A 57,671-nucleotide genomic window follows, 5' to 3' on the forward strand; every position below is an offset into this window, starting at 1 on the left:
ATTTGGAATCATTATCTCAAGGTATTCGATTCTATATTGCCCAAAACAGTTGCAACTTATTCAGATACAGATTATTGGGAAACATCTCCAAAATTTGGACGTGGTAATCCGCAATTCGAGTTTCAAGGCGATGCACATGACTGGTGGGTTTGGCATGATGGCTATCCGTTTGAACATTTTGAAGATCAAGTACCACGATTTATGAGTGAATTTGGATTTCAATCCTTTCCGAGTTATGACCTCATTAATTATATCAATAAGAATGATTCAGATTCTTTACGTATTACTTCAGAAGGCATTAAAAATCATCAAAAACATAGTAGAGGATTTCAATTAATTGATGAGTATATGGCCCGCGATTACTTGGTGCCAAATAACCCTGAAGATTACGTGTATATAAGTCAGCTGCTTCAAGCTTATGGTATAACTAAAGGTATTGAAGCACAGCGTAGAGCAAAACCCTACAATATGGGCACGTTGTATTGGCAGTTAAATGATTGTTGGCCCGCAATTTCTTGGTCGAGTATTGATTTCTTTGGGAATTGGAAAGCCTTGCATTATAAGGCGAAGCGAAGTTTTGAGAATGTCCTAATTTCTTCGGAAGTAAAACAGGATTCACTTAAAATATATCTGATTAATGATACATTTAACACTTTTTCAGGAACGCTATCTACAAACATATTGAATTTTTCAGGTGAAGTAATTTGGGAAAATTCTCAAGAAATAATGGTAAAGCCAAATTCAAGTGCCATAAAACAACGGATAGGTTTATCTGGGTTTTCATTCAATAAGAACAAAGTGGTAATTGTTTCGAAGTTTCAAAAATCCGAATCGCTCTTTTATTTGGTAAAACCTAAAGATTTGGAATTACCTGCAAAAGCTATTCAAAAGGAAGTTATTAAAACTAGTGATGGGTTTACAATAAGGCTATCATCTAAAACACTTCAAAAAGATGTCTTTTTATTTTGTAATGAATCCGGACATTTTTCCGACAATTACTTTGATTTGTTGCCTAATGAAGAAAAACAAATCGTATTTAAAACAGATGCTAAAGTTTTAAATGATTTGAAAATCAAAAGTTTAAATGATCGCTAAACTTTAACACCACCTTAAAAATTGCTTGGTGTTTTTAGCTTTATCTTTGCAATCGCTTGAAAAAATAAAATGTATGTCGCGTTGGATTATTGCTTTAATTATATTTTCAGTTGTCATTTTTGCTGTGGAATTTTACGCCTTTCAGGCACTAAAGGCCATAACTAAAAATAAGCTGATTAAGGGAATTTGGATTATTTCGGCAATTGCCATTTATGCCTACTTCCTGTATGTTTTATATATAACACCCCGAAGTGCTGGTCAAACCAACACGTTTCAATTGGCAGCTGGATTTATGCTCACATTTTTAATTCCGAAATTATTTTTAGTAGTCATTATGTTTGGCGAAGATGTATTTCGTGTATTTAGAAAAGGTTATTCATGGGTGTCGCCAGGCGTTACGGCAGATTTTGAAAGTCGTCGGATTTTTATTGCCAAAATAGCTTTAGGCTTAGCCGCTATTCCATTTGCTTCTTTTATTTATGGTATTGTTCAAGGACGATATAACTATAAAGTATTGAAATATCAACTCACTTTTAACGATTTACCAGAAGCTTTTGATGGTTTTAAAATCACACAGATTTCTGATATTCATTCCGGAAGTTTTACTAGTAAAGAAAAAATTCAATATGGTGTAGATTTAATCAATCAACAGGAAACAGACCTCATGTTATTTACAGGCGATTTGGTAAATAATATGGCAACAGAGATGGACGATTGGATAGATATGTTTAAAACCTTGGATGCGCCTTATGGTAAATTTTCCGTGTTGGGAAATCATGATTATGGTGATTATGTAGAATGGGACTCCGCTGAAGATAAAGTTAAAAACTTCCAAGCAGTAAAAGATATTCATCCTAAAATTGGATTCGATTTATTATTAGATGAACATCGCTACATAGAAAAAGATGGTCAGCGATTAGCTCTGATAGGTGTTGAAAACTGGGGAAAAGGCTTTAATCAAGCTGGCGATTTACAAAAGGCGTCGGCAAATGTATCCAAAGAGGACTTTAAAATTTTGATGACTCATGATCCATCGCACTGGGAGTATCAAGTAAAAGCAGACGATTTCAATTATCACTTAACCTTAAGTGGCCATACACATGGTCTGCAAATGGGTATTGAAATACCAGGTTGGTTTAAATGGAGTCCCTCGCAATATATTTACAAACAATGGGCTGGATTATACCAGGAGTTTGGGCGTTATATTAATGTGAATCGTGGGTTTGGTTATCACGCGTTTCCGGGACGCGTTGGTATTTGGCCAGAAGTAACCGTAATTGAGCTTAAAAAGGGCGTAAAAAACTCTTAAACTGATGTATTTGGGCATCTAGCTTTATTGATTGTTAGTCAAAATAAAAAAAATTACGTAGGTTTGTTATAGCACATTTGGCTTAAACTGATATTGTATGTCAAAATTTGGGGAACTTATAGATGTTAATATTCCTGTTTTATTAGATTTTTTTACGGAATGGAACGACCAATCAACAGCTATGCATGCAGTATTGCGAGATGTTGCTGCTGCACTTGGTGATAAAGCCAAAGTTATTAAAATTGATGTTGATAAAAATAAGGAATTAGCCGAAGCGCTTCGCGTTAAAGGCTTGCCAACATTAATTATCTACAAAAATGGTGAAATGAAATGGCGCCATAGTGGAGAACAAGATGCCAACACGCTTATAGGCATTATTCAAGAATATATTTAAATAGGTAGCCTTTTAAAGCTATATCCTTTTTCTGAAAAGTAGGCAAGTACTTTAGGTAGTGCATGCATAAGGTTTTTAGAAGCTTTCACACTATCATGGAATACAATAATACTTCCTGGCTTTGCTTCATTAACAACATTATTATAACAGGTTTCTGGAGCTGTTTCTTTTTCCCAGTCAAAAGACAAAATACTCCATGTAACAACCGTATACCCTAATGCTTTCAAGGCTTTCCCTTGACTTGGTTTTATTTGTCCATAAGGCGGTCTAAATAAGCATGATGGATGAGCGTCTTGCATAGCAACTTCAGATTTTTCCAATTCAAAATTGATAATTGTTTGTGCTTCACGGATATCCGAAATATAATTTTCTACCGTAGTGCGCCAACCTTTTAAATGCGTATTCGAATGGTTCCCAACGCGATGACCTTCATTCAGAATATTATGAAAAATTTCGGGATGTTTCTGAATGTTATTGCCAATACAGAAAAATGTTGCTTCTGCTTGATATTGCTTTAAAGTATCTAGTGTACATTGGGTAATTTCTGGTGTTGGGCCATCATCAAACGTCAGGTATAACACCTTTTCAGAAGTAGAAAACTCCCAAACATAGTCTGGGAGTATTTTTTTTATAATCTTTGGTGTTTTAACAGGAACAATTCCCATATAGTTTATTCTTCTGGTGCAATACTTATAGTATCTGATTGCAGCATGTCAACATCTATTGGTTCTGGTCGTTCTTCTATTTCGGGTTCAACATCAGGAACGTCATCACCACCATAAAAGTGACTAAATAGATTTAAGAAATTTGAAAACGTCTTGGTTTCGGTTTTAGCAAATTCTTTATCATAGGTAATCACAACATCCACAATACTCTTATAGCGTTCAATATCGGTATAAATTTTCTCGAACACATAGCGTTGCTGCTCTTCATCAAGCTTGCTATAATAGGTCAAGTTTTCTTGATATTTTTCAGCGACATCCATAAAGAGCTTACGTGCCTTCTCTTGAGAATCAATCTCATAATAAGCACTAATATAGGGTTCTAACAAGGTATAATAACCAAAGTAATCTACTGGCATATTATCCATAGCAATGTCAGCAATCTCTTCGGCTTTTTCTGGTTGATCTTCATTAATTAATTGTTCAATTAAACGGGCAAGATTTCCGCGATAGGTAATGGAGTTTTTACGTGTTTCCACATCGTGATAAATATCGGGACTTCCGCTATTTCCCCAATCCCAGTTTTTAACCTTGTTATACATAAAATCACTGTCAACGCGACCCATATCAAAAGGATTGGCTCTGTTAACTGGTGTTTTTATTGGAACTAATTTATAAACCATGCCATCTAATTGTAAGTAATCTTTCATCCAGATGTAATCGTCGTTTCCAAAAGCACCACCTGTAAAATAAATAGGACGTTTCCAGTCGTTGGTAGCAATGATATCCAACATTAACAAACGATTTTTATAAATGGCACCATCGGTAATTCTGATATTCACATAGTCTTCAATTTTATCGGCATCCTTCTCTTTAACGATGCCGTATTTCAAGACATTTTCTTTGTTTACTGGCACGCGAATATTTTCAACTGGAAAATAATTCGACTTCTGATATTGAATCGGATAATAACTTGGATCCTCGCCTCGCATTTGTAAAATGTAACTCATTTTTGTTTTCGGATTATCACTGCTAACAAAATCCATAAAGTCCTTAATAAGCAAGGTATTCTTGTTCATAACGGGTTGCAGTCTTCCTTGTGCATCTCTATATTCAATTTGTTTAGGAACATAGTCGCGCGTACCCGAACGGTATTGTTCATGTGTTAATGTTGAAGGAATAGGGTCGCTATCATACGCTTTACGTTTCATTTGGTCTATATACCAATCCGTTTGGAATAAACTGGTGTTTACAACACGAACATCGGTTCTGTAGCCTTCAATTTCTTGGGCATACCAGAGGGCAAAGGTGTCATTGTCTCCAATGGAGAATAAAATACCGTTCTCTTCACAAGAATCCAGATACATTTTTGCCATGGCACGCGCTGTATATTTATCAGAACGGTCATGATCATCCCAGTTATTAGCCGCTAAAATTCCTGGAACAAGAATTAGACATAAAATGGTAACAGCTGGCGCTAAGGCTTTCGATTTGATTTTGGTTTTAAGCATATCTACTATAGCATAAACACCAAAACCTATCCACAGCGCAAACACGTAAAAGGAGCCAACTAAAGAATAATCTCGTTCTCGTGGTTCAAACGGTCTCACATTGGTATACACTTGAATGGCTAATCCTGTAAATAGGAAGAAAACCAACATCACCCAGAATAGTTTTTTGTCTTTATTGTAAAGAAAGAATAAACCTATGAGGCCAAGTATAAAAGGTAAGAAGAAATAGGTGTTTCGCGCTTTGTTGTTTTTTACATCGCTAGGTAAATCGGTTTGTGGTAGTCCTAAATGCCATTCGTCAATAAAACCAATGCCACTTAACCAGTTGCCATTAAAATCATCAAGTTTACCTTGAACATCATTTTGGCGACCTACAAAATTCCACATAAAATAACGCCAATACATATAGCCTAATTGGTATTCTAGCATATAGGCAACATTGCTTCCTAATGACGGTTTTTCTACATCAATAATCTGACTATTTTGACTCAAAAATTTGTGGTAATCCTCATAATCTACCATGCCGTTGGCAATTTCATTTTTGAAGTTGTTAACGGCAGCGCGAAGCTCGTTATCCATTTGGTATTCAGGTTTCAGTTTGAAATCCAAATACCCAGTAAAAATCATATAATTTTCAGCATTTTCGCCACTCCACATACGTGGTAGAATGGAGGCGTGTTCCGAATTATAATTCTGGCGAGCTTTTTCCCAGTCGTTTATAATAACGTACTTTCCAGTTTTTAAGTCTTTTTCGTAGTTTGGCTTGTCATCAATATACGGTTCGTTTTCGTCTAAACCAGAATACTGATCGGTAAATTGTGGTCCATAAAACAAATGGGTTTCGGGATATTGTTCTAAATTATAATAAGCCAGAAGTTCGCGTGCATCACTAGGGTCGTTTTCATTAATTACCACATCGGCATTGGCACGAATAGGTAGCATAAGCCATGACGAAAAACCTATTATAACAAAGGTAATACAAAGTAAACCGGTATTAAGATGTTTGTAATTTTTGTTATGTGTATATTTTAATCCGAAATAAACTAATGCAATCAATGCAATACTAGCAAAGATAGTTCCCGAGTGAAATGGTAATCCGAAGGAATTGACGAAGAAAATTTCAGTTGCACTAAAAATACGTAGAATATTAGGTGCTAATAATTTAAAGATAAAAAGTAGAATAGCTATAGATACTACATTGGCAATAATGAAGTTTTTTATAGTAACCGTTTTATAATTTTTGAAATAATAAATTAATCCAATAGCAGGAATGGTTAATAATCCCATAAAGTGAACACCAAAGGACAGTCCAATAATAAAAGCTATTAGAATGAGCCAACGGTTTCCTCTAGGGTTGTCCATATCACGTTCCCAACGAAGGCCAAGCCAGAATAAAACAGACATAATTAAAGTGGCCATGGCGTAAACTTCCGTTTCAACGGCATTAAACCAAAACGAATCGGTAAATGTAAACGCTAAACTTCCTACTAAGGCACTCCCTAAAATTGCAATTTTTTGAGTTTTGTTAAGTGTCTCTGCTTCGCCAACTAACTTTCTTAATAAAAGTGTGATGGTAAAAAACATGAATAAAATAGTAAATGCACTTGCTACCGCACTCATCATATTTAGCATAAAACCAACTTGCGAAGGCTCCAAAGCAAACATAGAAAAGAAGGCACCAAACATTTGAAACAGTGGTGCTCCAGGTGGATGGCCAACTTGTAATTTGGCTGATGTTAGGATGTATTCACCTGCATCCCAAAAGCTTACAGTTGGCTCAACTGTTAGTCCGAATGTGATGAATGCGACTAAAAAAGCGAACCATCCTAAAATAGTATTCCACTTTTTAAAGCTAATATGTGTCATGTAATTGCAATTTTTAGATGAGGCGAATTTAACAATAAATATCAAATTTGACATGCTTTTAAGGAAACGTTAAGTATTTAGATAATTTTTTATTCAAAAAATGCTTGCGCAAATAAATAATTGTTTTAAATTTGCATCCTCAATACGAGATTGGCCTATGGTGTAACTGGTAACACGTTGGTTTTTGGTACCAAAGAGTCTAGGTTCGAGACCTAGTGGGCCAACTAGTTAAAGAGAATCCTAATCATTTTTATGGTTAGGATTTTTTGATTTTAGTCGGTAATGATTAATGCGCTTCTTTTTTTTTAATAGAAACTAATCATACGCTTTGCTGACTGTACAATCATAATTTAAACAAAAAGCCTCCGATTAATTCGGAGGCTTTTATGTTTATATAACATTTTGGTCATTATATTTTAAAAGTAACCACTGGTCGTTTGGCGTGGTTTACTAAGTCTTCGCTAATACTGCCATTGAAGAAATGAGCAATACCTTGTCTGCCGTGTGTACTAATACCTATTAAATCGGCTCCCACAACGTGCGAGAAGTTTAAGATTCCTTTTTCAACGCTGTCATCATTATATATGGAAATGGTGTAATTTTCAAAGTCATTACCCGATATAAAATCTAATATTCTGCCTTTAGCGACATCTGTCGTTACAAAGTTGTTAGCGGTATTTACAAATAGTAAATGAATTTTTGCGTCTAAAGCTTCCGCTAATTTAATAGCTTGTTTGTATGTTCCTTTATTATCATTTTTAAAATCTGAAGCAAAAACAAAATCGTTTATTTCAAAATTGTCATGCTCGTTTTTAATCACGAGAACAGGTGATTCGGCAGTTCTCACCACTTTCTCAGTGTTGGAACCAATAAACATTTCTTTAAAACCATTGGCACCATGAGAACCCATAACAATTAAGTCAATTCCATGTTCCTTACAGGTGTTTGTAATGCCTGTAAATGTTTGATTAAAATCTACTGTTTCGTGAATAACTATATCATTTAAGTAATCTTGAGACATCGTTTTTTCAAATTTTTGATGCGCTAATTTCATAAAAAACATGGCTTCGGGTAACTCACTATATTGGCTTAAAGCATCCACCTGATCTAATGGAAGCTCCAACATGTGGAGTAAATAAATTTCACTATCATGTTTTTTTGCTAATTGAGCGGCGACTTTTAAAGCCTGTTCTGCTTCTTTTGAAAAATCGGTAGGAACAAGAATTTTTTTCATAGGATGGTTTTTTTATCTGTTGGTTTCAATCACTAATTTAAGAATAAAAATTGATATTTCATTAATTATGGAATTCAATAAAATTATTGTATATTTGCAGCGTTGTAAGAAAAAGAATAAATGAGGGGACCTGAAGTCCCCTCTTTTTATACCAATTTTTTGTATCAAATATGTTAAGAAAAACTGTAGAAACCTTATTGAATGATGCCCTTGAGGAGCGAGAAGATTTATTTCTAATCGATTTTACCATGGGCGAAGACAATTCCATTTCAATTATTATAGATGGCGATCATGGTGTAACCGTTGATGATTGCGTGTTTATTAGTCGTGCTATTGAGCATAATATTGATCGAGAAGAACATGATTTTTCATTAGAAGTAGCTTCAGGAGGTGCAACAGCGCCTTTAGTTCATACCAGACAATACAAGAAAAACATTGGTAGAGATTTAGAAATTAGAACAAAAGAAGAAGAAGTAACCGGCCAGCTTACAAAAGCAACCGATACACACATTACTTTAGCGTGGAAGGCAAGAGAGCCGAAACCTGTAGGTAAAGGAAAAGTAACAGTACAAAAAGAGGCAGAAATAGCCTATCAAGATATTGTAGAAGCAAAAGTTATGATAAAATTTTAATTCAAAGAGAGATATGGAGAATCTTGCGTTAATTGACTCATTTTCGGAGTTTAAAGACGATAAATTAATCGATCGTGTAACGTTAATGGCGATTTTAGAAGACGTTTTTAGAAACGCCCTTAAGAAGAAGTTTGGTGATGATGATAATTTTGATATTATTATTAATCCAGATAAAGGCGATTTAGAAATATGGAGAAATCGTATAGTTGTTGCAGATGGTGAAGTAGAAGAGCCAAATCAAGAAATTTCATTATCGGAAGCTCGAAAAATTGAGCCAGATTTTGAAGTAGGTGAAGACGTATCAGAAGAAGTAAAACTAATTGATTTAGGACGTCGTTCAATATTAGCATTAAGACAAAACTTAATTTCTAAAATACACGAACACGATAACACGAATATCTATAAGCAATTTAAAGATTTAGTTGGTGAAATTTATACAGCAGAAGTGCATCATATTCGTCACAGAGCTGTAATTTTGTTAGATGATGATGGGAATGAAATTATTCTTCCAAAAGAAAAACAAATTCCTTCAGATTTCTTTAGAAAAGGAGATAACGTTCGTGGTATTATAGAAAGTGTTGAGCTTAAAGGTAATAAGCCAGCTATTATTATGTCTAGAACAGCGCCTGTATTTTTAGAGAAGTTGTTTGAGCAGGAAATACCAGAAGTTTTTGATGGTTTAATTACAATTAAAAATGTGGTGCGTATTCCAGGAGAGAAAGCCAAAGTAGCGGTGGACTCTTATGATGATAGAATAGATCCAGTTGGAGCTTGTGTAGGTATGAAAGGTTCTAGAATTCACGGAATTGTTCGCGAATTAGGAAACGAAAATATTGACGTTATTAATTACACAAGCAACTTGCAATTATATATTACAAGAGCATTAAGTCCAGCACGTGTAACATCCATCAAAATTGATGAAGAAAATAAACGTGCCGAAGCTATATTAAAACCAGAAGAGGTTAGTAAAGCCATTGGACGTGGTGGTCATAACATCCGTTTAGCAGGCCAATTAACGGGCTACGAGATTGATGTATTTAGAGAGGGAGCTGAGGAAGATGTGGAATTATCAGAATTCCGCGATGAAATTGAACCTTGGATTATTAAAGAATTTAGTAAAGTTGGTTTAGATACAGCTAAGAGTATACTAGAACAAGATGTTCAGGACTTGGTTAAGAGAACCGATTTAGAAGAAGAAACAATTATTGAAATAATTAGAATTCTTAAAGAAGAATTCGAAGATTAACATATATTAGGTTATATTAAAGGCGATTTATGGCTGAAACAATTAGATTAAATAAAGTATTACGTGAGCTAAACATTTCTTTAGATCGTGCTGTAGAATTTTTAGATTCTAAAGGCATTGAAATAGAGAAACGTCCGACAACAAAAATTTCTCAAGAAACTTTTGATGTGCTTTCCAATGAATTTCAAACCGATGCTAATAAAAAAATGGCATCTCAAGAAGTTAGTGAAGCCAAGCAGAAGGAAAAAGAGGCATTAAGGATTCAGCGTGAACAAGAAATTGAGGTTAAGGAAAAGGAGAAAGCAGAACGTGAAGCACTAGCTAAAGCTAAAGAAGCGGAAGTAGTAAAAGCGAAATCTACACTTTCAGGCCCAAAACAAGTTGGTAAAATCGATTTAGATGCTGATAAGAAAAAAGCGACTAAACCAAAAGAAGACGGACCTGTTGCCACTCCAGAGGTTAAAGCTAAAGAGGCTCCAAAATCTGAAGAAAAACCTAAAACTGAAGACGCGAAGAAACCAGAGGTTAAAGCAAAGAAAGAAGACACGCCATCTTCTAAACCTGCTGATAAACCAAAAGCAGAGTCGCCAAAAGCAGAGTCGCCAAAAGCTGAAACACCTAAAAAGGATGATTCTAAAGCGGACACGCCAAAAGTAGACACTCCAAAAACGGAAGTGACTACTGATTCTGATGCACCTATAGATGAGCGCTTAAAAACACAGTATCAAAAACTATCTGGGCCGAAAATTGCTGGTGAAAAAATAGATTTATCACAATTTAAAAAGCCCAAGAAAAAGACGGATAATAAAACGTCAGATCCTAAAAAGAAACGTCGCCGAATTAGTAAAGCTGGAGGACCAAGTTCTACAGGTTCTGGTACACCAAGAACAGGTGGTAACGACCGATTTAAAGGTAAATCAGCTGCTGGAAAAGGACGTCGCAATATAGTTAAAGAAGAACCTAGTGAGGAAGAAGTACAAAAACAAGTACGTGAAACACTAGAGAAGCTTCAAGGTAAATCAAGCAAAGGTAAAGGTGCTAAATACCGTCGTGATAAGCGAGATCAGCATCGTGAACAAACCGAAAAAGATTTACAAGCAGAACAAGCAGATAGTAAAATTCTGAAAGTAACAGAGTTCGTTACAGCTAGTGAAGTAGCTACCATGATGGATGTTCAAGTAACACAAATTATCTCGGCATGTATGTCTTTAGGTATGATGGTTACCATGAACCAACGTTTAGATGCTGAAACTTTAGCTATTGTAGCTGATGAATTTGGTTATGAGGTAGAATTTATTACTGCTGGTATTGAGGAGTCTATTGAAGTTGTAGAAGATAAGCCAGAAGATTTAATAGAACGTGCACCAATAGTTACGGTTATGGGTCACGTAGATCACGGTAAAACATCCCTATTAGATAATATTCGTCAAGAAAATGTTATAGCGGGTGAGTCTGGAGGTATTACGCAACATATTGGAGCCTATGGTGTTCAGTTAGAAAGTGGTCAGAAAATTGCATTTTTAGATACGCCAGGTCACGAGGCCTTTACAGCCATGCGTGCTCGTGGAGCTCAAGTAACGGATATTGCTATTATTGTTATTGCTGCGGATGATGCTATTATGCCACAGACAAAGGAAGCAATTTCTCATGCGCAGGCAGCAGGTGTCCCAATTGTATTTGCAATTAATAAAGTAGACAAACCAAGTGCAAACCCAGAAAAAGTAAAAGAAGGATTAGCACAAATGAACTTGTTAGTAGAAGATTGGGGAGGGAAAATTCAATCTCAAGATATTTCGGCTAAAACAGGGCTTGGTGTTAAAGAATTACTAGAAAAAGTGTTGTTGGAAGCTGAACTATTAGAGTTGAAAGCAAATCCTAATAAACGTGCAGTTGGAACCGTTGTCGAGGCATTCCTTGATAAAGGTCGTGGTTATGTATCCACTATTTTAGTTCAAGCAGGAACCTTAAAAATTGGTGACTATGTATTGGCTGGTAAAAATAGTGGTAAGATAAAAGCCATGCAAGATGAACGCGGTCATGAAGTAAAAGAAGCTGGTCCATCAACGCCAGTATCTATTTTAGGATTAGATGGCGCACCTCAAGCAGGTGATAAATTTAATGTTTTTGAAGACGAACGTGAAGCGAAACAAATTGCTACCAAACGTACACAATTACAACGTGAACAATCGGTTCGTACACAACGTCATATTACATTAGATGAAATTGGACGTCGAATTGCTTTAGGAGATTTCCAAGAACTAAATATTATCCTTAAAGGTGATGTGGATGGTTCTGTGGAAGCCTTAACAGATTCGTTCCAGAAACTATCAACTGAAGAAATCCAAGTCAATATTATACATAAAGGTGTTGGACCTATCACGGAAAGTGATGTGTTACTAGCCTCGGCCTCAGATGCAGTGATTATAGGGTTTAATGTGCGTCCAATGGGTAATGCAAGAAGCATTGCTGATAAGGAAGAGATTGATATCCGCATGTACTCCATTATTTATGATGCCATTAATGATCTTAAAGATGCTATGGAAGGTATGTTATCTCCAGAGCTTAAAGAAGAAATTACGGGTACAGCTGAAATTAGAGAAATCTTTAAAGTATCTAAAATTGGAAGTATTGCAGGTTGTATGGTATTAACAGGTAAGATTTTTAGAAACTCTGGAATTCGTTTAATTCGCGATGGAGTGGTAGTTTACACAGGTGAATTGGCTTCATTAAAACGATTTAAAGATGATGTAAGAGAGGTTGCTAAAGGATACGATTGTGGTATGCAAATTAAAAACTACAACGATCTTAAGGAAGGCGATATCATTGAAGCTTACCATGAAGTAGAGGTTAAAAAGAAATTGAAATAAATTTTATTATATATCATAAAAAAGAGTGCCAATTGGCACTCTTTTTTTTGTTTAACACTTAACGCTCTGTTAGCCTTTGTTTCTATCCTTTTTCTTGGGTTTAAAACGGAAAGCATCACTAAACTCTTTTTTAATTTTTTCAAGTGCGCGATCGGCTTCCAAACGACTTCTAAAATTTCCAACCCAGACCTTATAGTTTGGGGTTTCATATTCTAAAATAGAAGTAATTTTATCAAATTTTGCATCAAATTTACTCATGGCAGAATTTGCCCCAGAGCGGTCACCGGAGTATATTTGAATCTTATAACGATCAGAATCGGTTTCAGAAACATTCATTTCTTTCTTTAAAGCCAATAAAGTATCTAATTCAGGTGCCTGATTGATAGTAATTGTGCCTTGTTGGGCATAAAATAAATTAACGGTAAGCATCATGCTTACTGTTATTAAGGGTTTGGAATATCGGTTCAATAAATTCATTTTCAATAGTATTTGATACAAATGTATAAGATTATAACTTAAAAGTACTTCAAATTATTATTTAGAATTTCTCTAAATTAGCAATTAACAGTTCTGTAACATTTCTAAAATCGACTTTAAATGTTACTTTTGCGAGAGATTTTATTATTGTATTTTTTTTCTTTTGTTAATTGAAAAAATCATACCAAAGTTTAGAAGTTAATTCAACCAATAATATGAAACAGGTGAATCACCGAAAATTAGGCAAGAACATTTTACGTTTAAGTTTAATTATTTTATTAGCATTTTCAACATCACTTTCGGCCCAAGAAGGTGATCCCGTAAACGGTAAATCTTTATTTAATGCCAACTGTGCTGCTTGTCATCAATTAGACAAGAAGATGACGGGTCCAGCCCTACGAAATGTAGAGCAACGACTAGCTGAAGCCGAAGGTCTTGACAGAGAGTGGTTAAGCAGTTGGATTCGTAATAGTTCAGCAATGGTTAAAGCTGGAGATCCGTACGCTAATAAAATATTCAATGAATATGGAGGTGCAGCCATGACGGCGTACCCACAATTATCTGATCAAGATATTAGTGATATTTTGGCCTATACTGCAGAGGAAGCGCCTGCTGCACCTGCGGGTGTTCAGATTGCAGACGCTGGTCAGAGCAGTGGATCAGATGGTGCAAGTATGTCCAATAAAGTTATCTTAGGTGCTTTGGCCGTGTTATTTGCTTTATTAGCAATGGCGCTTATTTTAGTAAGACAAACACTAAATCGTTTTGCAGAAGCAAAAGGTGTTGATATTTCAGAAACTAAAGGCACGCCAATCTGGAAAGCTTTTATTCAAAATCAATTTCTAGTATTGGTTTCTGTAGTTGTTTTGTTACTAGCAAGTGGTTACTTTGTGTTTGGTTACTTTATGCAAGTAGGTGTTGATCAAGGTTACCAACCAGTTCAGCCAATCCATTTTTCTCATAAAATTCATGCAGGTGATAATGGAATTGACTGTAAGTATTGTCACTCTTCAGCACGTGTTAGTAAAACATCTGGAATTCCGTCATTAAATGTTTGTATGAACTGTCATAAATCCGTTTATGAAGTGGCGCCAGAAACTGCAACTGCAGAATACAGTAAAGAATTTTATGATGGTGAAATTAAAAAGCTTTATGCTGCCGTAGGTTGGGATGATGCTGACCAAAAGTATACAGGAGACACACAACCGGTTAAATGGGTGCGTATTCATAACTTACCAGACTTTGCTTACTTTAACCACTCGCAACACGTTTCAGTTGCCGGTATTGAGTGTCAAACATGTCATGGACCTGTGGAAGAAATGGAAATCATGTATCAACATTCGTCGCTAACTATGGGCTGGTGTATTAACTGTCACAGAGATACAAATGTTAAAGTAGAAGATAATGCATACTATACCAAAATTCACGAAGAATTATCTAAAAAGTATGGTGTTGATAAACTAACAGCTGCACAAATGGGTGGTCTGGAATGTGGTAAGTGTCACTACTAATTATTTAGTAGCTTCCACAAGCGTGGAAATCTCAAAATAGGGATTTAAAACTTTAAATAAATTAATAAGAAGTAATTCAATTATATAATATGTCATCAAACAAGAAATACTGGAAAAGTGTTGAAGAGCTAAACGAGAATAGCTCAATTGTTGAGACGCTAAAACAAAACGAATTTGTTGAAGAGATTCCAACGGATGATTTTTTAGGAAATAAAGAATCGTTAGAAAGTTCTAAAACAACACGTCGTGATTTCTTAAAATATGTTGGTTTTAGCACAGCTGCTGCATCTTTAGCGGCTTGTGAAGGACCAGTTATTAAGTCTATACCCTATGTGGTGCAACCAGAAGTAATTACTCCTGGAGTAGCAAACTACTACGCTACTACAATTGCGGATGGTTATGACTATGCGTCTGTTTTAGTAAAAACTCGTGAAGGTCGTCCAATTAAAATTGAAAATAATACACTAGCTACTGCTAATGGTCATGCAAATGCTAGAGTAAATGCTTCGGTTTTAGGATTGTACGACAGTATGCGAATTCAAGGTCCAATGAGAGCAGGCGAGCCTATTTCATGGAGTGAATTTGATGCGGAAGTTGGTCAGAAACTAACTAGTATAAGTGGTTCTGGAAAAGCTATCGTGTTATTAACGCAAACCTATGCGAGTCCGTCAACTTCTAAATTAGTAAATGAATTTAAAGCAAAATTTGGAAATGTACGTCATGTGCAATATGATGCCATATCCGAATCAGCAGCTTTAGATGCTTATGAAGCTAATTATGGAGAACGTGGTTTAGCAAATTATGATTTTACAAAAGCCATGACAATTGTTTCCTTTGGAGCAGATTTTCTAGGTGATTGGCAAGGTGGCGGATTTGATTCTGGTTATGCAAAGAACAAGGTTCCTACTAATGGAAAAATGTCACGTCATATTCAGTTTGAATCAAATATGTCTTTAACTGGAGCTAATGCTGATAAGCGTGTGTCTTTAACACCAAGCCAGCAAAAAGTAGCTTTAGCTAAATTATATAGTGCTGTAGTGGGAGGTTCTGTTTCAGGCGAATTACCACAGCATATTGAAGACGCTGTTCAAAAGGCAGCTTCTCAATTGAAAAAAGCAGGAAGTAAAGGTGTTGTTGTAACGGGTATTCAGGATGTGAATGCGCAAACCGTTGTTTTGGCAATCAATGAGTATTTAAATAGTCAAGCATTTGATCCAAACACACCTATTAAAATAAGACAAGGAAATGATAAGGCAGTCATGACTTTAGTTGCGGATATGAATGCAGGTAAAGTTGGTGCTATCATTATGAGTGGCGTTAATCCACTATATACATTACCAAATGCAGGAGATTTTTCTGAAGGGTTAAAGCAAACAGAATTATCTGTTTCTTTTACTATGAAAGCAGACGAAACTGCATTAGAGACAGAATATCAAGCAGCAGCACCACATTATTTAGAGTCTTGGGGTGATGTTGAGTTGAAAAAAGGTCATTATGCATTAATGCAACCCACCATTCGTCCGTTATTTGATACACGTCAGTTTCAAGAAGCTTTACTAAAGCTAATTGGTAGCGATTTATCGTATCATGATTATGTGAAGCAAACGTGGAATGAAAGTATTTTAGGTAATACTTCATTTAGTCAAGCATTGCATGATGGCGTGTATGTTGCAGGGTCGGCTTTAAAAAATGCTGACGGCCTTACGACAACAGAAACAACAACTTCTACCAACGAAAAGGATTCTAAAACTTGGGTTGGTGGTATTATAGAAGATGTTGCCGAAGGTATTGGTCTAAAAGATAAAGAGGATGATGCAACTATGGTATCATCTACAACAACTACCACTACAAATGGAATTGCTGCGCCTGTAGCGGTTTCTGGTGGTGATGCAGCAAGACAATTGGGCGCAACGTCTACATCTAATGGATTAGAATTAGCCTTATACTCTAAAACATCAATGGGTGATGGGCAACAAGCCAATAACCCTTGGTTACAAGAAATGCCAGACCCAATAACAAGAACAACTTGGGACAACTATGTGACCGTTTCTCAAGCGGATGCTAAAGATTTAGGTATTAAGAACTGGCATGAAGCTGATGGTGGATTAAATGGTAGCGTTGTTGAAATATCAGTAAATGGTGTAACAGTAACCGCTCCGGTAATTATTCAACCCGGACAAGCAAAAGGTTCTATAGGATTATCTTTTGGATATGGTCGTAGAGCTGGTTTAAAAGAAGAAATGCAAACAGGCGTAAATGCCTATCCATTATATATGGACTTTAATCCAACGCAAGTAAATGTATCTATGACTGTTTTAGGTGGCGAACATGAGTTTGCTTCTGTACAGCTTCATAATACATTAATGGGTCGTGGTGATATTATAAAAGAAACAACTTTAGAGGTATTTAATACCAAGGATAAGAAGTATTGGAATGTTATGCCGGTGGTTTCATTAAATCATCAAGAAACTCCAGTAACTTCTCCAGAAGTAGATTTATGGGATGAGTTTGACCGTTCAATTGGGCATCACTTTAACTTATCAATCGACTTAAACTCTTGTACAGGTTGTGGCGCATGTGTTATTGCTTGTCATGCTGAAAACAATGTACCAGTTGTAGGTAAAGAAGAAATTCGTAAGAGTCGTGATATGCACTGGTTGCGTATTGATAGATATTATTCTTCAGAAGATACATTTGAAGGCGATAACACGAAAAAGAATGACACCAAAGGATTGGCAATTATAAATGCACTGGACGAAATGGAAACGGCTGCAGCTAATCCACAAGTAGCATTTCAACCAGTTATGTGTCAACATTGTAATCATGCACCTTGTGAAACGGTTTGCCCCGTTGCGGCAACATCACATGGTCGTCAAGGACAAAACCACATGGCTTATAACCGTTGTGTTGGAACACGTTATTGCGCAAATAACTGTCCTTATAAGGTGCGTCGTTTTAACTGGTTCTTATATAGCCAAAACGATGAGTTTGATTACCACATGAATGATGATTTAGGGCGTATGGTTTTAAATCCAGATGTTACTGTTCGTTCACGTGGTGTTATGGAAAAATGTTCAATGTGTATTCAAAAAACACAGAAAACTATTCTAGATGCCAAACGTGATGGTCGTGAAATTAAAGATGGTGAATTCCAAACAGCTTGTTCCGCGGCTTGTGGAACTGGCGCTATGGTTTTTGGCGACATAAACGATAAAGATAGTCAAGTTGCAAAACTTAAAGAAGATAATCGTATGTATCATTTGTTAGAGCACATAGGCACAAAACCAAATGTGATTTACCATACTAAAGTGAGAAATACAACCGAAGCATAATAAAACGAATTAAGAAAATAATTATAAAAGGATTATGGCGTCTCATTACGAAGCACCTATTAGAAGACCTTTAGTTACAGGGGAAAAATCATATCATGATGTAACAGTCGATGTGGCAAGACCTGTTGAAGGTAAAGCAAATAAATCTTGGTGGATTGTATTTTCAATTGCACTTATCGCTTTCCTTTGGGGAGTTGGGTGTATAATATATACAGTATCAACAGGTATTGGAACTTGGGGTTTAAATAAAACCGTAGGTTGGGCTTGGGATATTACTAACTTCGTTTGGTGGGTTGGTATTGGTCACGCAGGAACATTAATTTCTGCAGTACTTTTACTTTTCCGTCAGAAATGGAGAATGGCAATTAACCGTTCCGCAGAAGCAATGACAATTTTTGCCGTTGTTCAAGCAGGTTTATTCCCAATTATCCACATGGGTCGACCATGGTTAGCATATTGGGTATTACCAATTCCAAACCAATTCGGTTCCTTATGGGTTAACTTTAACTCTCCATTACTATGGGATGTATTCGCAATTTCAACGTATCTATCTGTTTCATTAGTATTCTGGTGGACAGGTTTACTACCAGATTTTGCTATGTTACGTGATAGAGCTGTCAAGCCTTTTCAAAAGAAAATTTATTCCTTATTAAGCTTTGGATGGACTGGTCGTGCAAAAGACTGGCAACGTTTTGAAGAAGTATCTTTGGTACTTGCAGGTTTAGCAACACCATTAGTACTTTCTGTACATACCATTGTATCCTTTGACTTCGCAACGTCGGTTATCCCAGGTTGGCACACAACCATTTTCCCTCCGTACTTTGTTGCAGGTGCAATTTTCTCTGGTTTTGCCATGGTAAATACCTTATTAATTATCATGCGTAAAGTAGCTAATTTAGAAGATTATATTACCGTTCAACATATTGAGTTAATGAACATCGTTATCATGCTTACAGGTTCTATTGTGGGTGTGGCTTACATAACGGAGTTATTTGTAGCTTGGTATTCTGGTGTGGAATATGAACAATACGCTTTCTTAAACAGAGCAACAGGACCTTACTGGTGGGCTTACCTATTCATGATGAGTTTTAATGTGTTCTCTCCACAGTTTATGTGGTTCAAGAAATTACGTACCAGTATCATGTTTTCATTCTTTATCTCTATTATCGTTAACATAGGTATGTGGTTTGAGCGTTTTGTAATTATTGTAACATCATTACACCGTGATTACTTACCATCTTCTTGGACAATGTTCTCACCAACATTTGTTGATATTGGAATATTTATTGGAACTATTGGGTTCTTCTTTGTGTTGTTCTTATTATATGCTAGAACATTCCCTGTAATTGCGCAAGCTGAAGTAAAAACAATCTTGAAATCATCAGGTGAGCGTTATAAGAATATTAGAGAGCGTGGAGATAGTCTTGTTGGAACCGGATCAGATGCTAGAACATCTGGTATTGTTAAAGCAAAACCAGTTTCACCTGTAGTGCCTCCAGTGGATCACACAGAAAAAACAAAAAATCTGCTAGAAAACATTGGTAAGTTTGATCCAACAATTCAAACGGCTGATGACCTTCAAAAAATTAATGGTATTGGACCAAAGATGGAAGAAGTACTTAATAGTATCGGGATTTTCACATACTTGCAAGTAAGTAGAATGACGAAAATAGAATACGATTTGTTGGACGAAATTACAGGTTCATTCCCAGGAAGAGCAGAACGTGATGATTGGTCTGGACAAGCTAACCAAATAATAAACGAAGCGTAGATAATGGAAACATCAAAAGTAATTCACGCTATTTATACAGATGACGACGTATTAATGTTGGCTGTTAAAAGAGTTAAAGCTGAAAAGCATCATATTGAAGAAGTATTTACACCTTTTCCAGTTCACGGACTAGATAAAGCTATGGGATTAGCTCCAACGCGTTTGGCTATAACATCATTTATTTACGGCTGTATTGGTTTAGCAGTTTCTATAGTAATGATGAACTTTATAATGATTGAAGATTGGCCTCAAGATATTGGAGGAAAACCAAGTTTTAGTTATATTGAAAATATGCCAGCGTTTGTACCTATTATGTTTGAGTTAACGATATTTTTCGCTGCGCACCTAATGGTAATTACATTTTACTTACGTAGTAGGTTGTGGCCATTTAAAAACGCAGAAAATCCTGACCCAAGAACAACCGATGATCATTTCTTAATGGAAATTGCAATTCATAACAATCAACTTGAATTAGAAAATTTACTGAAAGAAACTGGTGCAGTTGAAATTAACATTGTTGAAAAAGTAGAAGCACATTAATATGAAGGCCTTAATAAAAATAACAATTATAGCATTAGTATTAGTAACGATTGTGTCGTGTAAAAATGATTCCTCTCGTAATTACGAATACATGCCAAATATGTATCAATCGGTTGGCTATGAAACGTATTCTGAAACTAGCGCATTTAGAAATGGTGTAGAAGCGCAATTGCCAGCAGAAGGATCAGTACCAAGAGGTCATATACCTTTTGATATTGATAATACATTAGATGGTTTTAATGAAGCTAAAGCTACTTTAAAGAATCCTATAGACTCCCTCCAATTTGATAAGATAAGAGGAAAGGAACTTTATGATATTTACTGTGGAATTTGTCACGGAACTAAAGGTGATGGACAAGGCAATTTAGTGAAACGTGAAAAAATTCTTGGTATTCCAAGCTTTGACGATGTGGGAAGAGCTATAACCGAAGGTAGTATTTACCATACTATTTATTATGGTAAAAATGCCATGGGTTCATATGCTAACCAATTGAATGAGGAAGAGCGTTGGCAAGTAACCGCTTATGTATTAGAGTTGAAAGCCAATTTAGAAAAATAAGATAGATAAAGATTATATATAGATATGTACACATTCTCAAATAGATTAAAGACATTTTCTATTGCACTAATTATAATTGGAGCAATAGGTGTTGTTTATGGTTTTATGACATCTCATAAATCTTTTGAAGACGTTGAAACGATGTTGGCTGCAGAAGCTGCACATGGTGGAGGACACGGAGAAGAGGCTGGACACGAAGTCGCTACAACACATGATATGACTACCGAAACGGCTGCCCACGGTGACGCTTCAGAAAGTCATGTGGACGAACACAAAAAACATGTAGAACATGTACAACATCAAATGGCAAACAGACCTTGGTCTGCATTGTATGTTGCGGCATTTTTCTTCTTTATGATTGCGTTAGGTGTTTTGGCTTTTTATGCAATTCAGTTTGCATCTCAAGCGGGTTGGTCACCAGTTCTCTATAGAGTCATGGAAGGACTTACAGCTTATGTGTTACCAGGTGGTTTAATTGTATTAGCCATTGCAGTAGCATCCGGTACAATTGGTCATTACAACTTATTTATATGGATGGATCCAGAGGTGGTAGCTCAAGATAAATTAATTCAAGGAAAAGAAAGTTATTTAAACTTACCTTGGTTTATTATTAGAGGCTTAATATTTATTGCGGGATGGAGTTTATACAGACATTTTGCGCGTAAATTTTCAATCGCTCAGGATCAGGCAGAACCAGGTGATAATCGTAATTTTAAAAAATCATTTCGAATTGCCGCTGCATTCCTAGTATTTTATATTTATACAGAATCAATAATGTCTTGGGACTGGATAATGAGTGTGGACCCACACTGGTTTAGTACCTTGTTTGGATGGTATGTTTTTGCTAGTATGTTTGTAAGTGGTATTACCGTTATTGCTTTAATGTCTATTTACTTAAAATCTAGAGGGTACTTACCGTTTGTAAACGATAGTCATCTACACGATTTAGCCAAGTTTATGTTTGGTATTAGTATTTTCTGGACATACTTATGGTTCTCACAGTTTATGCTAATCTGGTATTCAAATATTCCAGAAGAGGTAACATACTTTGTAACAAGATTCCAAGATTACCAATTGCCATTTTTAGGAATGGTAGCTATGAATTTTATTTTCCCATTATTACTTTTAATGAATAGTGATTACAAACGTATTCCATGGTTTGTTGTTATGGGTGGTATTGTTATCTTAGCAGGTCATTATTTAGATATATTTGTAATGATTATGCCAGCAACAGTTGGTGACAGATGGTTTATTGGAATTCCTGAAATAAGTGCTATTTTGTTATTTGCTGGTTTGTTTATGTTAGTCGTATTTACGTCATTAACAAAAGCACCACTATTAGCAAAAGGAAATCCATTTATGAAAGAAAGTGAACATTTCCATTATTAAAAATTAATTAAAGTAGAGAAAAGACAATGACAGCTTTTTTAACAATTATAATAGTTCTTTTTATTGCTATTGCTATTTGGCAAATGGTAAAAATATTTGATCTGGCACAAGTAGGTGTAACAGATAATCAAGTAGCAAATGAGACAGATAATAAAATGAATGCGTATTTAATGATAGGTTTTCTAATCTTCATTTATGCTATCACAATCGTTTGTTTCGTTCTATGGGGTGATTTACCATTAATGTCTAATTCAGCATCTGAACACGGATCTGAAATTGATAACTTAATGATTATCTCTATGATCGTTATCTTTATCGTTCAAACTATCACACAATTCTTATTACACTTTTTTGCTTATAAGTACCGTGGAGAAAAAGGTAAAAAAGCATTATACTATGCGGATAATAATACATTAGAAGCTATTTGGACTATTATTCCTGTTATTGTTTTAGCGGGATTAATTATTTATGGTTTATTTACTTGGACCAGTATTATGAATGTTAATGAAGATGACGACCCTTTAATTGTCGAACTATATGCACAACAGTTTAACTGGAAAGCGCGATATGGAGGAAACGATAATACACTTGGAAAAGCCAATGTACGTTTAATTGATATTGATAAAGCAAACATTTTAGGAGTAGATGAATCAGATCCAAATGCTCAAGATGATGTTATTACTTCAGAATTGCATTTACCTGTAGGTAGACCGGTATTAATTAAAATGCGTTCACAGGATGTTCTGCATTCAGCTTATATGCCACACTTTAGAGCGCAAATGAACTGTGTTCCAGGTATGATTACGCAATTTGGTTTTACACCAACAGTTACAACAGCTGATATGAGGTTAACACCAGAAATGATTAAAAAGGTGGACAACATTAATGAAATTCGTGAAGAAAAAAATAAAGAATTAGCAGCTAAAGGTGAAGCACCTTTGGATCCTTACGAATTTGATTATCTAGTATTATGTAACAAAATTTGCGGTAAGTCACATTACAACATGCAAATGAAAATAGTAGTAGAAACCCAAGAAGAATACGACGCTTGGATGGCAGAACAAAAAGAATTTAAAGATTCTTTAATTAAGTAAATAAAAACGGTTTTAAAAAAAAAGCATATAGAAGATTATGTCAACACACGCAGATACTCACGCTCACGACGACGATCACGGACATCATCATAAGGAAACGTTCATGACTAAATACATTTTTAGTCAGGACCATAAAATGATTGCGAAGCAGTACCTTATTACAGGTACACTTATGGGAATTATAGGTGTTTTAATGTCTATCATGTTCCGTATTCAAATTGCTTGGCCAGAAGAACCTAATGTGTTATTTGAAGCTTTACTAGGTAAGTGGGCTCCAGGTGGTGTTATGGATGCTGATATTTATTTAGCATTAGTAACTATTCATGGTACTATTATGGTATTCTTTGTACTGACAGCGGGTTTAAGTGGAACTTTTAGTAACCTGTTAATTCCATTACAAATTGGTGCACGAGATATGGCGTCAGGTTTCCTAAACATGGTTTCCTACTGGTTATTTTTCTTATCAAGTATCTTAATGGTTTGCTCTTTGTTTGTAGAAGCAGGACCTGCAGCTGCGGGTTGGACAATATATCCGCCACTATCCGCATTGCCAATGGCACAAGGTGGTTCCGGAATGGGTATGACAATCTGGTTAATATCTATGGCTATCTTTATTGCTTCCTCGTTATTAGGATCATTAAATTACGTAGTTACAGTTATTAATTTACGTACTAAAGGCATGTCCATGACGCGCTTACCATTAACAATTTGGGCGTTCTTTGTAACGGCTATCATCGGTATCGTATCATTCCCTGTATTATTTGCAGCGGCTTTATTATTAATAATGGATAGAAGTTTTGGAACATCATTCTTCTTATCAGATATATTTATCCAAGGTGAAGTATTACATTATCAAGGTGGATCACCAGTGTTATTTGAACACTTATTTTGGTTCCTAGGACACCCAGAAGTGTATATTGTAATTCTTCCTGCTATGGGATTAGTTTCTGAAATTATGGCAACCAACTCACGTAAACCTATCTTTGGTTATCGTGCCATGATTGCTTCCATTTTAGCAATTGCATTCCTATCAACTATTGTTTGGGGACACCATATGTTTGTATCTGGTATGAACCCGTTCTTAGGATCAGTATTTACATTTACAACACTATTAATTGCTATCCCTTCGGCCGTTAAAGCCTTTAACTGGATAACCACAATTTGGAAAGGAAATATTCAAATGAATACAGCCATGCTGTTTTCTATAGGATTTGTTTCTACATTTATATCTGGTGGTTTAACAGGTATTATTTTAGGTGATAGTGCTTTAGATATTAACGTTCATGATACATACTTCGTAATTGCGCATTTCCACTTGGTAATGGGTATATCAGCATTGTATGGTATGTTTGCAGGTATTTATCATTGGTATCCAAAAATGTTTGGACGCATGATGAACAAAAAAATGGGATATATCCACTTTTGGATAACAGCTATTTGTGCTTACGGTGTTTTCTTCCCAATGCACTTTATTGGAATGGCAGGTTTACCAAGACGTTATTATACGAACTCGGCGTTTCCATTATTTGATGATTTAGCAAATGTGAATGTGGTCATTACAATCTTCGCTATTATTGGTGGAATTGTACAGATTGTTTATTTATATAATTTCTTTGCTAGTATGTTTTATGGTAAGAAAGCAGAACAAAATCCATGGAAATCTACTACTTTAGAGTGGACTGCTCCAGTAAAACATATTCATGGAAACTGGCCAGGTGCTATTCCACATGTTTACCGTTGGCCTTATGATTACAGTAAGCCAGGTCACGATGTCGATTTTGTGCCTCAAAACGTTCCGTTATTGGAAGGTGAAGAAGAGTTACATCACTAAACAATTCCCTTTTAAAAAGGGAGCTCATAATAACATTTATCATATCAAAGCCTTTCCATTAATTTAGAAAGGCTTTTTAGTTTTTTGATATAAATGTATTGTACACTTCGTATATTTGTTTATGAAGTTTTAATTTTGATTAATAAATACGATTCCCCTTTTCATGGGAACTGAACATGAACGAAAACCTAGATCCTACAAACGAAAATTTTTCACCGGAAGAAAATGACGTCGAGAAAAAGTTAAGACCGTTATCATTTGATGACTTTACAGGTCAAGATCAAGTATTGGAAAATCTTCAAATATTTGTTCAAGCCGCTAACGGTCGGGAAGAAGCTTTGGACCATACCTTATTTCACGGACCTCCAGGATTAGGAAAAACTACTTTAGCCCATATTTTGGCTAGCGAATTAGGCGTGAGTATTAAAGTTACATCAGGACCTGTTTTAGATAAACCAGGCGATTTAGCTGGACTACTTACCAACCTAGATGAACGCGATGTGCTATTTATTGATGAAATCCATCGGTTAAGTCCTATTGTGGAGGAATACTTGTATTCGGCTATGGAAGACTATAAAATCGATATTATGATTGAGTCTGGACCAAATGCTAGAACTGTTCAGATAAATCTAAACCCCTTTACCTTAATTGGTGCTACAACACGTTCCGGATTATTAACAGCGCCAATGCGTGCGCGTTTTGGAATCCAAAGTCGTTTACAGTATTATAACACGGAATTATTAACGACCATCGTGCAAAGAAGTGCTTCTATTTTAAACGTTCCCATTTCTATGGAAGCTGCTGTTGAAATAGCCGGAAGAAGCCGTGGAACACCGCGTATTGCTAATGCATTACTGCGTCGTGTTCGTGACTTTGCGCAAATTAAAGGAAATGGTAATATTGATATTAATATTGCGCGTTTCGCTTTGGAAGCTTTACATGTAGATGCGCATGGTTTAGACGAAATGGACAATAAAATCTTAACAACCATAATTGATAAGTTTAAAGGTGGTCCTGTTGGAATTACAACATTAGCAACAGCCGTTAGTGAAAGTGCTGAAACAATTGAGGAAGTGTATGAACCCTTTTTAATTCAACAAGGCTTCATCATGCGGACACCGCGTGGTCGTGAAGTTACGGAACAAGCCTATAAACATTTAGGACGGGTAAAAGGGCCTACTCAAGGCGGACTATTCTAATAATTCTTAATTTTGAAATCTAAAAAGCAAATACCGACGGTTCCATTTAGTAAATTCATTGGTAATTCTCTGGAGATTCTCAAAAACCCCCTACCTTTTCATCATAAGAATTTTACCGAACAAGGCGATGTTTTCCGTTTAAAAATTGGCTTTTCAAATAGCGTTGTTTTTGTTCGCAATGCTGCCTTTGCCGAATATGTGTTGCAAACCAATCAAAAGAATTATAAAAAATCTAAAATCCAAACAGAAGATTTAGTCAAATATGTTGGCAAAGGTTTGTTGACAGCTGAAGGTGAACATTGGAAAAAACAACGAAAACTTATTCAGCCTGCTTTTCATAAGAAGCAATTACAATCGCTTTTAGATAGTATAAAAAACGCCATTCTTTCGGAATATAAAAAAATTGAACCGAATCAGGTTATGGATGTGTTCCCCATTTTAAATGATTTGGCATTTCAAACCGTTGTAAAATCACTATTCAGTAGTGCCGCCAATCAAGGTGATATTAATCGCTTGCAATATATCACGGAAGCTGCTCAAAAAATGCTGGTTAAAGAATTACGTCAACCGTATTTAGGTTGGTGGTTTACATGGAGTGGCGAAATTGAAAAGCACCTAAAATTAACGGACGAAGCACGCCAAATATTAAAGCGAATTGTTGCCGAACGTCGGGAATCACAAGTAAAAGAAAACGATTTGTTGGATATGCTTTTGGATGCCAAATATGATGATGGCAATTCCATGGAAGAAGAACAGTTGATTGATGAAATTTTAATTTTATTTACAGCCGGACATGAAACCACCTCCAATGCGCTCACATTTACAACACAATTGCTCGCATTACATCCAGAATGGCAAGAACAAATTTATAACGAACGGGTAGAAATACAAGAACAAAGCAGCGACTTAATGACTTTGGTTACACAATCTAAAATCTGTCAGCAAGTTGTTGAAGAAGCCATGCGTTTGTATCCACCGGTTTATTTTATAGATCGCGTAAATATAGAAGCAGATAGTTTTAATGGATTAGATTTTGAAGCAGGATCTAATTTGTTGTTTTCGGTTTATGAAATGCATCGTCATCCCGATTTATGGGAACAACCAAACCATTTTAATCCCGAACGTTTTACTGAAGGAAGTCGGAAATTCTCATCGCAATATTTCCCTTTTGGAGCAGGACCACGAAAATGCATTGGAAACAATTTTGCTATGTTTGAAATGATTATAGCCATTTCAGAATTAACAGCTATGTATAAAATTCATCCGAAATTTGATACGATTGATATTACACCATTAATCACGCTAAAACCTAAAAACGCTTTGCTTACATTTGAAAGACGTTCATAATTAAAATCAAAATTTTTAAGCATAAAGCTAACTAATCATAAAGCTAAAACCGGTAAGTGACCAATACATCCAAATACAGTCAGATTATAAAAACGGAAGCCAAACGTCTTGGGTTTTTGTCTTGTGGCATCAGTCAAGCTGGTTTTTTGGAATCAGAAGCTCCACGTTTGGAAACTTGGCTGAACAAAAACATGAATGGCGAAATGTCCTACATGGAGAATCATTTTGATAAGCGTCTAGATCCAACCAAACTTGTGGAAGGCTCTAAATCTGTTATTTCACTATTGCTGAATTATTATCCTTCTGAAACCCAGTCAGAAGAGACTTACAAAATCTCTAAATACGCATATGGTAATGATTACCATCACGTTATTAAATCGAAATTAAAAGAATTAACGCATTTCATTCAAGATGAAATAGGTGACATAAACGGAAGAGCTTTTGTAGATTCGGCGCCAGTTTTAGATAAAGCTTGGGCCGCAAAATCCGGTTTGGGATGGATTGGGAAACATTCCAATTTATTAACACAGCAAGTGGGTTCTTTTTATTTTATAGCTGAACTTATTATCGATTTAGAATTGGAATATGATACCGTTACCACGGATCATTGCGGTACCTGCACCAAATGCATAGATGCCTGTCCAACCCAAGCTATTACAGAACCCTATGTGGTAGATGGCAGTAAATGTATTTCCTATTTTACCATTGAGTTAAAAGAAAATATTCCAACAGAATTTAAAGGTCAGTTTAACGACTGGATGTTTGGTTGCGATATTTGCCAAGATGTCTGTCCATGGAATCGGTTTTCAAAAGCACATAGCGAGCCGCTTTTCAATCCACACCCAGAATTATTGGATATGACCAAAAAAGATTGGGAAGAAATTACCGAAGACACGTTCCGTAAAGTATTTCAAAAATCGGCTGTAAAGCGAACCAAATTTTCAGGACTTACCCGAAATATTGATTTTTTAAAGGATTAGAACGCCATTAAAGTCTCCATCTTTTTTATACTTCTTTTATTCCTAAACTTGTACCTTTGTAAGTCCGATAAAATATTTATATATGAGTAAGCAAAGCAGAAGAAGAGAAGCCTTAGTATATCATGCCAAACCAACACCTGGTAAAATAAAAGTCGTACCAACAAAAAAATACGCCAGTCAGCGGGATTTATCATTAGCCTATTCACCGGGAGTTGCAGAGCCTTGTTTGGAAATTGCAAAAGATATAGATAACGTTTATAAATATACCACCAAAGGAAATTTGGTAGCGGTAATTTCCAATGGAACAGCCGTTTTAGGACTTGGAAATATTGGTCCGGAAGCGTCCAAGCCCGTAATGGAAGGTAAAGGTCTCCTCTTTAAGATATTTGCCGATATTGATGTGTTTGATATTGAAGTGGATACCGAAGATGTTGAAACATTCATTCAAACCGTGAAAATGATTGCACCCACTTTTGGTGGTATCAATTTAGAAGATATTAAAGCGCCTGAAGCCTTTGAAATAGAACGCAGACTAAAAGCCGAATTGGACATTCCAGTCATGCATGACGATCAACATGGAACGGCAATTATTTCAGCTGCCGCTTTATTGAATGCTCTAGAACTTGCTGAAAAAAACATAAAAGATGTTCAGATAGTTATTAGTGGCGCTGGTGCAGCTGCTATTTCTTGCTCACGATTATACCAAGCATTTGGAGCATCACGTGAAAACATGGTTATGCTAGATAGTAAAGGTGTTATTCGCAAAGATCGTGAAACCTTAACACCTGAAAAAGCAGAGTTTGCAACCCATAGAAAAATAGACACGATTGAAGAAGCTATGAACAATGCCGATGTATTTATCGGACTTTCTACTTCAGATATTGTTTCACCAGATATGCTGTTATCCATGGCAGACAATCCAATTGTTTTTGCCATGGCAAATCCAGATCCAGAAATACAATACGATATAGCCATTGCTACGCGTAAAGATATTATCATGGCAACTGGTAGAAGTGATCATCCTAATCAGGTGAACAATGTGCTTGGATTTCCATTTATTTTTAGAGGCGCGTTAGATGTTCGGGCTACTAAAATCAACGAAGAAATGAAAATGGCGGCTGTTATAGCATTGGCCAATTTAGCTAAAGAACCTGTTCCAGAGCAGGTGAATATTGCTTATGGTGAAACACGACTAACATTTGGCCGCGATTATATTATTCCAAAACCTTTTGATCCGCGATTAATTTCTCAAGTACCACCAGCAGTAGCCAAAGCAGCTATAGAAAGTGGTGTGGCTAAAAACCCAATTACCGATTGGGATAAATACGAAAATGACCTTTTAGAACGTTCTGGTTCGGATAATAAAATTGTACGATTACTTTTAAATCGCGCTAAATTAAACCCGAAACGTGTGGTGTATGCGGAAGCCGATCATTTAGATGTTTTGAAAGCGGCTCAAATAGCACATGACGAAGGAATTGCCATGCCTATTTTATTAGGTAGACGTTCCGTAATTGAAAAACTAAAAGAAGAAATTGAATTCGATGCCGATGTGCCTATTATCGATCCGAAATCTGATGAAGAAGAGGAGCGCTTAAAAGCCTATGCAAAAGTATATTGGCAACAACGCAAACGTAAGGGTGTTACGTTGTATTCAGCCGAGAAAATGATGCGTGAGCGTAACTATTTTGCTGCTATGATGGTCAATGAAGGTGATGCTGATGCGTTAATTTCTGGATTTTCAAGAAGTTATCCGTCCGTTGTAAAACCTATGTTAGAATTAATTGGTTTGGCACCAGGTTCTACACGAGTGGCAACAACAAATGTAATGATGACACAACGAGGACCGCTATTCTTAAGTGATACGGCTATTAACATCAATCCATCGGCTAGCGATTTAACTAAAATAGCCCAAATGACAGCAGGTGTCGTTAAAATGTTTGGTATGGAACCTGTAATGGCCATGATTTCATATTCAAATTTTGGTTCATCAAAAAATCAAACGGCAACCAAAGTTGGTGAAGCCGTAGCATATTTACACAAAAGACATCCTAATTTATTGGTAGATGGTGAATTGCAAGCCGATTTCGCATTAAATAGTGAAATGCTTCAAGATACCTTCCCATTTTCAAAACTAGCCAGGAAAAAAGTAAATACCCTTATTTTTCCAAATTTAGAATCTGGAAATATTACCTATAAGCTATTGAAAGAATTGAACCAAGCAGACTCCATTGGGCCAATAATGATGGGTATGCGTAAACCCGTTCATATTCTACAATTAGATGCTAGTGTAGACGAAATTGTGAACATGACAGCCATTGCCGTTATTGATGCACAGCAAAAAGAAAAATTAGCAGAAGCACAAAATGGGTGATTCGGTTAGTAAACACCTTTGTTTTGAAAATAATTTTATTACATTTGAGAGTTAATAGAATGTTAATTAATGATTACACATATTCAAGGAAGACTTGTTGAAAAAAGGCCAACAGACGTTGTAATAGACTGCAATGGTGTTGGCTATCATTTAAATATATCACTGCATACTTTTTCGCAAATACCAGAGGGTGAAAATCTTAAGCTGTATACGCATCTTCAAGTTAAGGAGGATTCGCATACCTTGTTTGGCTTTTCATCACTTGCTGAACGTGAAATATTCCGCATGCTTTTATCAGTTAGTGGTATTGGTGCTAGTACCGCGCGTACTATGTTGTCTTCTTTAACACCTGTGCAAGTTCGCGAAGGAATTGCAGTTGGTGATGTAGCATTAATACAATCTATAAAAGGTATTGGAGCCAAGACGGCTCAACGTGTTATTTTAGATTTGAAAGATAAAATTTTGAAAGTCTATGATATTGATGAAAATTCAACAGCACAAAGCAATACAAATAAAGATGAAGCGTTATCTGCTTTAGAAGTTTTGGGTTTTACCAAGAAACAGTCCGAACGCGTTATAGACAAGTTTTTAAGTCAAGAGCCACAAGCAAATGTCGAAACCATTATTAAGCAAGCGCTAAAAAATTTATAATAGATTTTGAATACAACCAACCCTAATTTATATAAATCCTTAAAAAATTACGTACTTGTTGCCAGTGCGCTTTTGTGTTCCGTATTAGCCTGGTCGCAAACAGAACCTGTAGAACAAGATTCAACACAAACCGGGTTTAATTTTGGCAATATGCAAATGCCAAATCCGTCGAGTATTGAGTCTAAATATAAATATGATCCCATAACGGATCGTTATATTTATACAGAAACAGTAGGCGAATTCAATATTAACTATCCCATAATCTTAACACCAGAAGAGTATCAGGATTTAATAGTAAGGCAAAGTTTACAATCGTATTACAAACAAAAAATTGATGCTTTTGATGGTGTCAAAGAAGGTAGCGAGGAAGAACAGAAAAATTTATTACCTGAATTTTATATCAATTCCGGTTTTTTCGAAACTATTTTTGGAAGTAATACTATTGAGGTTATTCCACAGGGTTCGGTAGAAATGGATTTAGGTGTTTTATTTACCAAACAAGATAATCCAGCCTTTTCACCCAGAAATAGAAGTAGTTTCACATTTGATTTTGATCAGCGTATCAGCTTAAGTTTACTCGGTAAAGTAGGAACAAGGTTGCAAGTAACAGCTAATTATGATACCGAATCCACCTTCGATTTTCAAAATTTAATCAAATTAGAATACACACCAACTGAGGATGATATTATTCAGAAAATAGAAGTTGGTAATGTTAGTATGCCACTAAATAGTTCCTTAATTACAGGAGCACAAAGTTTATTTGGTGTTAAAACACAATTACAATTTGGAAGAACAACCATTACTGGTGTGTTCTCTGAACAACGTTCAGACAGGCGAACCGTAGTTGCTCAAGGAGGTGGAACGCTAGAAGAATTTGATTTCTTTGCGCGCGATTATGATGAAAACCGTCACTTCTTTTTAGCGCACTACTTTCGAGATAAATACGATGACGCTTTAGCTAATTATCCGTTTATTAATACCAATGTTCAAATTACCCGTATTGAAGTTTGGGTTACCAATAGAACCAATCGAACGGAAAATGTTCGAAATATTGTCGCACTTCAGGATTTAGGGGAATCAAATCCAAATCCAGCCGCTAATGATATTTTATTAAACCCTATTCCTCCCGGATTTTTAAATGCAGGACCTAATGCATTTCCTGATAACGGAAATAACGATTATGATCCTACAGCCATTGGTTCTGGGTCTGTTTTAAATGATAATATTCGTGACATTGCAACCGCTCAACAAGGTTTTGGAAGTCTTTCAAGTGCTGTTAATGAAGGTTCTGATTATGCGAAATTAGAAAATGCCAGAAAGTTAACGGAAGGTCAAGAATATACTGTTGATACGCAATTAGGTTATATTTCCTTAAATCAACGCTTAAATAATGACGAAGTTGTAGCTGTAGCCTTCCAATATACCGTTGGCGGACAAGTATATCAAGTTGGTGAATTTGCCAATGGAGGTGTAGATCCAACCGGAATTGATAATTCTGGGCCTATTACAACGGTTACAAATAGTACGTTAGTTTTAAAATTATTAAAAAGTCCAATTACAAATGTGCAACAGCCTATTTGGGACTTAATGATGAAAAACATTTATGATACAGGCGCGTATCAATTGAGTCAAGAGGATTTTAAATTGAATATTTTTTATAGTGAAGCTTCACCATTAAATTTTATTTCCCCTGTTGCTGGAACACCATTTCCAGATTTTGAAGGGAATCCTATTCAGGAAACCACGTTATTACGATTATTTAATTTAGACCGCTTAAACTTTAATAATGATCCGCAAACTAATGGTGACGGATTTTTCGATTTTGTACCGGGAATTACCGTTTTACCACAAAATGGTAAAATTGTTTTTACAAAAGTAGAACCATTTGGTGAATATTTATTTAACACCTTATCATTATCCAATGCAGAAGATTATAACAATGATTTAACCTATAATGCTAACCAGGCGAAATATGTTTATGATGTATTATATAAGCAAACCAAGGCCGCAGCTTTAGAAGAAGCTGATAAGAACAAGTTTTTATTAAAAGGACGTTACAAATCTGAAGGTGGTGATGGCATTCCAATTGGAGCATTTAATGTGCCTCGTGGTTCGGTTACCGTTACGGCAGGTGGTAGAACGTTAGTGGAAGGTGTAGATTATACCGTAAACTATGGTGCAGGAACGGTTCAAATTTTAGATGAAGCCTTAAAAGCGTCCAATACACCTATTCAAGTTTCAACGGAAAACAATGCGGTTTTTGGCCAGCAAACAAAACGTTTTACGGGTGTAAATGTGGAACATAAGTTTAATGAAAACTTTGTTATTGGTGGTGCCTGGTTGCACTTAAACGAACGACCTATTACGCAAAAGGCAAATTACAGTCAAGAGCCTATTAATAATCATATTTTCGGATTTAATGGAAACTACTCTACTGAAGTGCCATTTTTAACCCGTTTAGTAAATAAACTTCCAAATATTGATACAGATGTTATGTCCAACGTATCGGTTCGTGGTGAGTTTGCTTATTTAGCACCAGGTTCTCCAAAAGGCACTGATTTTCAAGGTGAAGCCACTTCGTACGTGGATGATTTTGAAGGATCGCAAAATAATATCGATTTAAAATCACCACAATCGTGGTTTCTATCTAGTAGACCTCGTGGTATAAACGGTAATAACGATGACCAAAACGGTATTGCTCAAGGTTTTGATCGTGCCATGCTAAACTGGTATACTATTGATCCTATTTTCTATAGCAACAGAAGTCCCGATGGGATTACAGATGATGATATTTCTGATTTATTTACCAGTCGCGTATTTATAAATGAATTGTTTCCAGCCCAAGATATCGCGCAAGGTCAAACAACCGTTCTTTATACTTTGGATTTAGCATACTATCCAACAGAACGTGGTCCTTATAATTTCCAGACAAACAATGTTGATATTCCAAATGGCACTTTAACCAATCCGCAAGACAGTTGGGCAGGGATTACAAGAGGATTAACCTCTACAGATTTTGAACAAGCAAACGTTGAGTATATTGAATTTTGGTTACAAGATCCATTTCAAGAAAACACGACTAATCCAGGAGGTAAATTGGTATTTAATTTAGGTAATATCTCTGAAGACGTTGTTAAAGACGGTCGTAAATTATATGAAAATGGCTTACCAATTGACGGGAACGTTATTGGCGTTTTACCGCAATCGCCTTCTTGGAATACGGTTTATCCGCAAAATCAGTCCTTAATTTATGCCTTTGATACAACTGGAGACGAACGTACTAATCAAGATGTTGGTTATGATGGTTTGAGTGATGATGATGAACGCGCAGTTTTTACAGATTATTCGGCCTTACCGGATCCAGCAAATGACAATTATTCCTACTTTTTAAACGTAGATGGTGATATTTTTCAACGCTATAAAAATTATAATGGTGTAGATGGTAACTCACCAGACACGTTTTCCGATACCAATCGTGGTTCTACAACCCAACCAGATGTTGAAGATGTAAACCGAGATAATACCATGAATACCATAGATAGTTATTATGAGTATGAATTGGATATTAAGCCAGGCGATTTAAATATTAACAATCCATACATTGTTGATATTAAAGAAAATCAAATTAGAAGTCTACCAAACGGACAAACGGTGGTGCCAAAGTGGTATCAATTTAGAATCCCGGTTGATGATATTGATAGAACAGCAATAGGAGGAATTTCCGATTTACGTTCCATTCGTTTTGCTAGAATGTTTTTAAAAGAATTTACCGAGAAAACAGTATTGCGTTTTGGAACATTAGATTTAGTGCGTAGCGAATGGCGTCGTTATTCACAAACATTAGATACCGATGAAGGTGATCCCTCTTTAGATAACACCGAATTTTCAGTAGGAGTTGTTAGTACGTTAAAAAACGATGGTAGTTACCAGTCGCCTCCAGGTGTAGATCCAGAAGAGCTTTTTAATAATAATACAGTAGTTAGACAGAATGAACAATCTTTATTATTAGATGTTTGTGGGTTGGAATCTGAAGATGGACGTGCTGTATTTAAAAATATAAATGTGGATATGCGTCAGTACAAACGGTTACGTATGTACATGCACGCAGAGGAAAGTGATCAGCCAGGATTAAATGATGATGATTTATTTGGTTTTATTAGAATGGGTAATGATTTAACTCAAAACTATTATGAAATCATGGTGCCTCTTAAAGTCTCACAAGGCTTTTCAAGAGAAGCCCTTTGGCCAGAAGCCAATCAAATAAATTTACCATTAGAATTACTTCAAGATATAAAATCAAAATCAATAGCAGCTGGAAATATTAGCAGTCTAAATCCAACCTATTATGAGGTTATTGGAGAACAATTAAGTGCAGCAGCTGTCAATCAGTACGATCCATTGCCTGTTGGAATTGGCGATGCCGATAATTATCATCGTATCGCTATTGTTGGTAATCCAAATTTTGGCGATATCCGAACTTTAATGGTTGGTGTTAAAAACAGATCTGCACTTAACAAATGTGCCGTTGTTTGGCTTAACGAATTGCGTTTATCAGATATGGATAGCGAAGGTGGTTGGGCAGCCGTTTTAAGTATGGATTCTAATATAGCAGATTTTGCTAGTGTTAGTGCAACTGGACGTAAAAGTACATCAGGGTTTGGAAGTATAGAACAAGGCCCTCAAGAACGGAGTCGTGAAGATGTTCAGCAGTATGATATAGTAACCAATGTTAATGTTGGTCAGTTACTTCCTGAAAAATGGGGTATTCAAATACCATTTAATTATGGTGTTGGTGAAGAACGCATTACTCCTAAGTATGATGAATTTTATAGGGATATAGAATTGCAAACGCAACTGGATAATAATGTAGATCAAGATTCTATTTTAAATGTCAACGAAAATTTCACCAAACGAAAGAGTATTAATTTCATTGGTGTTCGTAAAATTAGAACCGGGGAATCTGCACCTCGTTTTTATGATGTGGAAAACTTTACCGTTAATTACTCCTTCAATAAAATAGAACATCGCGATTTTGAAATTGAAAGTGCGGTTGATAAAAATGTAAGAACAGGTGTTAATTATGCCTATAATTTTGCACCATTAAGTATAGAACCTTTCAAGAAGAATGATTCCTTATTTATGGGTAAATATTGGAAAATCTTAAAAGACTTTAATATTAATCCTGTACCTGCAAGTTTTACGGTAAATTCTAATATTAACAGGCAGTTTAATAAACAAAAGTTTAGAGAGATAGATTTAGGAGGCGGAAATATTGGTCTTCAAGAATTGTACAGACGTAATTATACCTTTGATTTTGGTTACACGATAAACTACAATTTAACCAAGTCCTTAACTATGAATTTTACGGCGTCTAACGTGAATATTGTTCGGAATTATTTCAAAAACAATATTCGCAATGGAGAACAAGATCCAAGTTTAGATGTTTGGGATGGTTTCTTTGATGTGGGAGATCCAAACACACAGTATCAACAATTGGGTATTAATTATGAAATACCAATAAACAAGATCCCAACCTTTGCGTTTATTGATGCCACCTATTCCTATAGTGGCGAATTCCAATGGCAAAAAGGATCAGATTTATTTGGCGATTTGGAAGTGGACGGTATAACCTACGATTTAGGAAATACCATTTCCAATGCCAATCAGCACAATCTAAATACAACGTTCAATATGAACAAATTGTATAATTATGTTGGGCTGAAAAAGAAAACTATTCGTAAAACGGCCGCTAATAGTCGTGATGTAAAAAGAACGCCAACACCTCCAGGCCAAGAGAGTCTAGCAAAAGATGGCCCAGTAGCAGATGCTAAAAAAGTATCTAAAAACAATACGGGAACCAAGCTTTTAAATACAGGAATTGGCATTGTTACAGCAGTTAAACGTATTCAGTTTAATTATGCCGAAACTAGTGGTACATATTTACCAGGATATTTACAAACTCCAGGATTTATTGGTACTTTAAAACCAACAGCTGGCTTTACATTTGGTAGTCAAAATGATGTTAGAAATATGGCAGCAAGACGTGGTTGGTTAACCTTATATCCTGATTTTAATGATCAGTATCGTGTAAATAAAACACGTCAATTGGATTTTTCTGCAAATATTGAACCTTTCAATGACCTGAAAATTGATATTGTAGGTAACAGAATGTACTCGGAAAACTATACTGAAAATTACCGTGTGAATGATTTAGGGAGCGAATTAGAGTATGAATCCTTAACGCCAAATGCCTTTGGAAACTTTAATATTTCTACTGTATTAATAAAAACAGCATTCACTGCAAGTGATGAAACCCAATCGCAAACATTCAATGAATTCAGGTCCAACCGATTAAAAGTAGCTAACAGATTAGCCCAAGAATTTTACGGTAATGCTGGCTATGCAGTAGATGCAGAAGGCTATCCGGTAGGATTTGGTAAAAACAGTCAGGCTGTCTTGTTACCATCCTTCTTATCAGCTTATTCCGGTCAGAAAGCTGAAAAAGTTTCATTGAGTGCTTTCAGGGATGTGCCAATTCCAAACTGGGATATTAAGTACACAGGATTAATGAATTTAAAATGGTTTAAAGATAAATTTAAGCGTTTTTCTATTGTTCATGGTTACCGTTCTAATTATACTATTAACCAATTCCGTTCCAATTTAGATTACGATGCTGATAACCCAACAGCGGTGGATCAGAGTGGAAATTTCAAGAACGAAAAACTATACAGTAATATTAATTTAAGCGAAATGTTTAGCCCGCTATTCCGTATTGATATGGAAATGAAAAGCTCCATTAAAATTTTGCTTGAAATGAAAAAAGACCGACTTCTTTCATTGAGTTTCGATAATAATTTAATGACAGAAATTCAAGGAAATGAATATATTGTAGGATTGGGTTACCGCATTAAAGATGTCCGAATTAAAACAAAACTAGCAGGACCGAAAAAACGTATTGTTAGCGATTTAAATATGAAAGCAGATGTTTCCGTACGTGATAACAAAACTATTATTAGGTATTTAGATTTGGATAATAACCAAATTACATCTGGTCAGACCATCTGGTCATTAAAATTTTCAACAGATTATGCGTTTAGTAAAAATCTAACTGGAATTTTTTACTTTGATTATGCTTTTTCCGAATACGCAATTTCAACTGCATTCCCACAGACTACTATTCGTTCAGGAATTACTTTAAGATATACATTTGGTAATTAATGCGTATTAGTTTGAAAATATAAAGCGAATAAATACATTTGTAAAAAAATATAATAATTATGAATATTCCAGCCGAATTAAAATATACAAAAGACCACGAGTGGGTTAAGTTAGAAGGAGATGTTGTAACCATAGGTATTACAGATTTTGCACAAAGCGAATTAGGTGATATTGTTTATGTTGAAGTGGAAACTGTAGACGATACATTAGACGCAGATGAGATTTTTGGTTCTGTGGAAGCTGTAAAAACAGTGTCTGATTTATTCTTACCAGTAGCTGGTGAAATCATTGCGTTTAATGAAGCTTTAGAGGATGCTCCAGAAACGGTAAATTCAGATCCTTATGGCGCAGGCTGGATGATTAAAGTTAAATGTTCTAACGTATCAGATGTAGACGGACTTATGTCTGCAGATGAATATAAAGAACTTATTGGTGCTTAAAAAGTACGCCTTATTAATTTCTATTGGCTATACCGTTTCGCTATTGGCGTTAAGTTTATTGACATTAGATTTTGATAAGATTGAGGATTTAGTGCCATCATTTAGTGATAAGATTTTCCATTTCGGAGCGTATGCACTATTAACTCTGGTTTGGTTTTATACCCTTACCGCCCATTTCAATTTTACAAAAATTAAAGCTTTACGCATTGTAACCTCTGCTAGTATTGCATTTGGTACAATTATTGAAGTGTTACAAAAAGAATTAACAAACACGCGTACTTTTGATTGGTATGATGTTACAGCAAATATGGGAGGTGTCGTTATTGCGGCTTCTATAGTGCTCTTCTACAAAAAAAAGTGACGTTAAATAATATTAATCGTTTGTTTAATTACCAATTTATTGGTTATTTTAGCAAGCAGTAATAAATAGATAACTATGGAACCTAAAAAAAATCCGAAAGCAAACGTTGGTAGAAACAGCTCACTGTTCTTTGCCATTGGTTTAGCATTAATGTTGTTTTTAACAAACTATGCTATTAACTATAAAACCTATGATAAAGAATTGATAGATATCGGTACTTTAGATATGGGAGAAGAGTTGGAAGAAGAAGTTCCAATTACTGAAACCATTGCTACGCCACCACCACCACCACCGCCACCTGCAGCGCCAGAAGTGATTGAAATTGTGGAAGATGATGAAGAGGTTGAAGAAACCGTAATCGAATCAACGGAAACAAGTCAAGAAGAAGAAATTGTTGAAATTGAAGAGGTTGAAGTAGAAGAGGTAGAGGAAATAGAGGAAGTTCCGTTTGCAGTTATTGAAAATGTGCCTGTTTTCCCAGGTTGTGAAAGTGGAAACAATGAAGCTAAAAAAGCCTGTATGAATAAAAAGATGAATGATTTCATCGCGAAAAAATTCAACACAGATTTAGCGCAAGAATTGGGATTATCCGGAATTCAACAAATTCGCGTTTTCTTTAAAATTGATAAAAATGGTGATATTGTAGATGTAAAAGCAAGAGCACCACACCCAAGTTTAGAAAAAGAAGCTATGCGTGTAATTGGTTTGTTACCTAAAATGAAGCCAGGAAAACAACGTGGAAAAGCGGTAAGAGTACCTTACTATTTACCAATAAAGTTCCAAGTTCAAGATTAAGCAAAACCGCTTTTTTATATACAATTAAAATCCCGTTACTATTTTAGTAACGGGATTTCTTTTTTGGTATGCTTATTGCTTTTTTAACATAATATTAACTTGCTTGCCATTAGGCAGGCATCTAAACTGTAGTATTATGAACTTTTTAAACAAAAAGAAAGTCAACACTCTGCAAAGTGTTCCTTCCGTAAAAAAACATCATAAGCATGATGTAAATTTACAAAAAAACGCAACTATTTACTTTCAGGTGGGTTTAATTCTCTGTCTGCTCGTTGCCTATGGCTTGTTGGAAATGAGTTTTCAAACGGTGGACCGAACGCTTCCAGAAATGGGGGTTGTAAATGAACCACCCACTGAATTTTCCATGAATAGTTATCAGGTTTACAAAGAACCTGTGGACGAACCCCTTGTTGAAAATAAGAAAGCACCAACCGATTCGCCCGTTATAGATGTAATAAAAAATACGGATCCAACAACGGAAACTACAGAAACCTTTTTAAGTTCGGACACCTCCAATGCAACACCAGATTTGACTTCTAGTGATATTCATCTCGTTGATTTACCCGAAGATCCCATCAATATAATGTTGGTAGAAAAAGTGCCAGTTTTTCCCGGTTGTGAGTCAGCAACTAACAATGAACAACGTCGTGCATGCTTAAATGCGAAAGTAAAGAGCTTTGTAAAAGACCAATTTAATACAGAAAAAGGGCAAGCAATTGGTTTACACGGCGTGCAGAAAATATATGTCAATTTTAAAATCACTAAAAATGGTGATATTGAAATCTTAAAAACACGAGCACCACATGTAAATTTGGAAGAAGAAGCGCAGCGTGTTGTAAATAAACTCCCTAAAATGAAACCAGCACAACATGGTAATAAAAGTGTAGATGTGCTTTATACCCTGCCCATTGCATTTAAAGTAGAATACTAATTGCCACAATTTATGTATAGGAATGCCGTTATTATAGAAGCTATGATAACGGCTTTTTTATAGGCGTATTATTAAAAAAATAGTATCTTTCAACACTCATAAATCCATACTTAATGAACATAAAGAACTCCTGTATTATTCTGCTTCTTTTACTTCAATGTAGCATTTTTGCACAAACAAATAAATTTTACGAAAAACCACCCGTTTTTCCAGATTGTGAATCGGAAGATATCCATACGCTTCAAACCTGTTTTGATAATCAAGTTTTTAATAATGTATTTAACAACTTTAAAGTTCCTGATGTAGTTTCGGAAGAAAACTATCAGGGTGATGTGGTTATTTTATTCGAAGTTGATAAAGAAGGAACTTTCAGAGTTATTTATGTAGATGCGATTTACGCGGAACTGAAGGATGAAGCCAAACGTGTTTTTAATGCGTTTCCAAAAATTAAACCAGCAACCTACAATGGCAATCCAACTTTCAAACAGTATTCTTTCGCTTTAAAAATTCCATTGGTGCAACAAACTGTTGTTACCAAAGATTTGTCAAAAGATGAAGAAATGGCCGAATTAGAACGTGGTGCTAAACAGGAATATGATAGTGTAAACGCCAATTTAAAACCGTTTTCTAATAAGGAATATACCAGTCAATTAAACATTCCCTTTACGCATGAATATTATTCGCGTTTTGGAAGAAATATTAATTTAGTAGGAACAAACAGTCATACAAGTTCTAAACCTTATATGTATGAAGATGTTTCAAAATATTACGATTTTGAAGCAGAAAAGGACGCTTTGGCGAAAAACAAATCCTCATTTGCGGGACGAAAACTTTGGAATGAACGTCTAGTTCGTGTGGAAGGAAAGGACTATTGGTTTGCAGTAGATCCTATTTTCGATTTTCAAGTTGGAAAAGATACCGAAGCCGATTTCAGTTCAACCTATAATAATACACGAGGTGTAAACATTCAAGGAGGTTTAGGAAAAAAGTTTAGTTTTTATGCGTCTGTCTTTGAAAGTCAAGGGCGTTTTGCAGAATATTATAATCAGTACGCCGAATCTATTAAGGCAGCAGATGAAGTTGCTATTATCCCTGGACGAGGTATAGCAAAACGTTTTAAAAAAGACTCTTATGATTATCCCGTGGCCGAAGCATATGTGTCTTTTACGCCTGTGAATTTTTTTAATGTTCAATTCGGTCAAGGTAAAAACTTCATTGGTGATGGTTATCGCTCATTATTTACGAGTGATGTAGCTAGTCCAAATCCGTTTTTAAAGTTAAATACCACGTTTTGGAAAATAAAATACACCAATACATGGATGTGGTTAAAAGATTCAAGACCAGATGTAATTGATCCGGAAGGTGCGTATTTAAGCAAATATATGGCAACGCATTTTTTAAGTTGGAATGCTACCAAGCGTTTAAATATTGGCTTTTTTGAATCGGTTATTTGGGCAAAATCTGATAATCGCGGATTTGATGTTAGTTATTTAAACCCTATTATTTTTTACCGTGCCATTGAGTTTGAAACGGGGCAAGATGCTGGAAATGCTGTTATGGGATTATCCGCTAAATACAAGCTTAATGATAATATGAACCTATATGGTCAGTTTATTTTAGATGAATTTTCCTTATCCGATATGACTGGTGGAAATAAAAGCTGGAAGAATAAATACGGCTATCAATTAGGAATAAAATATTATGAAGCCTTTAAAGTAAAAAACCTAATGTTACAGGCAGAATATAATCGTGTGCGTCCTTATACGTATTCTCATAATACGGTTGTGTTAAATTATGGGCATAATAATCAAAGTATGGCGCACCTATGGGGCGCTAATTTTAGTGAATTGGTGTTAATTGGTCGTTACCATTATAAACGTTGGTTTGGAAATGCTAAACTGGTAATGGGTGAGCGTGGTATGGACTTTAATAATGGTGTAGATAACTTTAGTTATGGAGGTGATATTTACCGCGATTATAACGAAAGACCCTATGACAATGGTGTTACCGTAGGACAAGGAAACAAGTCAACGACTATGTTTGCTAATTTGCAAGCGGGCTATTTAATAAATCCAGCAACAAATTTAAAGTTGTTTGCAGATGTTACCTTTAGAAACTTTAATCCAGATACCGTAAATGCAACAACTTTTAAAAGTAATACGGTTTGGTTTAATATCGGAATTCGAACGGATTTATTTAATTGGTATTTTGATTTGTAGAATTAACTTTTCAAGGTATCTTTGCACTCGCAATAAACGCGTAAAAAGCAACCCATTACTTTGAGTAAGCAAGCCACTTTACCGGTTAAACATTCTATACTTTCTGATTTTAAAGAAATCACGAAAATGCGCTTATCATTAAGCGTCGTATTTTCTTCAATTGCAGGTTATCTTTTAGGTGCCGAAACAGTCGACTTTACAACACTTTTTCTGTTAGCTTTAGGTGGTTACTTTATGGTAGGTGCTTCAAATGCATTCAATCAAATTATTGAAAAAGATTTGGACGCCTTAATGGATCGTACAAAAAACAGACCTGTTGCGGCTGGACGTATGTCTGTAAATGTTGCGTTTGCAATTGCTTGTCTTTTTACTGTTTTAGGAATTGGCATATTGTATTCAATCAATCAGCAAACAGCCATGTTTGGAGCCATCTCCATCTTTTTATATACCTGTGTTTACACACCTTTAAAAACAAAAACGCCTTTATCAGTTTTTGTTGGAGCTATTCCTGGAGCTATTCCATTTATGTTGGGTTGGGTAGCGGCAACAAACGACTTTGGTATTGAACCAGGGACCTTATTCGCCGTGCAGTTTTTTTGGCAGTTCCCACATTTTTGGGCTATTGGGTGGTTTTTATTTGACGATTATAAAAAAGGGGGGTTTTTCATGCTCCCAACTGGAAAGCAGGATAAAGGTACAGCCAAACAAACCATTATGTACACGGTGTGGACCTTGTTGGTGTCCATTGTCCCGGTATTTGGCTTTACAGGAAAATTACAATTGTCTGTAGTGGCAGCTGTAATTGTTTTCATATTAGGATTAGGCATGTTGTATTATGCTATTCAACTTTATAAAAAAATGAGTGTACAAGCAGCTAAGGAACTTATGTTATCAAGTGTGTTGTACATAACCTTATTACAAATAGTCTACGTTGTAGACAAATTTATTAGATAACCATGGATTTAACCCAAGGAACTTTAGAAGAGAAGAAAGGCAGAGCAAAAAAAATGATGCTTTGGTTTGGTATATTATCATTAATTATGTCATTCGCCGGTTGGACTAGTGCATTTGTTGTAAGTAGCACAAGGCCCGATTGGGCATCAGATTTTCAACTGCCTCAAGCGTTTTTAATAAGTACTATTGTTATTGTAATTAGTAGTATTACAATTTGGATGGCCAAACGCAGTATGTCTCAAAGCAATCAGCAAATGACAACTGTTTGGTTGTTAACCACATTTGTTTTAGGCATCGTTTTTATTTATAATCAATTTGTAGGCTTCCAGCAAATTATAGAATTAGGCTATAATTTTACAGGGCCAACCAGTAATATTACCATGAGTTATATTTATTTGATAGCTGTGGTGCATATTTTACACGTAGCTGTAGGGTTAATCTGCCTGTTGGTCGTAATTTATAATCATTTTAAACAGAAGTATACTTCCAACCAAATGTTGGGTATTGAATTGATCGCAACATACTGGCATTTTGTAGATTTACTTTGGGTCTATCTATTTTTATTCCTATATTTCGTAGGTTAAATTACGCCAGTAATAGCGTGACCAAAAACCCGTATTATTTATTATCTTCATAATGAGTCCAAAATTTTAGAGTGGATGTTTCTTTAAAAAGATAAATTGATTATTTTTGTGCAACTTTTATTAACTAAACCAGACATATGAGTACTACAGTTGTAAAAACTGGAACAGAAGGTAAAACCTGGGGTGGCGGAAACGATCCACTAAAAGCAAGTTATGGTAAAATGATGATGTGGTTCTTTATCGTATCAGATGCCTTAACGTTTTCAGGATTTTTAGCGGCCTACGGATTTTCCAGATTTAAATTTAGTCAATCATGGCCAATTGCCGATGACGTTTTTACCCACGTTCCATTCTTGCATGGTCAAGAATTACCAATGATTTATGTAGCGTTCATGACGTTTATCTTAATCATGTCCTCTGTAACAATGGTTTTGGCCGTTGATGCGGGTCATAAAATGAATAAGGCCAAAGTAACACTTTACATGTTTTTAACCGTTATTGGAGGTCTTATATTTTTGGGCTCTCAAGCTTGGGAATGGTCAACATTCATTAAAGGTGATTACGGTGCAGTTGCAACGCATGGTGGTAACATTATACAATTTGTAGATACTGATGGTAAACGTGTTGCATTGAAAGATTTTGCTATAGCGCAACCTTCTAGTCGTGAACAGCATAAACGTAAAAATGGACTTTGGTATGTTGGTGAAAGAGACTTACCTAGTTATACCTTTAACGAAGTAGTTTCAGGTTTTGAAGCAAACCCAAATATATTAGTTAAAACAACATATTCCGATGAGAATGGCAAAAAAATCATCTTATCTAGAAATGAATCGTTAACTGAATTAAAAACGAAAGGAAATCATGTTGTTGAAGGTGCTAATTTGGTGGAAAATGAGTACGGACCACCGTTATTTGGTGATTTCTTCTTCTTCATTACAGGATTCCACGGATTTCACGTATCTATTGGTGTTTTATTAAATATCATTATTTTCTTTAATGTTATTTTAGGTACGTATGAACGTAGAGGAAGTTACGAAATGGTTGAGAAAGTTGGTCTTTATTGGCACTTCGTAGATTTAGTATGGGTATTTGTATTCACATTCTTCTACCTTGTTTAATTATAGATAATACAGTTAAAATGGCAGACGCACATAAATTAGAAATATTTAGAGGGTTAGTTAAGTTTAAATCTAACACCCAAAAAATATGGGGAGTATTAATACTACTGACCATAGTTACAGCAATAGAGGTAGTTTTAGGTATTTATAAACCTGAAATGTTGATGGCTAAAGTTTTAGGCATGAGTCTCTTAAACTGGATTTTTATTATTTTAACTATAGTAAAAGCTTATTATATTACTTGGGATTTCATGCACATGCGTGATGAAACAGCAGCATTCAGAAGAATGTGTGTTTGGACCGGTGTGTTTTTAATATGTTATATATTATTCATCCTCCTTCAAGAAGGTGGTTATGTAGAGAGTATATTTACAAATGGCTTTGTAAAACACGATTTTTAATATAAGTTAAATGTTCTACAAAAGGCGGTTTTTAAACCGCCTTTTTTTATTTTTGCACTATGAGAAAGCAGCAAATAAAAAGGAATCTTATTTTGGGAATTTTATTTTTTCTACCAGTCATGTTTGTATTGGTACTTTCCCTTTCTGAAGACAATTATAACCCTTTGGATATCATTAACAAAAATGTTGCTGAACTACCTCCAAATGCAGAAAACATTGTTCTTCAAGATCATATTACCGTATTAGCCTTTTTTGGAAATAAACCTTTGGATATGGCAATTGCAGCTTCCAATCTTAAGGAGCTAGTTTACGATAAATTTAAAGGCTTCAAAAAATTTCAAATTGTTGTGTTGGTTCCAAATGGTTCTGAAGCAGAGTCAGAGGAATTGTTTAGAGAAATAGCACGTTATGAAGATTTACGGTTTTGGCATTTTGTTCATTTGGAGGAAGCGGCTATTCAGAAAACCTTTAATAGCTTAAAAGCATCCTTCAGTTTATCAGATAATTTAGCTACAGATAATGTGTTTCTTATAGATACCGAGCGTCATCAGCGTGGTCGTCTGGATGATAGAACAGATCAGGAAAAAGGAAAAAATGCAGCTATTTATGGTTTAGATGCTTACAATTGCATTCAAGTAGCTGTTATAAAAAATAAAATGAGTGCCGAAGATTTACGTGTTCTTTTTACTGAATACCGTCAAAAACGTAAAGGTAATTTCGACTCGGAAACACGTCGCGCTAACGAATTAAAACCTACAAGTCATGAGCAAAAAAGCTAATTATTCTTATGTTGGTATCGCCTTTGTAATTCTAATTTTTGGAATTTGGTTTGTACCACGAATAGTAGATCGTATTACCAAAGGTGATACCGTAAGAAATGATACCAGGAGCGAACCAATTTCTAAAACGAATTTCTCTAAAGACGAATCGTCAGATCTTGTTTTTATAAATATAAATGGAACACCTAAAAAAGTACCTGCTTTCAGTTTTACCAATCAGCATGGCGAAACCATTACAGAACAAGATTATTTAGGGAAAGTATATTTGGTTGAATTCTTTTTTACTACTTGTCCAACCATATGTCCAAGAATGAATAAGAATTTGGTTCAAATTCAAAATAAATTTGAAGGAATTGAAGATTTTGGTGTGGCATCCTTTACAATTATGCCTAAAGTGGATACACCAGAAGTTCTTAAAGCGTATGCTGAAGAATATGGTATTACCAATCCAAATTGGAATTTAATGACAGGTGATCAAGATGCTATTTTTGAATTGGCAAACATAGGTTTTAATATTTATGTTGGCGAAGATGAAACCGTTGAAGCGGGTTTTGAGCATTCTGGTAATTTCGCATTAATAGATAAAAATGGTTTTATCCGATCTAGACAGGATGATTTTGGGAATCCAAAAATTTTCTATTCAGGTATTATCAGTGAGGAAGAAAAGGTTGATGAAGACGGACAAAAAGAAGAAATAAGCATGTTGAAAACCGATATAGCTAAATTGTTGAAAGAATAATGAATCAGAACTTAAAAACAGAACAAAAATATAATAAGTGGATTATAGTTCTCTCTATTGTTGTGCCGCTTGTAGTAGCAGTTTTATTTGGGGTTAAAATACCAAATGTGGAGCCTCTTATGTTTTTGCCTCCAATTTATGCTACTACAAACGCTATAACTGCCTTTGTTTTGGTCGCTGCACTTTGGGCCATAACCAACGGTAAAATTAAACTGCATGAAAAACTAATGAAGTTTGCTATTTTACTTTCGGTTGCTTTTTTGTTAATGTATATGGCGTACCACATGACGAGTGATTCAACTAAATACGGAGGCGATGGCGTTATGAAATATGTGTATTATGTTATTTTAATTTTACATATCATTTTGTCTGTTGCCGTTATTCCGTTTGTGTTAATAACCTATGTGCGTGCTATTACTAATAATATTGAGCGTCATAAAAAAATAGCACGCATTACATTTCCACTTTGGTTGTTTGTGGCCGTTTCGGGTGTGGTAGTTTTTATTATGATTTCACCCTATTATGTTTCTTAAATATATAATCACATGAAAAAAGCATTCATTATCACCGGAATATTAATGTTGTTTTTCACATTGCCAGCCGAAGCACAATGTGCCATGTGTCGTGCGGTTTTGGAAAGTGAAGAAGGTCAAGCTCAAGCCGAAGGTATCAACAATGGAATTGTGTATCTCATGGCTGTGCCTTATATTTTAGTTGGTGGAATCGGTTTTCTTATATACCGTAATTATAGATCTAAAAAGAACTAAATGCGTTTCATATTAGGTGTTTTTTGGGTTTTAATTAATTTTCAAACTCTCAATGCCCAAATTCTGTATGGAACCATCTCAGACAGCCTTTCAAAAAAAACACTTGCGTATGCTAATTTGAGTGTTTTAAATTCAAAATACGGGACATCTACAGATAGTTTGGGGAATTTTGTACTCCATTTAAAAAAGCACCCTAATGATACCTTATTTATTTCTATGCTGGGTTATCAGTCTAAAACGATTGCCTTACATCCTTTTTTAAAGGATAGAAATCAATTGGATATATTATTATCTGTTGCAAATATGGATTTGGATAATGTGCTCCTAGTCTATAAGAAAAAGAAGTATTCGGCAACAAAAACTTTAGGTGTTAAACGCAAGAAAGTCAAATATAAATCCTCCGTTCCCATAGGTTATGAACGCAGTATTTTTATTAAAAATGATACTGGAAAAACAGGGAAAGTAACCTCGGTTAGCTTTAAGCTTAAGAAAACACAATCTGATATTTATGATGTTTATCCTGTTTATTTTCGAATTAAATTTTACGAAATAAATAAATCCACCAAAGGTCCTGGCGCCGCAATTTCCTTTAATGATTATGTTGTAAAACCTCTTAATAAAAATCAAACCATTACGCTAGAATTTGAGAATACATTCATTCCTTTTTTAGAATCAGGTATTTTTGTGAGTATTGAAACCATAAATCCCAATCCGGAAAAACCATTGGGAAGTATGTATATTACAACACCTAATTTGCTTATGACTTATGATGATGAACCATTAACCTATTCCAGTTTTCGTGGACAATCGTGGACACATTTAAAGCGCAAAATGAGGTGGAAGGCCTTTGGGAAAACACGTTATTATTATGCAAATCCATTGGTTGAAGTTACCGTACAATTGGAGAAATAATAGCCTAGATATCATTTATTTATAAAAAATTTAACAGCACTTCAAAAGTCTCCGATTAAAATATATTTACTTTTGTTGTAACATTTTTGTGTTTTATAAGTCTAACTTGTAGAATATAATTTAACCAACCAACGTAAATTATGCTAACTATAAGCAAATTGCACAAATCCTATCCTATAGGTGACTCCAGTTTACATGTATTAAAAGGTATTGATCTTTCTGTTAAAGAAGGTGAAATGGTTGCCATTATGGGATCATCGGGTTCTGGTAAATCTACCTTATTAAATATTATTGGTATGTTGGATGAAGCGGACGAAGGTGAGTATATTCTTGATGGTGTTCCCATTAAAAATTTAACCGAAAAAAAAGCAGCAATTTATAGAAACAAGTTTTTAGGATTTATCTTTCAATCCTTTAACCTAATCAATTATAAAAATGCAATTGAAAACGTAGCACTTCCCTTGTATTATCAAGGCATGAAGCGTGCTGAACGTCAAGAATTGGGTATGTTTCATTTGGAAAAGGTTGGTCTTGCCAATTGGGCACACCACTTGCCAAATGAATTGTCTGGTGGACAGAAACAGCGTGTTGCTATTGCACGAGCGTTGGCTGCAAACCCAAAATTACTTCTTGCCGATGAGCCTACAGGTGCTCTAGACACCAAAACATCTTATGAAATTATGGCCTTTATTCAGCAGTTAAATGATGAAGGAAAAACCATATTAATGGTAACGCATGAAGAAGATATTGCCAATATGTGTAAGCGTATTGTCCGTTTAAAAGATGGTGTTATTATGGAAGATGTTTTTGTAGAACAAGTTAGAGCCGAACAATATGTTTGATTTAGATCTTTGGCGTGAGATATTTCAAAGTATCAATAAAAACCGAACGCGAAGTTTGCTTTCAGGATTTACGGTAGCTTTTGCTATTTTACTATTTGCTGTTCTTTTTGGATTAGCTAACGGACTTCAAAATACTTTTTCAGACGCCTTTAATGACGATGCCAATAATTCCATTATGATTTATTCGGGTATGACTACCAAGGCCAATAAAGGACTTCAGGCAGGTAGACGTATTCAGTTTAAAAATGAAGACTATTCCTATGTTAAAGACGAGTTTAAAGATGAAGTTCAATTTATAACCTCTAGAATCTATAGAAATGTAACGGCTACTTTTAGAAACGAAAAAAGTAGTTATTCTGTTCGCGCAGTTCACCCGGACCATCAATATTTAGAAATGACCATAATGGATCAAGGACGATACATTAATGAGTTGGATGTTCAAAACCACACTAAGGTGGCTGTTATAGGTCGTTTGGTTGAAGAAGATTTATTTTTAAGAACAACCGCTTTAGGAAAATATATTAACCTAGATGGTATTCCGTATAAAGTAGTTGGTGTTTTCTCGGATGATGGCGGCGATAATGAGGAACGCTTAATTTATATGCCCATTTCCACCGCACAACGGTTATATGGTAATACAGATTATGTAGATCAAATTAACTTGACCTATAATCCTGAAATGAATTACGACCAAGCCATTGCGTTTGGTAGAACACTTACTAATAAAATGAAAAACCGCTTTGATGTTGCGGAAACCGATCAGCGTGCAATTCGTATTCAAAACATGGCGGAAGGTACCAAAGCTGTGGGGCAAATGACAACCGCCTTAGGATTTATCATTTTCGTAATTGGTTTTGGAACCTTAATAGCAGGTGTCGTTGGTATTAGTAATATAATGATTTTTATTGTAAAAGAACGTACCAAGGAAATTGGCATTCGTAAAGCATTAGGCGCTACACCACGATCTATTGTATCTATTATTTTAATAGAATCTATTTTAATTACTGCCATTGCAGGTTATGTTGGCTTGTTATTAGGTGTCGGTGTTTTAGAACTTGCTGCTCCAACGTTGGAAACATATTTTATTAAGGATCCAAGTGTACAACCGTCACTAATTATTGCGGCAACCATTACACTTATTTTAGCAGGTGCAATTGCAGGTTATTTACCAGCTAAAAAAGCATCACAAATTAAACCCATTGTAGCATTAAGAGACGACTAATATGTTTAAATTTTTAACAGATAGAGATACTTGGCAAGAGGTTTTTGATAGTCTTAGTAAAAACAAACTACGATCTATATTAACCATGGTAGGTGTTTGGTGGGGAATTCTCCTACTTATTGGTCTTCTTGGTTCTGCCAGGGGATTAGAGAATGCATTTAATCGTTTGTTTGGCGATTTTGCTACGAACAGTGTATTCGTTTGGGCACAAAGCACCAGCAAACCATTTCAAGGCTTTCAAGAAGGAAGACAAGTAAAGTTGACATTAACGGATGCTAAAAAAGTAGAAGAGAATGTAGAAGGTATTGAATTTGTAGTACCAAGAAGCCAAAGCCAAGCCATGGTGGTTCGGAATTTCCTTTCGGGAACCTTTGGTATAAATGGGGATTATCCTTTATTAGATAAAGTGCAGAAGAAAAAGTTAATTCACGGTCGCTTTATCAATCAAAACGATATAGATGCGAATAGAAAAGTTGTAGTCATTTCAGAAGATGTTTACAAACAACTATTTGAAAAAGATGTTCAAGCTATTGGCGAGTTGATCCAAATAAACAGTATGAACTTTATGGTGATTGGTGTTTTTGAAGTAGGCAATATGAATATGGGGCCATCAACGGATATGCATATTCCGTTTACCACCTTCCAGCAAATTTATAACCGTGGCGAAAACATCAGTTGGATGATGATTACTGGGAAACCGGAATACAACATCAAACAAATTGAAGAAGACGCAAAGCTCATTTTAAGAAATTTAAATAACGTGCATCCGGAAGATAAACGTGCCTTTGGAAGTTTTAATTTAGGTAAAGAGTTTGCAAAAATGACGGGTTTTCTTTCTGGTATGCAATTTTTGACATGGTTCGTAGGTATTGCAACCCTTATTGCGGGTGTTTTTGCCATTGGTAATATTCTATTAATTACCGTCAAAGAACGCACCAAAGAAATTGGTGTCCGCCGTGCACTAGGAGCCACGCCTTACGAAATAAAACGACAGATTTTAGTAGAAGCCGTTTTCATTACTTTACTGGCGGGATTCTTTGGGATTATTAGTGGTGGATGGATTTTGATAGCATTAGATGCCGCATTTGGGCAAGGTCCAGACGCAACCATGGTAAATGCATCTGTTTCCATTTCAGTTGTATTTATAGCCTTGATCATTTTAGTTGTTTTAGGTACTTTAATCGGATTAATTCCAGCATTTAAAGCCACTAGTATTAAACCTATAGAAGCATTACGCGAAGAATAAATAAATAAAATTTAGATATTATAAAACCAACCGATCAATTAAAATAATAAACACAATCAAATGAATAAAGCAGTAAAAATCATCATTGGCATCGTAGTCCTAGTACTATTTGTTTGGGTAATTAAATACTTTAAAGACTCCAATTCTAAAGCTATTGAAGAATTTAAAACAGAAACACCATTTTTCACCTCTATAAAAACAAAAGTGGTTGCCACAGGGAAATTAAACCCTGAAGAAGAAATTGAATTGAAACCGCAAATAGCTGGAATTATTGATAAAATTTTGGTTGAAGAAGGTGACGTTGTTAAGAAAGGCGATTTAATTGCCAGAATTCGTGTGGTACCTAACGAACAAAGTTTAGTAAGTGCAAGAAGTCGAATTAATAGTGCACAATTATCTTTTGATAATTCCAAAACCTTATACGACAGAAATAAAGCCCTTTTTGAAAAAGGTGTTATTTCAAAACAAGATTTTGAAAACAGTGAGTTGTCCTTAAACCAAGCAAATGAATCTTTACGTCAGGCTCAAAATGACTTTCAAATCATCAAACAAGGTTCCTTATCTGGAGGTGGTTCTGCCAACACCAATATTGTAGCACAAATTCCTGGAACTGTTTTAGAAATTCCGGTACGTGAGGGAGATCAAGTAATTGAATCTAATAGCTTTAATGCAGGAACAACCATTGCTACCATTGCAGATATGAGTAAAATGATTTTCGAAGGAAAAGTTGATGAATCTGAAGTAGGAAAACTAGAAGAAGGGAAAGATATTATTGTGGTTCTTGGCGCTATTAATCAACAAGAATTTCCATCTAAATTAACGTTTGTAGCGCCAAAAGGAATTGAAGAAAATGGTGCAGTTCAATTTACTATTAAAGCAGACGTAGAAGTTAATCCGTCTGTAAAAATTAGGGCTGGTTACAGCGCTAATGCAGAAATTGAAATGGAAAGTAAAGATAGCGTAATGGTTGTAAAGGAAGCCTTATTACAATTTAATCGTTTTACGGAAAAGCCATTTGTAGAAGTTCAAAAAGAAGATGGTACCTATGAAGAGAAATATGTTGAGTTAGGTATTTCAGATGGAATAAATGTTGAAATTACTGAAGGTGTTTCAGAAACTGATAAAATAAAAGTTTGGAATAAAGCAAAAGAAGATAACAATGATGAAGATTAATAAAGTACTAACCCTTTCGTTTTTAACGGTTGTTTTTTCTGTTAGTTCATATGCTCAAGAAAAAGTATGGACGCTGGAAGAATGTGTAAACTACGCCTTGGAAAACAATATTAGCATTAAGCAAACAGAACTAGATACGGAATTAGCAGACCAAGATTTAATTACGGCTAAAGGAAATTTCCTACCAACTTTGGATGGAAACGCTTCCCAAAATTGGAATTTCGGTTCGTTTATTGGGCAAGATGGTAATCGTGTGTCAAGGGATTCTAGAGGTAATAGCTTTGGCTTAAATACAGGTATTGTTTTATTTAATGGATTTCGAAATACCAGCACTTATAAACAAGCAGAATTAGGAATTGAATCTAGTCAGTTGCAATTAGATATTTTAAAGGATAATATTTCATTGAATGTTGTAAACCAATATTTAAACATTCTATTAAATAAGGAAAATTTAAAAGTAGCCGAGGAACAAATAATTATTTCTGAAAAGCAGGTTAATCAATTATCAGAATTAGTTGATTCTGGTGTGCGTCCGCGTGCTGATTTATATGAAGTACAAGCCCAATTGGCAAGTGATCAAGAGCGTTTAATAAATACCCAAAACAGTGTAGATTTAGCCTTGTTGAGTCTGGCACAGTTATTACAAGTTTCTCAAGATGGTTTTGATGTTCAGCCAATGGCTTTAACCCTACCGGCAGTTATGGTTCAAGAAAAATCTGCCAACGATATTTATGATTTTGCTGTTCAAAATAGACCTGAAATTAGACAAGCGGAATTGAATATTGAAAATGCGCAATTAAATGTAGAAATTGCTAAAAGTGCTTACTATCCAACATTGACTTTTGGTGCTGGTTTAGGAACATCTTATCAGCATTTTCAAGGGCAAGATGATGTGCGTTTAGTGTTTCCTGATCCATCAGATCCTTCTAATTTTGTTTTTGAACCTAATGGATTTGGTCAACAATTAGAGGATAATTTAGGTTACAATTTAGGTTTCAGATTAAACATTCCAATTTTCAATGGTTTTCAGACTAAAGCAAATGTGAGTCGAGCAGTTATTAATAGTAAGCGTATAGAATATGGTATGGATCAAGCAAAACAAGATTTACGCACCAATATTGAACAAGCTTATGCCGATGCTAAAGCGGCTCTTAAACAATTTGAAGCATCAGAAACGTCATTAAATGCGCAAGATGAATCGTTTAGAAATGCACAAGACAGTTATAATTTAGGCGTGATGAACGCTTTTGAATTTGAGCAAGTAAGAAACCGATTGGTAAATGCACAAGCAAACGTAATTAATGCGAAATATAATTTTGTATTTAAAACGAAAGTATTAGATTTCTATTTAGGAATTCCTTTAACAGAATAATGCCGTGGCAATAATATTAAGTATAGAAACAGCAACAACAAATTGTTCGGTCTCTCTTTCAAAAGAAGGAGAGACTTTTGCTTTAAAAGAAGATTATAATAATGGCTTTTCGCATGCGGAACGTTTACATGTTTTTATTAATGACATTCTAAAAGAAAACCATATAGATAAATCGGAAATTGATGCCGTAGCCATTAGTAAAGGTCCTGGGTCTTATACCGGTTTACGCATTGGTGTTTCGGCAGCAAAAGGCTTGTGTTTTGCTTTAAATATTCCGCTGATTAGTGTTTCCACTTTGGAAGCTATGGCGCATCAAGTTAATATTACCAAGGGCATTATCATTCCCATGTTAGATGCCAGACGTATGGAAGTTTACGCCGCTATTTACAATGCAAACTATCAACCTATTCGTGGAATTGAAGCAGAAGTTTTAGATGAAACATCATATGCTGAATTTCTGGATAAAAGTCAGGTTCATTTTATAGGTAATGGTGTTGAAAAAACAAAAGCACTCATTACACATAAAAAAGCTGTTTTTATAGAGCACAAGTTACCATCAGCTAATGAAATGGGTGTTTTGGCTTTTAATAAGTACAAAAAAAGCGACACCGAAGATGTCGCTTATTTTGAGCCGTATTATTTAAAAGATTTTGTAGCTATTAAACCAAAATCTAAAAGATAGGTATTAGCCTTCTTTGTGTATTTCCACTTGGTGTGGGTAAGGAATATCAATTCCAGCCGCATCAAGTGCTTCTTTTGTTTGTTCCATAACATCAAACTTAACGGTCCAATAATCTTCTTTCTTAACCCATGCACGTGTAAAGAAATTAATAGAGCTATCCGCTAATTCAGATACATTTACAGCCGTAGCCGGATCTTTCAATACCAATGGATGCGAATTAATTACACCAAAAAGTATTTCTTTGGTTTTCTTAATGTCAGAATCATAACCAACACCAAACGTAAAATCTACACGTCGTGTATCTTCTGTACTATAATTAATAATATTGCCATTTGATAATGCGCCATTTGGAATTATGACTTCTTTATTATCTGTTGTATTTAATTTAGTCGTAAAAATTTCAATTTCTTTAACGGTTCCACTTTCACCTTGGGCTTCAATAAAATCACCAATTTTAATAGGTCTGAATACCATTAAAAGTACACCACCCGCAAAATTCCCTAAAGAACCTTGAAGTGCTAAACCAATGGCTAAACCCGCAGCAGCTATAATAGCGGCAAATTGCGCTGTAGGAACACCTAAAGTGCCTAATATGGTAATTACTAATAATATTTTTAAAATAGCATTGATTAAATCTACAAGAAATTTCTTGAGGCTTACTTCATAATGACCTTTATCCATCATTTTTTTGAAACCTTTAAGAATCTTTTTAATAAGCCAAGAACCAACAATCCATATAACAATGGCTCCAATAACTTTTAAACCGTAAGTGGTTACAAATGCAATGCCTTGTTCTATCCAGTAATCTAAATTTTTATCCATAATGTGCTTAGTGAGATTAATTAAGTGACAAATTTAAGTATTATCTCACAGTTCTAAAAATTATAGAAATTTAAAATAATGATTAACAGTTAGATAATAAGTGAGGTATGGTTTGGATTGATGAATGAAACTAAATAGCAAATTAATAGGTGAAAACTACCAATTCCAACGAATAGCATACAAGCTATTAAGAATGGGGCATAAAAAAACGCCCTAAAAAGGG

Annotated in this window: 45 protein-coding genes and 1 tRNA gene (1 of these 46 only partly in view); 41 read left to right on the forward strand and 5 right to left on the reverse strand. The window is 35.3% G+C overall.

The window, feature by feature from the left end; translation table 11 throughout:
- The 3 genes from ACFPH8_RS04450 to ACFPH8_RS04460 all read left to right on the forward strand — a co-directional run.
- Nucleotides 1–1,095 carry the 3' portion of a beta-mannosidase gene (locus tag ACFPH8_RS04450; protein WP_376858802.1) on the forward strand. The gene continues 1,371 nt to the left of window position 1, outside the view, so 1,095 of the gene's 2,466 nt are visible here — the last part of the coding sequence; its start codon lies beyond the left edge, outside the window; its stop codon occupies nt 1,093–1,095.
- Nucleotides 1,096–1,168: 73 nt separating this feature from the next.
- The gene (locus ACFPH8_RS04455; RefSeq protein WP_376858804.1) at nt 1,169–2,404 is read left to right on the forward strand and encodes a metallophosphoesterase; all 1,236 of its coding nucleotides are present in this window, start codon (nt 1,169–1,171) and stop codon (nt 2,402–2,404) included.
- Between the two features lie 97 nt (nt 2,405–2,501).
- Nucleotides 2,502–2,798, forward strand: a complete 297-nt coding sequence (locus ACFPH8_RS04460; RefSeq protein WP_066249039.1) for a thioredoxin family protein — start codon at nt 2,502–2,504, stop codon at nt 2,796–2,798.
- Here ACFPH8_RS04460 and ACFPH8_RS04465 read toward each other — a convergent pair.
- Together ACFPH8_RS04465 and ACFPH8_RS04470 are read right to left on the reverse strand one after the other, a co-directional pair.
- Nucleotides 2,795–3,463 (reverse strand): polysaccharide deacetylase family protein, encoded by a 669-nt coding sequence (locus ACFPH8_RS04465; RefSeq protein ID WP_376858806.1) that lies wholly within the window; start codon nt 3,461–3,463, stop codon nt 2,795–2,797. The genes ACFPH8_RS04460 and ACFPH8_RS04465 overlap by 4 nt on opposite strands.
- A gap of 5 nt (nt 3,464–3,468) precedes the next feature.
- Nucleotides 3,469–6,837 (reverse strand): protein O-mannosyl-transferase family, encoded by a 3,369-nt coding sequence (locus tag ACFPH8_RS04470; protein WP_376858808.1) that lies wholly within the window; start codon nt 6,835–6,837, stop codon nt 3,469–3,471.
- Between the two features lie 151 nt (nt 6,838–6,988).
- On the opposite strand from ACFPH8_RS04470, the gene ACFPH8_RS04475 reads away from it, so the two are divergent.
- Nucleotides 6,989–7,061, forward strand: a tRNA-Gln gene (locus ACFPH8_RS04475).
- Nucleotides 7,062–7,246: 185 nt separating this feature from the next.
- Here the strand turns inward: ACFPH8_RS04475 and ACFPH8_RS04480 are convergent.
- A complete protein-coding gene (locus ACFPH8_RS04480) occupies nt 7,247–8,071 on the reverse strand; it encodes a universal stress protein (protein ID WP_376858810.1) in 825 nt (274 codons plus the stop codon).
- Between the two features lie 170 nt (nt 8,072–8,241).
- Here ACFPH8_RS04480 and rimP point away from each other — a divergent pair, with 170 nt between their 5' ends.
- Genes rimP through infB form a run of 3 tightly spaced genes read left to right on the forward strand, consistent with a single transcriptional unit; the run spans nt 8,242 to nt 12,816 of the window.
- Nucleotides 8,242–8,703 (forward strand): ribosome assembly cofactor RimP, encoded by a 462-nt coding sequence (gene rimP / locus ACFPH8_RS04485; RefSeq protein ID WP_248397589.1) that lies wholly within the window; start codon nt 8,242–8,244, stop codon nt 8,701–8,703.
- A 13-nt stretch (nt 8,704–8,716) separates the two neighbouring features.
- Nucleotides 8,717–9,949, forward strand: coding sequence for a transcription termination factor NusA (gene nusA / locus ACFPH8_RS04490; protein ID WP_066249059.1), 1,233 nt, complete (start codon nt 8,717–8,719; stop codon nt 9,947–9,949).
- 29 nt (nt 9,950–9,978) lie between these two features.
- Nucleotides 9,979–12,816, forward strand: coding sequence for a translation initiation factor IF-2 (gene infB, locus ACFPH8_RS04495; RefSeq protein WP_376858813.1), 2,838 nt, complete (start codon nt 9,979–9,981; stop codon nt 12,814–12,816).
- 69 nt (nt 12,817–12,885) lie between these two features.
- Here the strand turns inward: infB and ACFPH8_RS04500 are convergent, their stop codons facing one another.
- The gene (locus tag ACFPH8_RS04500) at nt 12,886–13,293 is read right to left on the reverse strand and encodes an SPOR domain-containing protein (protein WP_376858815.1); all 408 of its coding nucleotides are present in this window, start codon (nt 13,291–13,293) and stop codon (nt 12,886–12,888) included.
- 215 nt (nt 13,294–13,508) lie between these two features.
- Between ACFPH8_RS04500 and ACFPH8_RS04505 the strand changes: the two genes are divergently transcribed.
- The 34 genes from ACFPH8_RS04505 (at nt 13,509) to tsaB (ending at nt 56,626) form a co-directional block, all read left to right on the forward strand.
- Nucleotides 13,509–14,804: a c-type cytochrome gene (locus ACFPH8_RS04505; RefSeq protein ID WP_248400693.1), complete on the forward strand. Its 1,296-nt coding sequence runs from the start codon at nt 13,509–13,511 to the stop codon at nt 14,802–14,804.
- A gap of 89 nt (nt 14,805–14,893) precedes the next feature.
- Complete coding sequence (locus ACFPH8_RS04510) at nt 14,894–18,136, forward strand: TAT-variant-translocated molybdopterin oxidoreductase (protein ID WP_376858818.1); 3,243 nt, start codon at nt 14,894–14,896, stop codon at nt 18,134–18,136.
- Between the two features lie 34 nt (nt 18,137–18,170).
- Nucleotides 18,171–19,907 (forward strand): NrfD/PsrC family molybdoenzyme membrane anchor subunit, encoded by a 1,737-nt coding sequence (gene nrfD / locus ACFPH8_RS04515; protein ID WP_376858820.1) that lies wholly within the window; start codon nt 18,171–18,173, stop codon nt 19,905–19,907.
- Between the two features lie 3 nt (nt 19,908–19,910).
- On the forward strand, nt 19,911–20,447 hold the full coding sequence (locus ACFPH8_RS04520) for a DUF3341 domain-containing protein (RefSeq protein WP_066248140.1): 537 nt from the start codon (nt 19,911–19,913) through the stop codon (nt 20,445–20,447).
- Nucleotide 20,448: 1 nt separating this feature from the next.
- Nucleotides 20,449–21,006, forward strand: a complete 558-nt coding sequence (locus ACFPH8_RS04525; RefSeq protein WP_248397599.1) for a c-type cytochrome — start codon at nt 20,449–20,451, stop codon at nt 21,004–21,006.
- A 24-nt stretch (nt 21,007–21,030) separates the two neighbouring features.
- A complete protein-coding gene (locus ACFPH8_RS04530) occupies nt 21,031–22,395 on the forward strand; it encodes a quinol:cytochrome C oxidoreductase (protein WP_248397601.1) in 1,365 nt (454 codons plus the stop codon).
- 26 nt (nt 22,396–22,421) lie between these two features.
- Nucleotides 22,422–23,489 carry a cytochrome c oxidase subunit II gene (locus ACFPH8_RS04535; protein WP_248397603.1) on the forward strand — a complete coding sequence of 356 codons (1,068 nt, stop codon included), beginning with the start codon at nt 22,422–22,424 and terminating at the stop codon, nt 23,487–23,489.
- A gap of 37 nt (nt 23,490–23,526) precedes the next feature.
- A complete protein-coding gene (locus ACFPH8_RS04540) occupies nt 23,527–25,320 on the forward strand; it encodes a cytochrome c oxidase subunit I (protein WP_248397605.1) in 1,794 nt (597 codons plus the stop codon).
- Nucleotides 25,321–25,496: 176 nt separating this feature from the next.
- A complete protein-coding gene (gene ruvB, locus ACFPH8_RS04545; RefSeq protein ID WP_248397607.1) occupies nt 25,497–26,519 on the forward strand; it encodes a Holliday junction branch migration DNA helicase RuvB in 1,023 nt (340 codons plus the stop codon).
- A 12-nt stretch (nt 26,520–26,531) separates the two neighbouring features.
- Nucleotides 26,532–27,866 (forward strand): cytochrome P450, encoded by a 1,335-nt coding sequence (locus ACFPH8_RS04550; protein ID WP_376858825.1) that lies wholly within the window; start codon nt 26,532–26,534, stop codon nt 27,864–27,866.
- A gap of 56 nt (nt 27,867–27,922) precedes the next feature.
- Nucleotides 27,923–28,846, forward strand: a complete 924-nt coding sequence (gene queG / locus ACFPH8_RS04555) for a tRNA epoxyqueuosine(34) reductase QueG (protein WP_376858827.1) — start codon at nt 27,923–27,925, stop codon at nt 28,844–28,846.
- 82 nt (nt 28,847–28,928) lie between these two features.
- Entirely contained in the window at nt 28,929–31,220 is a 2,292-nt protein-coding gene (locus tag ACFPH8_RS04560; protein ID WP_376858829.1) for an NADP-dependent malic enzyme, read from the forward strand.
- A gap of 69 nt (nt 31,221–31,289) precedes the next feature.
- Nucleotides 31,290–31,871 carry a Holliday junction branch migration protein RuvA gene (ruvA, locus tag ACFPH8_RS04565; RefSeq protein ID WP_248397615.1) on the forward strand — a complete coding sequence of 194 codons (582 nt, stop codon included), beginning with the start codon at nt 31,290–31,292 and terminating at the stop codon, nt 31,869–31,871.
- A gap of 6 nt (nt 31,872–31,877) precedes the next feature.
- Nucleotides 31,878–39,089: a T9SS outer membrane translocon Sov/SprA gene (gene sov / locus ACFPH8_RS04570; RefSeq protein WP_376858832.1), complete on the forward strand. Its 7,212-nt coding sequence runs from the start codon at nt 31,878–31,880 to the stop codon at nt 39,087–39,089.
- A 59-nt stretch (nt 39,090–39,148) separates the two neighbouring features.
- Complete coding sequence (gene gcvH / locus ACFPH8_RS04575; protein WP_376858834.1) at nt 39,149–39,529, forward strand: glycine cleavage system protein GcvH; 381 nt, start codon at nt 39,149–39,151, stop codon at nt 39,527–39,529.
- The gene (locus ACFPH8_RS04580) at nt 39,501–39,890 is read left to right on the forward strand and encodes a VanZ family protein (RefSeq protein WP_376858836.1); all 390 of its coding nucleotides are present in this window, start codon (nt 39,501–39,503) and stop codon (nt 39,888–39,890) included. The genes gcvH and ACFPH8_RS04580 overlap by 29 nt, the downstream gene beginning before the upstream one ends.
- A gap of 75 nt (nt 39,891–39,965) precedes the next feature.
- Nucleotides 39,966–40,685 carry an energy transducer TonB gene (locus tag ACFPH8_RS04585; protein WP_248397623.1) on the forward strand — a complete coding sequence of 240 codons (720 nt, stop codon included), beginning with the start codon at nt 39,966–39,968 and terminating at the stop codon, nt 40,683–40,685.
- Between the two features lie 136 nt (nt 40,686–40,821).
- On the forward strand, nt 40,822–41,616 hold the full coding sequence (locus ACFPH8_RS04590) for an energy transducer TonB (protein WP_376858838.1): 795 nt from the start codon (nt 40,822–40,824) through the stop codon (nt 41,614–41,616).
- Nucleotides 41,617–41,729: 113 nt separating this feature from the next.
- Nucleotides 41,730–43,835, forward strand: coding sequence for a gliding motility protein RemB (locus ACFPH8_RS04595; RefSeq protein WP_376858840.1), 2,106 nt, complete (start codon nt 41,730–41,732; stop codon nt 43,833–43,835).
- A gap of 60 nt (nt 43,836–43,895) precedes the next feature.
- Nucleotides 43,896–44,789, forward strand: a complete 894-nt coding sequence (cyoE, locus tag ACFPH8_RS04600; RefSeq protein ID WP_376858842.1) for a heme o synthase — start codon at nt 43,896–43,898, stop codon at nt 44,787–44,789.
- A gap of 2 nt (nt 44,790–44,791) precedes the next feature.
- Complete coding sequence (locus tag ACFPH8_RS04605; RefSeq protein WP_376858844.1) at nt 44,792–45,373, forward strand: cytochrome c oxidase subunit 3; 582 nt, start codon at nt 44,792–44,794, stop codon at nt 45,371–45,373.
- A 137-nt stretch (nt 45,374–45,510) separates the two neighbouring features.
- Nucleotides 45,511–46,491 carry a cytochrome c oxidase subunit 3 gene (locus ACFPH8_RS04610; RefSeq protein WP_376858846.1) on the forward strand — a complete coding sequence of 327 codons (981 nt, stop codon included), beginning with the start codon at nt 45,511–45,513 and terminating at the stop codon, nt 46,489–46,491.
- A gap of 20 nt (nt 46,492–46,511) precedes the next feature.
- A complete protein-coding gene (locus ACFPH8_RS04615) occupies nt 46,512–46,892 on the forward strand; it encodes a cytochrome C oxidase subunit IV family protein (protein WP_248397635.1) in 381 nt (126 codons plus the stop codon).
- A gap of 92 nt (nt 46,893–46,984) precedes the next feature.
- Nucleotides 46,985–47,671, forward strand: coding sequence for a hypothetical protein (locus ACFPH8_RS04620; RefSeq protein ID WP_376858848.1), 687 nt, complete (start codon nt 46,985–46,987; stop codon nt 47,669–47,671).
- Nucleotides 47,655–48,410, forward strand: a complete 756-nt coding sequence (locus tag ACFPH8_RS04625) for an SCO family protein (RefSeq protein ID WP_248397639.1) — start codon at nt 47,655–47,657, stop codon at nt 48,408–48,410. The genes ACFPH8_RS04620 and ACFPH8_RS04625 overlap by 17 nt, the downstream gene beginning before the upstream one ends.
- Nucleotides 48,410–48,943, forward strand: coding sequence for a DUF420 domain-containing protein (locus ACFPH8_RS04630; protein ID WP_376858850.1), 534 nt, complete (start codon nt 48,410–48,412; stop codon nt 48,941–48,943). Before ACFPH8_RS04625 ends, ACFPH8_RS04630 begins: the two co-directional genes overlap by 1 nt.
- Nucleotides 48,944–48,955: 12 nt before the next feature.
- A complete protein-coding gene (locus tag ACFPH8_RS04635) occupies nt 48,956–49,177 on the forward strand; it encodes a hypothetical protein (RefSeq protein ID WP_248397643.1) in 222 nt (73 codons plus the stop codon).
- Nucleotides 49,178–50,089: a carboxypeptidase-like regulatory domain-containing protein gene (locus ACFPH8_RS04640; protein WP_248397645.1), complete on the forward strand. Its 912-nt coding sequence runs from the start codon at nt 49,178–49,180 to the stop codon at nt 50,087–50,089.
- Between the two features lie 140 nt (nt 50,090–50,229).
- Entirely contained in the window at nt 50,230–50,931 is a 702-nt protein-coding gene (locus tag ACFPH8_RS04645) for an ABC transporter ATP-binding protein (protein WP_248397647.1), read from the forward strand.
- Complete coding sequence (locus ACFPH8_RS04650) at nt 50,924–52,153, forward strand: ABC transporter permease (protein WP_248397649.1); 1,230 nt, start codon at nt 50,924–50,926, stop codon at nt 52,151–52,153. Before ACFPH8_RS04645 ends, ACFPH8_RS04650 begins: the two co-directional genes overlap by 8 nt.
- Before the next feature lies 1 nt (nt 52,154).
- Entirely contained in the window at nt 52,155–53,399 is a 1,245-nt protein-coding gene (locus tag ACFPH8_RS04655) for an ABC transporter permease (protein ID WP_376858854.1), read from the forward strand.
- 60 nt (nt 53,400–53,459) lie between these two features.
- Nucleotides 53,460–54,572 carry an efflux RND transporter periplasmic adaptor subunit gene (locus tag ACFPH8_RS04660; RefSeq protein WP_248397653.1) on the forward strand — a complete coding sequence of 371 codons (1,113 nt, stop codon included), beginning with the start codon at nt 53,460–53,462 and terminating at the stop codon, nt 54,570–54,572.
- A complete protein-coding gene (locus ACFPH8_RS04665) occupies nt 54,559–55,944 on the forward strand; it encodes a TolC family protein (protein WP_339633716.1) in 1,386 nt (461 codons plus the stop codon). Before ACFPH8_RS04660 ends, ACFPH8_RS04665 begins: the two co-directional genes overlap by 14 nt.
- 4 nt (nt 55,945–55,948) lie before the next feature.
- A complete protein-coding gene (gene tsaB, locus ACFPH8_RS04670; protein ID WP_376858856.1) occupies nt 55,949–56,626 on the forward strand; it encodes a tRNA (adenosine(37)-N6)-threonylcarbamoyltransferase complex dimerization subunit type 1 TsaB in 678 nt (225 codons plus the stop codon).
- 3 nt (nt 56,627–56,629) lie between these two features.
- On the opposite strand, the gene ACFPH8_RS04675 is transcribed toward tsaB, so the two are convergent.
- A complete protein-coding gene (locus tag ACFPH8_RS04675) occupies nt 56,630–57,448 on the reverse strand; it encodes a mechanosensitive ion channel family protein (protein WP_248397659.1) in 819 nt (272 codons plus the stop codon).
- Nucleotides 57,449–57,671 lie beyond the last annotated feature (223 nt).

Origin of the sequence: Bizionia hallyeonensis, from assembly GCF_042657385.1 — a bacterium.
Lineage (GTDB): Bacteria > Bacteroidota > Bacteroidia > Flavobacteriales > Flavobacteriaceae > Algorimicrobium > Algorimicrobium hallyeonense.

Coding starts and splice junctions, on each gene's coding strand:
- ACFPH8_RS04595 (WP_376858840.1), top strand. CDS start 41,730: ATGAACATAAAGAACTCCTGTATTATTCTGCTTCTTTTACTTCAATGT.
- ACFPH8_RS04540 (WP_248397605.1), top strand. CDS start 23,527: ATGTCAACACACGCAGATACTCACGCTCACGACGACGATCACGGACAT.
- ruvA (WP_248397615.1), top strand. CDS start 31,290: ATGATTACACATATTCAAGGAAGACTTGTTGAAAAAAGGCCAACAGAC.
- ACFPH8_RS04650 (WP_248397649.1), top strand. CDS start 50,924: ATGTTTGATTTAGATCTTTGGCGTGAGATATTTCAAAGTATCAATAAA.
- ACFPH8_RS04590 (WP_376858838.1), top strand. CDS start 40,822: ATGAACTTTTTAAACAAAAAGAAAGTCAACACTCTGCAAAGTGTTCCT.
- ACFPH8_RS04585 (WP_248397623.1), top strand. CDS start 39,966: ATGGAACCTAAAAAAAATCCGAAAGCAAACGTTGGTAGAAACAGCTCA.
- ACFPH8_RS04530 (WP_248397601.1), top strand. CDS start 21,031: ATGTACACATTCTCAAATAGATTAAAGACATTTTCTATTGCACTAATT.
- ACFPH8_RS04505 (WP_248400693.1), top strand. CDS start 13,509: ATGAAACAGGTGAATCACCGAAAATTAGGCAAGAACATTTTACGTTTA.
- ACFPH8_RS04645 (WP_248397647.1), top strand. CDS start 50,230: ATGCTAACTATAAGCAAATTGCACAAATCCTATCCTATAGGTGACTCC.
- ACFPH8_RS04465 (WP_376858806.1), bottom strand. CDS start 3,463: ATGGGAATTGTTCCTGTTAAAACACCAAAGATTATAAAAAAAATACTC.
- ruvB (WP_248397607.1), top strand. CDS start 25,497: ATGAACGAAAACCTAGATCCTACAAACGAAAATTTTTCACCGGAAGAA.
- ACFPH8_RS04660 (WP_248397653.1), top strand. CDS start 53,460: ATGAATAAAGCAGTAAAAATCATCATTGGCATCGTAGTCCTAGTACTA.
- ACFPH8_RS04665 (WP_339633716.1), top strand. CDS start 54,559: ATGATGAAGATTAATAAAGTACTAACCCTTTCGTTTTTAACGGTTGTT.
- gcvH (WP_376858834.1), top strand. CDS start 39,149: ATGAATATTCCAGCCGAATTAAAATATACAAAAGACCACGAGTGGGTT.
- ACFPH8_RS04470 (WP_376858808.1), bottom strand. CDS start 6,837: ATGACACATATTAGCTTTAAAAAGTGGAATACTATTTTAGGATGGTTC.
- ACFPH8_RS04510 (WP_376858818.1), top strand. CDS start 14,894: ATGTCATCAAACAAGAAATACTGGAAAAGTGTTGAAGAGCTAAACGAG.
- ACFPH8_RS04480 (WP_376858810.1), bottom strand. CDS start 8,071: ATGAAAAAAATTCTTGTTCCTACCGATTTTTCAAAAGAAGCAGAACAG.
- ACFPH8_RS04615 (WP_248397635.1), top strand. CDS start 46,512: ATGGCAGACGCACATAAATTAGAAATATTTAGAGGGTTAGTTAAGTTT.
- ACFPH8_RS04455 (WP_376858804.1), top strand. CDS start 1,169: ATGTCGCGTTGGATTATTGCTTTAATTATATTTTCAGTTGTCATTTTT.
- ACFPH8_RS04605 (WP_376858844.1), top strand. CDS start 44,792: ATGGATTTAACCCAAGGAACTTTAGAAGAGAAGAAAGGCAGAGCAAAA.
- ACFPH8_RS04535 (WP_248397603.1), top strand. CDS start 22,422: ATGACAGCTTTTTTAACAATTATAATAGTTCTTTTTATTGCTATTGCT.
- ACFPH8_RS04675 (WP_248397659.1), bottom strand. CDS start 57,448: ATGGATAAAAATTTAGATTACTGGATAGAACAAGGCATTGCATTTGTA.
- ACFPH8_RS04635 (WP_248397643.1), top strand. CDS start 48,956: ATGAAAAAAGCATTCATTATCACCGGAATATTAATGTTGTTTTTCACA.
- ACFPH8_RS04560 (WP_376858829.1), top strand. CDS start 28,929: ATGAGTAAGCAAAGCAGAAGAAGAGAAGCCTTAGTATATCATGCCAAA.
- ACFPH8_RS04525 (WP_248397599.1), top strand. CDS start 20,449: ATGAAGGCCTTAATAAAAATAACAATTATAGCATTAGTATTAGTAACG.
- ACFPH8_RS04655 (WP_376858854.1), top strand. CDS start 52,155: ATGTTTAAATTTTTAACAGATAGAGATACTTGGCAAGAGGTTTTTGAT.
- infB (WP_376858813.1), top strand. CDS start 9,979: ATGGCTGAAACAATTAGATTAAATAAAGTATTACGTGAGCTAAACATT.
- rimP (WP_248397589.1), top strand. CDS start 8,242: ATGTTAAGAAAAACTGTAGAAACCTTATTGAATGATGCCCTTGAGGAG.
- ACFPH8_RS04630 (WP_376858850.1), top strand. CDS start 48,410: ATGAATCAGAACTTAAAAACAGAACAAAAATATAATAAGTGGATTATA.
- ACFPH8_RS04460 (WP_066249039.1), top strand. CDS start 2,502: ATGTCAAAATTTGGGGAACTTATAGATGTTAATATTCCTGTTTTATTA.
- ACFPH8_RS04580 (WP_376858836.1), top strand. CDS start 39,501: ATGAATATAAAGAACTTATTGGTGCTTAAAAAGTACGCCTTATTAATT.
- ACFPH8_RS04625 (WP_248397639.1), top strand. CDS start 47,655: ATGAGCAAAAAAGCTAATTATTCTTATGTTGGTATCGCCTTTGTAATT.
- nusA (WP_066249059.1), top strand. CDS start 8,717: ATGGAGAATCTTGCGTTAATTGACTCATTTTCGGAGTTTAAAGACGAT.
- ACFPH8_RS04640 (WP_248397645.1), top strand. CDS start 49,178: ATGCGTTTCATATTAGGTGTTTTTTGGGTTTTAATTAATTTTCAAACT.
- ACFPH8_RS04520 (WP_066248140.1), top strand. CDS start 19,911: ATGGAAACATCAAAAGTAATTCACGCTATTTATACAGATGACGACGTA.
- nrfD (WP_376858820.1), top strand. CDS start 18,171: ATGGCGTCTCATTACGAAGCACCTATTAGAAGACCTTTAGTTACAGGG.
- ACFPH8_RS04500 (WP_376858815.1), bottom strand. CDS start 13,293: ATGAATTTATTGAACCGATATTCCAAACCCTTAATAACAGTAAGCATG.
- ACFPH8_RS04610 (WP_376858846.1), top strand. CDS start 45,511: ATGAGTACTACAGTTGTAAAAACTGGAACAGAAGGTAAAACCTGGGGT.